Raw genomic sequence first — 56,318 nt, 5'->3', positions numbered from 1 at the left:
GGGGCATGGCCTGCATGCTGAGCCTCGGCGACTTCACCCATGACGAGCTGTGCATCGAGACCGACCGATTCAAGGGTCAGCGCGGAGTCGTCCTGCAGCGTGAGCTCGTGCCGCGCGTCGACCCCGGCCTCGAGTCGTTCGGCGAGGCCGCCATGCTCAACCGGTGGTGGGACGCCGGCCTCCCCCGCCCCCACACTCAGGTCGAGATCGTGCGCGACGACGGGTCGTCGTACTTCCTGGACCTCGGACTGCCCGAGGAGCGCTTCGCCGCGGAGTACGACGGCCGCGCCTGGCACTCGACCGACGAGCAGCGCGAACACGACCGAGGACGCCGTCAGTGGGTCCGCGACCGGCGGGGTTGGCGGATCGAGGTGCTGACCGAGACCAACACCTTCGGCCACGCTCAGAACGCCGAGTTGATCCTGCGGGAGGCGTTGGCGGGCCACCGCGGCGTTCGGTACCTCTGACAGGACTCACGCCGACTCGGCACCACATTCACGCCGACTCGGCACCACATTCACGCCGGGTCGGCGAACGGGTCAGGTGAGGGCAGAGCGGCGGCGGCGGGAGTTGAGCTCGCCGGTGACGACGACCGCGACGGAGAGCAGGAACATGACGGTGCCGACCACGTTGACCTGCATGGGCACGCCACGCTGGGCGACGCCCCAGACGTACATCGGGAAGGTGGTCTCGGTGCCCGCGTTGAGGTTGGTGATGATGAAGTCGTCGAAGGACAGCGAGAAGCTGAGCAGGGCGGCGCCGACGATGCCGGGCAGCACCAGGGGGAAGGTCACCCGCCAGAAGGTCTGCGCGGGGGTCGCGTAGAGGTCCATCGCCGCCTGCTCGAGGGTGTCGTCCATGCCGGCGAGCCGGGCCCGCACGGTGACGACGACGAAGGACAGGCAGAACATGACGTGGGCGATGAAGATCGTCCAGAACCCCAGCTGGCCCGCGAAGCCGGTGGCGACGAAGAGCGCCAGGAGCGAGGAGCCGAGCACGATCTCGGGGGCGGCCATGGGCAGGAAGATGAGCAGGTTGCTCGCGGAACGGCCGGCGAAGTGGTAGCGGACCAGGGCGAAGGCGGCCAGGGTGCCGAGCACGGTGGCGACGCCGGTCGCGAGCAGGGCGATCCGGATGCTGAGCCACAGGGCGCTGCACATCCCCTGCGGCCCGCAGAAGTCGGTCCAGTTGTCGAGCGTGAACCCGTCGAAGCGGTAGACGTTGCGGCTGGCCGGATCGTTGAAGCTCATCAGGACGACCACGAAGATCGGCACGAACATGTAGACCAGGACCAGCAGACCCAGGATGAGCACCAGGTGCTCGCGCATCCACCTCACAGCAGCTCCTCCGTCCCGGCGCGGCGCACGTAGACCAGGACCATCGCCAGGATCAGCAGCATCAGCATCGTGGAGAGGGACGCGGCCGCCGGGTAGTTGTTGGCCTCGACGAACTGGCTCTGGATGACGCTGCCGATCATCCGCTGCCCGGTGCTGCCGAGCAGCTGGGCGTTGATGTAGTCGCCGACGGCCGGGATGAAGGTCAGCAGCGTCCCCGACACGACGCCCGGGAGCGACAGCGGCCAGGTCACCTTGAAGAACCCGACGAACGGATGGGCGTAGAGATCGCTGGAGGCCTCGACCAGGCGTGGGTCGATCCGGTCCAGGCTCGCGAAGAGCGGCAGGATCATGAACGGCAGGAAGTTGTAGACCAGACCGGCGATCACCGCGACCGGTGTCGCCAGCAGCCGGCCGTCGTCGCCGAGGACCTGGAGGAACTGCAGGGTGTTCACCACGAACCCGTCGTCGGCCAGGATCAGCTTCCACGACAGCGTGCGGACCAGGAAGCTGGTGAAGAACGGGGCGATGACCAGCACGAGCAGCAGGTACTTCCAGCGTCCGGCCTTGAACGCCATCGCGTAGGCCAGCACGTAGCCGAGCACCAGGCAGATCACGGTGGCGACCGCGCCGTACACGAGCGAGCGGACCAGGGGGCCGGAGAAGTCGCTCAGCGCCGACCAGTAGTTCTGGAAGTGGAACGTCATCTCGTAGCCCGCGACGTCCGAGCCCTCGGGGTCGTACAGACTGGTCGCGATGAGCGAGTAGAAGGGCAGCACGAAGAACACGAGCAGCGTCAGCAGCGCCGGCAGCAGGAGCAGGTAGCCGGTCTTGCCGCGCCGACGCCCGTCCTCGGTGCGTACGTCGGTGACCGCGACCGGCGCGACGCCGGCCGTGCTCGTCATTAGTCGTCACCCTTCTGGGAACCGGCCGAGGCGTCCTGCGAGAAGTCGAGAAGGAAGGCGTACTCCGGACGCCAGGACAGCTCCACCCGGTCCCCGACCCGGAAGATGCGGGTGCGCCCGGTGTTCTGGGCGAAGACCGCGAGCTCCTGGCCCCACGGCATCCGGACGAGGTACTGGGTCGAGACCCCGTTGAAGCTGACGTCGGCGACCACGCCGCCGGGGATCGTGTTGCCCGGCGCGTCCAAGGCCTCCCCCACCTCGCCGATCAGCACCTTCTCGGGCCGGATGCCGATCCAGCCCTTCTCGCCGTCGGTGTGGCTGCGACCGGTCGGGACGGAGACCCCGATCCCGTGCATGTCGACCGAGATGACCTCCGAGCCCCGCGAGACGACCGTGCCCTCGATCAGGTTGGACTGCCCGAGGAAGTTGGCCACGAACGTCGAGCGCGGGTTCTCGTAGAGCTCCTCCGGGGCGCCCAGCTGCTCGATCACGCCGGCGTTCATCACCGCGACCGTGTCGGCCATGGTCATGGCCTCCTCCTGGTCGTGGGTGACGTGCACGAAGGTCAGCCCGACCTCGACCTGGATCCGCTTGATCTCGATCTGCATCGCCCGGCGCAGCTTGAGGTCGAGCGCGCCCAGCGGCTCATCGAGCAGCAACACCTCGGGCCGGTTGATCAGCGCCCGCGCCAGCGCGACCCGCTGCTGCTGGCCGCCGGAGAGCTGGGTGGGCTTCTTGCGGGCCTGGGTGCCGAGCTCGACCAGGTCGAGCATGTCGCGGACCTGTTGGTCGACGTCCTTCACCTTGCGCCGCTTCAGCCCGAACGCGACGTTCTCGAAGATGTCGAGGTGCGGGAAGAGCGCATAGTTCTGGAAGACCGTGTTGACCGGACGCTTGTACGGCTTGGCATAGGTGATGTCGTCGCCGGCCAGGGTGATCGCCCCCGCCGTCGGCGTCTCCAGCCCGGCCACCATCCGCAGCGTCGTCGTCTTGCCGCAGCCCGACGGGCCCAGCAGGGCGATGAACGACCCCCGCGGCACGTCGAGGTCGAGATTGTCGACGGCGGTGAAGCCGTTCGGGTAGGTCTTGGTCACCCCGCGGATCCGGAGCCCGTCGTACGACGCGTCGCCCGGCTGCTCGGTCTGTACGTCAGCCACCTGTGACATTGGCCCAGTCTCCTTCGTACTCGTTGCTCTGGCGGGCGTCGAGCGGCATGAAGTCGAAGGTGTTCGCCAGCATGTCGTCGTCGGGGAAGATCAGCGGGTTCGCGGCGAGGTCGGGGTCGAGCTTCTCCATCTCCTCCTGCGCGCCCTTGACCGGGCAGATGTAGTTGACGTACGCCGCCAGCTGCGCCGCGACCGCCGGCTCGTAGTAGTAGTCGATCCACTTCTCGGCGTTGGCCTGATGGATCGCGTGGTTGGGGATGATCATGTTGTCGCTCCACAGCGCCAGCCCCTCCTCCGGCGTCACGAACTTGATGTCCGGGTTGTCGGCCTGCAGCTGGATCACGTCGCCGGACCACGCCTCGCAGGCCAGGATGTTCCCGGCGGCGAGGTCCTGGGTGTACTCGTTGCCGGTGAAGGCCCGGATCTGATCGCTGGCGACGACCTTCCTCAGCCGCTCGATGGCGGTGCCCCACTGGTCGTCGTCGAAGTCACGGGGGTCGGCCCCGGTGACCTTCAACATGAAGGCCATGGTGTCGCGCATCTCCGAGAGCAGCGTGACCCGTCCCCTCAGGTCGGCGCGGGTCAACAGCTCCTCGAAGCTGCGCACCTCACCGGTCTTTGCCGCGTTGTAGGCGATGCCGGTCAGGCCGGTCTGCCACGGCGCGTGGAACTCCAGGTCGGGGTCCCATTGCCGGTCGCGGAGCGCGTCGAGGAGGTTGGCGTGCAGGTTGGGGACGTTGGCCTTGTCGTAGGGCTGGGTCCAGCCGAGCGAGATGAACCGCGCGGCCATCCAGTCGGTCAGCATCACCATGTCGCGGTCGATCGGGGTGCAGGTGCCCAGCTGGTTGCGGACCTTGGCGTAGAACTCGGCGTTGTCGTTGACGTCGTCGGAGTAGTCGACCGTGATGCCGGTGCGATCCTGGAAGATCGACAGCGTCGAGGGGTCCTCGTCGGAGTCGATGTAGCCCGGCCAGTTCGAGATGACCAGCCGCTTCTGGCTGCTGGACAGGTCGGTGGCCCGGCAGGTCGCCGGGTCCTGCTCGAACCCGTCGGTCCCGAAGATCGGCAGCTTCAGCGCGGCGGCGCTGGCCCCGAGGAAGGCGACGGTCCCCACGCCGCGGAGCACCGTACGGCGGGACGCGAAGCCAGGTCCGCGACCGGGTCCGGGCATTCCTGACGTCATGTGGCCCCCTTCGAGCAATCACTCTCGATTGCTCGGATCGTGCCACTTCGAGGGGGTGCCGACAAGCGATCCGGTCGATTGGAAACGTGATCGCAACGAAATCCCTTGTCGATGCCGGATCGTGCACGGCGAGGCCCCGCGTCCGACCGGTCCGACCTGCTAGGACTGGGCCATGTCCGTATTCCGCCCCGGCACACCCATCAGCCTGGGCGTGGACGGCGCGACCCTGGCCGATCTCCGCCAGGCCGTCGCGGACGCCCCGCCGGGCCTCTCCGCCCACCTCGACGAGGACCGGGACCCCGTGCGGCTCCGGGTGTCGAGAGGTTTCGGCTCACCGCACGGCGGGGCGCGCGGCGTCGCCGACCTGCGGGTGTCCGAGGTTCTCGGAACGGGCCTCCGGATCACCGGTGAGGTGCGACCGGGCCGCCTCAACCGGTTCCTCATGATCCCGTTCACCGGGGTCGCCGTGCTGTTCGTCGGCCTGGGACTGCTGCTGATGCTCGTCAACCTGGAGGCGGTCGGCCTGGTGGTCGTGGGCGGGATCTTCGGCGGAGTGGTGTGGACCGTCAGGTCGGTCGAGAGGCCGTACGTCGAGAGCGTCGCCGCCGACGTCTCCGGACCGGACGGCTGGTTGCTCCAGGCGCTCGCCACGGCTTCGCGGGAGCGCCCGGCGCGGTGACCGATCCCGTGGCGCCGCCGCCCGTTCACGACGGAATCCTTCGTCGGACGCGCCGCCGGCCACTGCTTGGCGCGGCCGTCCTGGCCTGACAGCATGACCCCATGAGTCCGAAGCAGGAGCGCGGCCCGGCGCCGCTCGACGACGTCTCGAAGGCCATCATCGAGCAGCTCCAGCAGGACGGCCGGCGCTCGTACGCCGCGATCGGCAAGGTCGTCGGACTGTCCGAGGCCGCGGTGCGTCAGCGCGTGCAGCGGCTCATCGACGGCGGGGTGATGCAGGTCGTCGCGGTGACCGACCCGCTCGAGCTCGGCTTCGCACGCCAGGCGATGGTCGGGATCCGGGTGACCGGCCCGCTCGAGCCCGTCGCCGACGCGATCGGAGCGCTGTCCGAGGTCGACTACGTGGTGATCACCGCCGGCAGCTTCGACCTGCTGGTCGAGGTGGTCGCGGAGAGCGACGAGCACCTCCTGCGGATCATCTCGGGCGACATCCGGGAGATCGAGGGCGTGCTGGCCACCGAGACCTTCATGTACCTGCGCCTGCACAAGCAGACCTACTCCTGGGGTGTGCGCTGAGCGGGTACGCCGGACTCTCGCTCTGGCACGAGACGGCCGGCAGCGACTGGACCCCGCGCCCGGCCCTGCCCGGCGACACCGACGTCGACGTCGCCGTCGTGGGCGGCGGCCTGACCGGCCTGTGGACGGCGTACTACCTCGCCGAGGCGGACCCGTCGCTGCGGATCGCCGTGCTCGAGTCCGAGGTCGCCGGCTTCGGCGCCTCCGGGCGCAACGGCGGCTGGTGCTCCGCCCTGTTCCCGGCCTCGCTCGACAGCCTGTCGTCGATGGCCGGCGGCGGCCAGGCCGGTCGGCAGGCCGCGCTCGCCCAGCACGCCGCGATGCGCGCGACGGTCGACGAGGTCGTCCGGGCCGCCGCGGCGGAGGGCATCGACGCACACGCCGCGAAGGGCGGCACGGTGGTGCTCGCCCGCAGCCGCGCCCAGCTGATCCGAGCCGCGGCGGAGGTCGAGCACGCCCGCTCCTGGGGTCGAGGCGAGGACGACCTGCGGCTGCTGGGAGCGACCAAGGCCAAGACCGTGCTCCGGGGCAGCCGCACCCGCGGCGCGACGTACACCCCCGACTGTGCCGTGCTGCACCCCGCACGGCTGGTGCGCGGCCTCGCGGAGGCCGTCGAGCGGCGCGGGGTGCGCCTCCACGAGCAGACCCGGGTGACCCGGATCGAGCCGGGTCGGGCGGTCACCGAGCACGGCACGGTCCGCGCCGGCACCGTCGTACGCGCCACCGAGGGCTACACCGCGCAGCTCGACGGGCACCGCCGGGCGGTCGCCCCGGTCTACTCGCTGATCATCGCGACCGAGCCACTGCCGGCCGCCACCTGGGACGAGATCGGGCTTTCCCGGCGCGAGACGTTCAGCGACCACCGGCACCTCGTCGTCTACGGGCAGCGGACCGCCGACGACCGGCTGGTCTTCGGCGGCCGCGGCGCGCCGTACCACCTCGGCTCGCGGATCAAGCCCGAGCACGACCGCGACGAGCACGTCTTCGCGGGCCTCTACGCCAGCCTCGTCGACCTGTTCCCGGTGCTCACCGGCACCCGGGTCACCCACGCGTGGGGCGGCGCGCTCGGCATCCCGCGCGACTGGACCGCCTCGGTCGGGCTGGACCGCTCGACCGGGCTCGCCTGGGCGGGCGGGTACGTCGGCGACGGTCTGTCGACGACCAACCTGGCCGGCCGGACGCTGCGCGACCTGGTGCTCGGCCACGACACCGAGCTGGTCCGGCTGCCCTGGGTCGGCCACCGCTCGCCGCTGTGGGAGCGCGAGCCGCTGCGCTGGCTCGGCATCAACGCCGGCCTGCGGGCGATGACCTTCGCCGACGCCGAGGAGTCGCTGACCCGCCGTCCCAGCCTGGTCGCCCGGGCTGTCTCCCCCCTGCTGCACTGAGCACATCATTCGCAGCGCGACCGACCCCGACCTGGCGCTGCGCCAGTGGGAGGGGTACGTCGCGGCGCTGCGCGCCGAGGGCTGGGAGACGATCGAGGTCGCCCCGGCCGACGACTGCCCGGACGCGGTGTTCGTCGAGGACACCGTCGTCGTGTACGGCGATCTCGCGGTGATCAGCCGATCCGGAGCCGACGCGCGCCGGCCCGAGACCCCCGGCACCGAGGACGCACTGCGCGGGCTGGGCTACCGGATCGCTGGATCGAGGTCGCTCAGAGCCCGTTGGCGGCGGTGGGAGCCGGCGGGCGCGGGGCGCGCAGCCAGGCCTGGAAGAACCGGCCGAGGTCCTCGCCGCTGACGCGCTCCGCGAGCGCGACGAACTGGCGGGTGGTGCCCGTCCGCCCGCGATGGCTGCGCACCCAGGTGCGCAGCAGCCGGTCGAAGTCGCGCCGGCCGATCCGGGAGCGCAGCGCCTGCAGGGCCATGGCGCCGCGCTGGTAGACCGGCACGTCGAAGAGGTGTCCGGGCCCGGGGTCGTCCACGCGGATCCGCCAGAAGTACTCGTTGGGTGCGAGGTCGCGATAGGCCTGCGCGAGCCACTCCCGCCCGCTCGGACCGCCGTGCCTCGCGGTCCACAGCACCTCGAAGTACGTCGCCGGCCCCTCGTTGAGCCAGATGTCGCGCCAGCCGCGGACGGTCACCGAGTCGCCGAACCACTGGTGCGCGATCTCGTGGACGACCGTGCGCGTGGCGTTGTGGTCCATGACGGGGTACGTCGGCCGCGTCTGGTTCTCGAGCGCGAACCCGACGGGCATCGACGTGGTCAGCCCGCCCGTGCTGGAGAACGGGTAGCGGCCCAGCCGGCGCTCGAGCCACGAGGTGATCGCAGGGGTACGCCGCATCAGCTGCATCGCGCGGTACTGCTGGGCCGGCGGGAGCCGCTCGGAGACCGCGACGTACCACGGGAGGCCCTTGCGGACGCCGGACGCGGTGCGGAACCGGCCCGCGGCGAAGAACGCGAGGTAGGTGGCCATCGGCTCCTCGCTGCGCCAGTGCGTGGTCGCGAGCGCCCCGTCGACCGTGCGGCCGACCAGCGTGCCGTTGCCGACCACGTCCAGGTCGGTGGGCACGGTGACGTGCACGTCGAAGCGGGCCCGGTCGCGCGGGTGGTCGTTGGCGGGGAACCACCACGGGGCCATGTGCGGCTGGTTCATCGCCACGACCTCGTGGTCGTCGGCGAGCCAGTTCTGCTCACCGGCGTAGGTGATGGGCGCGGGCAGTCCGTCGTACGCGACCGTGACCGCGACGGTCTCCCCCTGGCGCAGCGGCGCCGCGGGGGTGATCTGGAGCTCGTGCTGGTCGGGCTTGCGGAACGCCGCCGGCACGTCGTCGACCTGCACCGACTGCACGGGCAGCAGCAGGTCGAGGTTGAAGCCGGAGAGGTCGCGTGTGGCCCGCAGGGTCACCCGGGTGCTGCCCTGCAGTCGGCCCGAGGCCAGGTCGTAGGCCACGCGCACGTCGTAGTGGAGCACGTCGATCCCGCCGTTGCCGTCGAGCGGGAAGTACGAGTCGCCGATGCCCGGGGCACCCGGCGTCGGGTCCAGCACGGAGCCGACCGCCGGGGCCGGCACGGGCGCGAGGAGGCCGACGGTGCAGACCAGCGCGACGAGCAGGCCGAGGGGACGGAGGGGGTGCACCGCTGCAAGGTAGACCACCCGAGCAGGCGGCTCGCTTTCCGGGACCACCAGTGCTATAACTCTAGTGAGTTAATACACTTTAGGTGGAGGTCACGGTGGGCGTGGTCGTGCGGGTGGTCACCCTGACGGTTCCCGAGCTCGGGAACCGCTGCTACCTGGCCCACGACGGCAGCCGCGCCCTGGTCGTCGACCCGCCCCGCGACCTCGCGCTCGTCGAGCGGGCGGCCGAGCTCGCCGGTGTCGAGATCGCCGCGGTCGCCGACACCCACGTCCACCACGACTACGTCTCGGGCGCGCTCGCCCTGGCTCGCCGCCACGGCGCCGACTACCTGCTCTCGGCCGACGAACGGGTCGAGTTCGAGCGGGTCGGCGTACGCCACGGCGACCTGGTGCCGGTCGGCGGCCTGGAGGTCCGGGTCCTGGCGACCCCGGGCCACACCCGGCACCACCAGTCCTTCCTGGTCTGCGGTGGTGAGCGCCCCGGCGCCCTGTTCAGCGGCGGCGGCCTGCTGCACGGCAGCGTGGGACGCACCGACCTGGTCCACCCGCGCCTGGCCCTCGACCTGGCCCGTGCGCAGTGGGGCAGCGCCCGCCTCCTCGGTGACCTCGACCCTCGCACCGCACTGCATCCCACCCACGGCTTCGGCAGCTTCTGTGCGAGCGCGACCGGCAACGACGACACCCAGGACGGAGACACCGTGACCATCGGCGACGAGACGAGCCGCAACCCGGCGTACAGCACCGACCGCGACCGCTACGCCCGCGACCTGGTCGCGGGCTACGGGCCGGTCCCGGCGTACTTCCCGCACCTGGATCCGCTCAACCGCGCCGGAGCCGGCCGCGCCGAGCCCCGACCAGCCCGACCGGCCACCGCCGAGGAGGTCGCCGACGCCATCCTGCGCGGGTCGTGGGTCGTCGACGTGCGCGGGCACGACGAGTTCGCCGACGGCCACCTCGCCGGCTCGGTCAGCGTCGAGTACTCCGCGCAGTTCGCGACGTACGTCGGCTGGCTGGTCCCGTGGCAGGACGACATCGTGCTGCTGACCGACTCCCCCCGCCTGCTGCAGCCGGCCCTGCGGGACCTGGCCCGGATCGGCATCGACGGCGTCGGCACCCACGTGCTGCCGCGCGAGACGCCGCTCGCGGCGACGTACCGCCGGGCCACCTGGGCCGACTTCCGCTCCCCAACCGCCGACCAGCGCGTGGTCGTCGACGTCCGGCAGCGCGACGAGTGGGAGGACGGCCACCTGCCCGGCGCCGTCCACGTGCCGGTCCACGACGTCGAGGTGGTGGCCGCGTCCCTGCCCGCCGGCGAGCTGTGGGTGCACTGCCGCTCGGGCTACCGCGCGGGGATCGCCGCCAGCCTGCTGCACCGACTCGGCCGCGCCGTGGTCCAGGTCGACGACGCCTGGGAGCAGGTCGCGGAGCTGGGCATCCCCACGACCACCGACCACCTCGCCGCCTGACCCCCACCGCCCACCTCGCCGAGTCAGCACGAATGGTGGGCCGAGTCAGCACTACTGGTGCTGACTCGGCGAAAAAACCGGTTGCCCCGGGGAGGAGCCAGCCCCGATCCTGGGCGGGATCGCGTCGGAGTCCCCGGTGCCCGTCGAGAGGAGCGTGACATGTCCATGACTGTCGTTGGCCTGTCCGCAGACCACCCCCTCTTCCGATGGAGCACCACCACCGATGACGCACGACAGCTATGCACCGACCGGCGAGGAGCCGTACTCCTCTGAGCACCTGGTCCGCCTCCCCGAGCCGGACCCCCAGGATCCCCCGGGCCCCGACCCCCTCGACGGGATCGACGAGAGCTTCGTCTTCGCCTTCCAGACGTACGACGACGTCGCCGACGGCCAGCGCTGGACCACCTGGTACGACGTCGAGCCGCTCTCCCGCGGACCCGAGCCGCGCCCCGACTGGGTCGTCACGTCCCGGGGCGCGATCGACACCGAGCTCGGCATCCTGAAGACCGGCAAGGAGGCCGACGTCTTCCTCCTGGAGCGGGCGGACCCGCTGGAGCCCGAGCGAGCGGTCGTGATGGCGGCCAAGCGCTACCGCAGCAGCGAGCACCGCACCTTCCACCGGGCCGCGTCGTACACCGAGGGCCGGAGCATGAAGCGCTCCCGCGACGAGCGGGCGGTCAAGCGCAAGAGCACCTTCGGCAAGCTGGTCGCGGCCGGCGAGTGGGCGGTCTCGGAGTGGGACGCGCTGAAGCGGTTCACCGAGCTCGGGCTGCCGGTGCCGTACCCCGTGCAGATCGACGGCACCGAGATCCTGATGGAGTGGATCACCGTCGAGACCGAGGACGGCGTCGAGACGGCCCCGCGGCTGGCGCAGACCCGGCCGGAGCCGGCGCTGCTGCAGGCCTACCTCGACCAGCTCCGCGACGCGCTCACCACGATGGTCCAGCACGGGATCGTGCACGGCGACCTGTCGCCGTACAACATCCTCGCCGCGGGCGACCGGCTCGTGATCATCGACCTTCCCCAGATCGTCGACCTGGTCGGCAACCTGAACGGGATGGACTTCCTGATGCGCGACTGCACGAACGTCTGCTCGTGGTTCCGCGCCCGGGGGTTGGACGTCGACGAGCACGACCTGTTCGGGGAACTGCTGGCCCACGCCTTCTAACCTTCAGGCGTGAAGCGCACCCGCGGTCGGATCGTCCACGTCGAGTCCCTCGGTGACCTGGACCGGAGGCTGGCCGCGGGCGCGCGGCGGCTGTCCGGCTGGCGGGTGCGAGCGGTCGACCTGACCGGCCACACCGCCGAGCTGCGCCGCTGCCGGGTGGCGGGCGCGTCGTTCCTGGGCTGCACCTTCGCGCCGGGCGTCGCCGACGACCTGTCGGCGGCCGGGGCGTTGGTGCTGCCCGCGATCCCCGACGTACCCGTCGACGTGCACCGCGCCGCCCTCTACTCCCCCGGCGATCTCTACGACACCGAGCTGTACGACGGCTCCCTCGACGCCCGCGCCTACGCCTGGGCGCAGCGGACCGGCGCCACCGAGCACGAGCTGGCCAAGACCCTGCACGACCACGCCGTCGATCAGGCCCTGCAGGCCTGGGTCCAGGGCCGTCAGCTGGTCGGGGTGATGGGTGGGCACGCCGCGCTCCGCGGTGAGCGGGGGTACGCCGAGGCAGCGCGGCTGGGGCACCTGCTCGGCGCGCGCCACGTCGTGGCGACCGGCGGCGGGCCGGGCGCGATGGAGGCGGCCAACCTGGGGGCTCGGCTGGCGGGCCGGCCCGCGCGCGAGCTCGAGGCGGCGCTGGCCGAGCTGGCGCAGGTGCCGTCGTACCGCCCCTCCGTGACGGCGTGGGCCGCGGCCGCCCGCACCGTCACCGACCGGGTCGCGGACCCGCGCGAGACGCTCGGGATCCCGACCTGGCACTACGGCCACGAGCCGCCGAACCTGTTCGCGACCGCGGTGGCGAAGTACTTCCGCAACTCCGTGCGCGAGGCGATCCTGCTGGAGATCTGCGACCGCGGCATCGTCTTCCTGCCCGGCGCGGCCGGCACCGTGCAGGAGGTCTTCCAGGACGCCTGCGAGAACTACTACGCCGACGAGTCCTCCACGGCGCCGATGGTGCTGGTCGGCGAGGAGCACTGGACCCGCACCCTGCCCGTCTGGCCGCTGCTCCAGGCGCTCGCCCGCGGGCGAGCCATGGAGTCGCACGTGCACCTGGTCGACACCGTCGAGGAGGCGGCGGCGCTGGTCGGCGGCGGCTGAGCTACGCGGCGAATCGACCCGCCTCGACCCCGGCCAGGGCGCGGTAGTGCTCGACCAGCCGCTCGTTGACCGCGCGCCAGGACCGGTCGCCGACGCTGCGTCGCGCGGCCAGCCCCATCCGGCGGCGGTAGAGCGTGTCGTCGGCGAGCCGCCCGACGTACGACGCCAGCTCGGCCGCGTCACCGGGCTCGTAGAGCAGACCGGCCACCCGGTCGGCGACCACGTCGACCGGCCCGCCGGCCCGCGGCGCCACGACCGGCACCCCGGAGGCCAGCGCCTCCTGCGCGGACTGGCAGTAGGTCTCGTGGCGGCCCGTGTGCACGAACACGTCGAGGCTGGCGTACGCCGCCCCGAGCGCCTCCCCGTGCAGTACGCCGAGGAAGGCGGCGCCGGGGAGCAGGGTGCGCAACCGCTGCTCCTCCGGGCCGCCTCCGACGAGGACCAGGCGGTAGCGCGGGTCCTCGGCCAGGGTGGTCAGCAGGTGCAGCTCCTTCTCGGGCGCCAGCCGGCCGACGTACCCGACGAGCAGCCGGCCGTCCGGCGCGAGCTCGCGGCGCAGGGCGGCGGAGCGGCGGACCGGGTGGAAGGCCTGGAGGTCGACGCCGCGGGGCCAGAGCACCGTGCGCGGGATGCCCAGCCCGTCGAGCTGGAGCAGGCTCGCGCTCGACGGCGCGAGGGTCAGGTCGACGCGGTGGTGGATGCGGCGGGTCAGGCTCGCCATCGCCCGGCACCCGCCGGCGATGCCGTACCGCTCGGCGAAGCCGACCAGGTCGGTCTGGTAGACCGCCAGGGTCGGGATCCCGAGCTCGGCCGCGGCCCGGGTGGCCTGGTAGCCCAGGGTCGCTGGCGAGGCGATGTGCACGACGTCGGGCCGGAAGCGGAGCATCACCGACCGCAGCCGGCGACGGGACTCCAGGCCGATCCGGAAGTCGCGGTAGAAGGGCAGGCTCGCCCCGCGGGCGTGGGTGACGGGAAAACCGGCGTACGACGGCGGGCCGGTCGGCGCGACCAGCTCGGCCACGTGGCCGGTGGCGGCGAGGTGCTCCAGGACGCGGCGCACGGAGTTCGTGACGCCGTTGACCTGCGGCAGGAAGGACTCGGAGACGATCAGGACCCGGAGGTTCTCCATGCACCGGACGCTAGGTAGCCGACCGCAACGCACGCCCAGGGTGACGTGGACGACACGTGAACCTCAGAGTGACAGGCGGTACGTCAGCTCCTGGCCGTACGCCGTGAAGCCGGCCCGCCGCAGGATCGGCCCGGACGTCTCGACCCGTCCCTTGACCAACGCGAACTCGGCGTCGTGCGCGACGGCGTACTGCAGTCGGGCGGCGAGCACCGCGCGGTAGCCGCCGCGGCCGCGCGCCTCGGGCACCACCCCGGCGCCCCAGAGCCGGGCCACCCGGCCCTCCTCGCCGTCCGCCAGGGTCAGCCCGCCGGTCCCGATCGGCCGGCCGTCGAGGTAGGCCACCGCCGCCGCGCCGAGCCCCTCGCGGTGGGCTCGCGCGGTGTCGTCGGCGAGCTCGCGGAGCCGCTCGTCGTCGGGCAGCTCGCCCTCGCCGAACGCCGCGATGGACACGCTCAGGTGGTCGCGGGTCGTCTGCTCGTCGAGCTGCCAGCGCACCTCGACGTCCGCGGGCACGCCGAGGTCGGGGACGCCCGGAGCGAGATCGATCGCGTGCACGTCGACGGTCTCGACGACCTCGCCGTCGAGGTCCTCCAGCGTCTCGCGCAGGTGCGCCGGAGCGCCGGGCTGCACCCGGACGTCGAGGGCGTCGTACCCCCAGGACCGCACCCGCGCGTCGGCGTCGACAAGCAGCCGGTCGACGTCGTCCTCGTCGTCGGCGACGAGGTGCAGCACCGTGGGCGGGGTGCCGAAGTACGCCGGCCAGTCCACGAGCAGCAGCTCCTCGGTGCTGTAGACCGTGGCGTCGTCCGGGAACCACAGCCACGCCGCCGACGCGGCGGCCACGTCCTGCGGAGTCACGACTCCGTGGCCGCCAGCTGACCGCAGGCGCCGTCGATCTCCCGGCCCCGCGTGTCACGGACGGTCGTCGGGATGCCCTTGGCCTCCAGCCGGCGCACGAACTCGCGCTCGTCGGCCGGGTCGGAGGCGGTCCATTTGCTGCCCGGGGTGGGGTTCAGCGGGATCAGGTTGACGTGCACCCAGCCCCAGTCGCCGCGCATCAGCACGTCGGCGAGCAGGTCGGCGCGCCAGGCCTGGTCGTTGATGCCGCGCATCATGGCGTACTCGATCGAGACCCGCCGCTTGGTCCGCTGGGCGTACTCGAAGGCGGCGTCGACGGTCTCCTCGACCGAGAAGCGGGTGTTGATCGGCACCAGCTCGTTGCGCAGCTCGTCGTCGGGGGCGTGCAGGCTCAGGGCCAGCGTGACCGGGATGCCCTCCTCGGTCAGCTGCTTGATCCGCGGCACCAGGCCGACGGTTGAGACCGTGATCCCGCGCGCGGACATGCCGAGGCCGTCGGGGGTCGGGTCGGTCATCCGGCGTACGGCGCCGATGACGGCGTTGTAGTTGGCCAGCGGCTCGCCCATGCCCATGAACACCACGTTGGAGACCCGGCCGGGACCGCCCGGGACCTCGCCGCGGGCCATCGACCGGTGGGCTGCCACGACCTGCTCGACGATCTCCGCGGTCGACATGTTGCGCTGCAGGCCGCCCTGCCCGGTGGCGCAGAACGGGCAGGCCATGCCGCAACCGGCCTGGCTGGAGACGCAGACGGTGGCCCGGTCGGGGTAGCGCATCAGCACCGACTCGACCAGCGCGCCGTCGAAGAGCTTCCACAGCGTCTTGCGGGTGGTGCCCTTGTCGGCCTCGAGCGTGCGCAGCGGGGTCATCAGCGCCGGGAGCAGCGCCTCGACCAGCTCGGTGCGCTGGCCGGCCGGCAGGTCGGTCATCTCGGCCGGGTCGTCGACCAGCCGCGCGAAGTAGTGGGTGGAGAGCTGCTTGGCCCGGAAGCCCGGCAGGCCGTGCTCCTCGAGGAGGGCCTTGCGCCCGGCTGTGTCGAGGTCGGCGAGGTGCCGCGGGGGCTTCTTGCGGCCGCGGGGCTCGTCGAAGACCAGCGGCAGCGCGGTCGCGCCGGCGGGCTGGTCGGGGGTTTCGGGGGAAGACATCTCGACGATTCTCCCATCCCGGACCAGGGAGCCGAAAACCTCAGCCCGGATCAGTCGACGTCCACCCAGTCGAGGGTCCGCTCGACGGCCTTCTTCCAGCCGGCGTACCCCTCGGCACGCTGGTCGTCGTCCCACCGCGGGCGCCAGCGCTTGCCCTCGTTCCAGTTCCGGCGCAGCTCGTCGGTGTCCTTCCAGAAGCCCACGGCGAGGCCGGCGGCGTACGCCGCGCCCAGGCAGGTCGTCTCCGCCAGCACCGGGCGGCTGACGTCGACGCCGAGCACGTCGGCCTGGATCTGCATGCACAGCTCGTTGGCGGTGACCCCGCCGTCGACCTTCAGGACCTCGAGTCGTACGCCGGAGTCCTGCTCCATCGCCACCGCGACGTCCCGGCTCTGGTAGCAGATCGCCTCCAGCGTGGCCCGCGCGACGTGCGCGTTGGTGTTGAACCGGGAGAGCCCGACGATCGCGCCGCGGGCATCGGAGCGCCAGTACGGCGCGAACAGCCCGGAGAACGCCGGCACGAAGTAGACCCCGCCGTTGTCCTCGACCTGGCGGGCCAGCGACTCGCTCTGCGCGGCCCCGGAGATGATGCCGAGCTGGTCGCGCAGCCACTGCACGGCCGAGCCGGTGACGGCGATCGAGCCCTCCAGCGCGTAGACCGGCTTGTCGTCACCGAACTTGTAGCAGACCGTCGTGATCAGGCCGGCCTTCGAGCGCACCGGCTCGGTACCGGTGTTGAGCAGCATGAAGTTGCCGGTGCCGTAGGTGTTCTTGGCCTCCCCCGGCTCGAAGCAGACCTGCCCGACGGTGGCGGCCTGCTGGTCGCCGAGGATCCCGGTCAGGGGCACCGCCCCGCGGAACGGGCCGTGCTCGTCGGTCCGCCCGTAGCCCGCCGGGTCGCTGGAGGAGCGGATCTCGGGGAGCATCGCCCGCGGGATGTCGAAGAGCGCGAGCAGCTCGTCGTCCCAGGCGCAGGTCTCCAGGTCCATCAGCATGGTGCGGCTGGCGTTGGTGACGTCGGTGACGTGCGAGCCGCCGTCGGTGCCGCCGGTGAGGTTCCAGATCAGCCACGAGTCCGTCGTACCGAAGAGCGCGTCGCCGCGCTCGGCCGCCTCGCGTACCCCGTCGACGTTCTCGAGGATCCACTGGATCTTGCCGCCGGAGAAGTACGTCGCCGGCGGCAGTCCCGCCCGCTCGCGGATCAGGTCGCCGTGGCCGTCGCGCTCCAGCTTCGAGGCGATCTTGTCGGTGCGGGTGTCCTGCCACACGATGGCGTTGTAGTACGGCCGGCCGGTCCTGCGGTCCCACACCACCGTGGTCTCGCGCTGGTTGGTGATGCCGACCGCGGCCAGGTCCTTGCTGGTCAGCCCGGCCTTGCCGAGCGCGGTCTCGATCACCGAGCGGGTGCGCTCCCAGATCTCGACCGGGTTGTGCTCGACCCAGCCCGCCCGCGGCAGGATCTGCTCGTGCTCGAGCTGGTGCCGGCCCACCTCGTCGCCGGCGTGGTCGAAGATCATGAAGCGGGTGCTGGTGGTGCCCTGGTCGACGGCACCTACGTAGGTCGTCATGTCGCTCTCCCCTGCAGGTGGGCTCAGGCGCCGGTGCTGTAGAGGATCCAGAGCACCAGGCCCGCCGACGCGAGCACGACCACGGCGGTGGTGACGATCCCGACCAGCATGAAGCGCCCGAAGCGCCGGGTGCGGGGCACGACCGTCAGCGCGATCGGGATGCCCAGCGTGACCAGCACCAGCGGGAACAGCTCCTCCGCGGTCTCGGTCTCGACGAACACGCTCAGCAGCGCGGCGTAGATCCCCGGGACCAGGATGACGAACAGCAGGCCGGTGAAGAAGCCGGAGAGGGACGTGAACGTCGGGTGGTCGCGGTGCCACCAGCTGGGCTCCACGGCGGGTGCCTGCTCCTCGGTGCTCATCCCGCCGAGAGTAGCGGCTCGGAGAGGGTCAGCAGGTCGGGCATGCCGAGGTCGGCCCACCGATCCAGATCGGGCTCGGCACCCGTCAGCGCCGCGGCGACCACGGTCCAGGCGGTCGCGTGCCCGACCAGCACCACGTCGCGGTCCGCGTGCACGTGCCGGATCGACTGCACCGCGGTGACCACCCGCACGCGCAGGACGGCCAGCGGCTCCCACCCCGGGACGGCAGGTACGTCGGGCTCCGCGAAGGCCCGACGTACCGCTGCCGGGAGGTCGTCGACCCAGGCCGCGCCGCGCTGGTGCTCACGCAGGCCGTCGACGATGCCCACCTCGTCGTCGGTGAGCAGCTGGCAGGTCTCGACCGCCTTCGGCTGCGGCGAGGTGAACCACACCGCACCCTGCGGCAGCCGGTCGCGCAGGGCCCACACGTCGTCGAACCCGGCCGGGTCGAGCTCCCAGGACGCCGCCGGCGTCGCCGGGTCGACGACCGGGCGGCCGTGCCGGACCAGGAAGAGGGTCATGCCCGGGTCCTAGAAGACCAGGTAGTGCAGGATCAGCCAGATCGGCGCGATCGTGGCGAGCAGCGAGTCGAGGCGGTCCATCAGGCCGCCGTGACCCGGGATCACCTGGCTCATGTCCTTGATGCCGAGGTCGCGCTTGATGACGGACTCGCACAGGTCGCCGAGGGTGGCCATCACGACCGTGACCAGGCCGAGCAGGATGCCGACCCACCAGTCGCCCTCGAGGAGGTGGACGACCAGCGCCCAGCCGGCCACCAGGCAGAACACGAGCGAGCCGCCGAAGCCCTCCCAGGACTTCTTCGGGGAGATGACCGGCGCCATCGGGTGCTTGCCGAACAGCACGCCGGCGACGTACCCGCCGGTGTCCGAGGCGACGGTCATCGCGATGAAGGTGATGATCCCCTGGACGCCCGGGTCGTCGAGCCCACGAGCGCTGACGCCCCCGCCCTCGGACAGCAGGAGGGCGACGAAGGACCCGAGGAACGGGACGTAGACCAGGGTGAAGACGGACGCCGTCGCGTTCTGGACGTAGCCGTCGATCCCCCGCCGCAGCAGCCAGAGCATGGTCAACAGGGCAGCGACCGCGGTGGCGGTCACGAGCGCCGGGGCGCCCCAGAAGTAGGCGACGACCACCATCACGACGCCGCCGAGCATCAGCGGCTGCTCGGGCAGGTCGATGCCCTTGGCACCGAGCCCGCGGCGCAGCTCCCAGATCGCCACGACGACGGCGATCGCGACGATCACCATGAACGCTGTCTTCCAGAAGAGCAGCGAGAGCAGGATCGCGCCGACGAGCACGAAGGCGGACGTGAAGGCCGCGCGCAGGTCGCGGCCGGCGCGGCCGTGGTCCTTCGGCGGCGCGGGGGTGGAGTCGGTCATCGGGAGGCGTGCGAGCGGGAGGTCTCAGACCTCCAGCAGCTCGGCCTCCTTGTTCTTCAACAGCTCGTCGATCGCGTCGGTGTGCTTCTTGGTGACGCCGTCGAGCCGCTTCTCGGCACCGGTGACGTCGTCCTTGCCGACCTCGCCGTCCTTCTCGAGCTTCTCGAGGTGCTGCTTGGCCGTACGCCGCAGGTTGCGCACCGCGACGCGGCCGTCCTCGGCCTTGGCCTTGGCGACCTTGATGTACTCCTTGCGGCGCTCCTCGGTCAGCTCCGGGAAGTTGCAGCGCAGCATCTTGCCGTCGTTGGAGGGGTTCACGCCGAGGTCGGAGTCGCGGATGGCCCGCTCGATGTTGCCCATCGCGCCCACGTCGTAGGGCTGGATCAGGATGATCCGGGCCTCCGGGGCGGTGAACGACGCGAGCTGCTGGAGCGGGGTCGGCGAGCCGTAGTAGTCGACGACGATCTTGCTGAACATGCTCGGCTGGGCGCGTCCCGCCCTGATCGCCGCGAATTCCTCGCGCGTCGCCTCGACCGACTTGGCCATCTTGCCGTCGGCCTCGTTGAGGATGTCGTTGATCACGGCTGCTCCCGTTCTTCGTGGTCGGTGCTGTGCTGCGGCCCGGAGGTCAGTCGCGCGAGACCGTCGTACCGATCTTCTCACCCTTGACCGCGCGGCCGATCGTGCCGTGGGTCGAGAGGTTGAAGAAGACCATGTCGAGGTCGTTGTCGCGCGCCAGGCTCACGGAGGTCGCGTCGGCGACCTTCAGGTCGCGGGCCAGGAACTCGTCGTAGGTGAGGGTGTCGAACTTCACCGCCGACGGGTTCTGGTGCGGGTCGGAGTCGTAGACGCCGTCGACGCCCTGCTTGCCCATCAAGATGACCTCGCAGCGGGTCTCGAGGGCGCGCTGGGCCGCGACGGTGTCGGTCGAGAAGAACGGCATGCCCGCGCCGGCACCGAAGATGACGACCCGGCCCTTCTCCAGGTGCCGGATCGCGCGGCGCGGGATGTAGGGCTCGGCGACCTGGCCCATCGTGATCGCCGTCTGCACCCGCGTCTCGACGCCGTGCTTCTCGATGAAGTCCTGGAGCGCCAGGCAGTTCATCACCGTGCCGAGCATGCCCATGTAGTCGGCCCGGGCCCGCTCCATGCCGCGCTGCTGGAGCTCGGCGCCGCGGAAGAAGTTGCCCCCGCCCACCACGATCGCCACCTCGACCCCCGACGTGGCGACGTCGGCGATCTCCTTCGCGGTGGCGTTGATGACATCCAGGTCGAGGCCGACCTGGCCACCGCCGAACACCTCGCCCGAGAGCTTCAGGAGCACACGCTTGTACCCGGTCACCGAGGACCTCCCTGGTCGATGTCGAAAGGTCTGGCCGGTCGCGCACGAGCGCCCGGCCACCGGGAGCAACCTATCGGATGACCGACCCCGACCACGACGCCAGCACCCCCGACGAGTCCGAGGCACCGGCCGGGCCTCGGCTACGGGCTGGAGGAGCTGCCGCCCGACGCGGCCAGGGCGATCGCGACGATGACCCCGATCACGACCAGTGCGGCGAGCACCGCCGCGACGATCTTCGGGACGCTCCACGGGCGGTCGCCGACGACCTCGCCGGTGTTGGCGTTGACCATCACCTGCCAGGTCTTGCCGCCGTACAGGTAGGTGGCGATCCACAGCGGCATCAGCACCAGCTTGAACATCGCCTGCGAGTAGGTCACGTCCATGTCCGAGACGCGCTGCTCGTCGCCGCCGATGTCGCGCTCGCAGTCCTCCTCGATGACGCCCCGCATCTGCTCGCGGGCCTCGGTGGAGCCCTGCTGCGGGTCGACGTCGTAGCGCAGCGCGGAGTAGCCGGTGAGGAACTCCTGCTGGAACGGCCGGGCGTCGGCGAGCGTCCAGGGACCCATCTTGTCGAGCTTCTCGCTGTCCAGCCGCTCGGTGCCGACGACCAGGACGTCGTCGAACGAGCGGGAGACGTGACCCTGGGCGTGGTGCCAGCGGGTACGCCGCTCCTGCCGGGTCTCGGTGCGGGTGCCGCCCTTGCCGTCGGAGACCTGGTGGCTGACGGTCACGTAGTAGTACTCGCCGCGCTGACCCTCGTAGTCGGTCTCGGTGTGCGCGTCGTAGGTCCAGTGCGGCACGTAGGTGCCGTGCAGACCCTCGGTCGAGCCGACCTTCTTCAGTGCGCCCGGGGCGAACCGCCGCGACCGCACCCAGGTGCCGAACGCCTCCTGGGCCCCGCGCTGGTCGACGTGGAACGGCACGACCGCCTCGGGGCCGACGAGGCCCTCGGGCTGGTCGACGGCGATCAGGGCGCCGCCGCAGAACTGGCACTTCCCGGCCAGGTCGGCGGTCTCGGTGCTGGCACCGCAGCCCTTGCAGCGCATCACGTGGGCGCCGAGCTGGGCGACCTCGACGTCACCGTGCGTGCTCACCCACTCCTCGAACGAGTGCTCGCGGATGGTCGCGGTCGACGCCGCGATCTCCAGCTGCGTGCCGCACGAGCCGCACTTCAGCGTCGTGGTGCCGGGGGCGTACGCCGTCTGCGCACCGCAGGTCGGACAGGTCGAGCTGAGCGGCGCGATGGCCGCGGAGGTCTCTTCGGACATGAGGAACGAGCTCCAGGTCGGTCAGGGAGGCCGGATCAGGCCTGCGGCGGCAGCGGCGGAGGCGTGGCGGCGAACAGCCCCTGCAGCTCGGGAAGCTCGGACGCGGCCGTCCAGGCGCCCATGCCCTGCTGCCAGACCAGGGTCGTCGGGGTGAGCTCGCCGGCGGCGACCCGGCCGGGGAGATCGGCGGCGGACACCGGACCGACCTGGGCTCCCCCGATGGCCAGGAACCACGGCTGGGCGGCCCCCGGCACGGGCGGCGGACCGGCTGCCGGCTGGGCGGCGGGGGCGGCCTGCTGGGGCGCGAGCGAGTCGGCCATCTGGCGGCCGAGCGCCATCCCGACGCCCAGGCCGAGGCCCTCCCCGGCACCGCCGGGGTTGTTGGCGGCGTCGCCGATCGCCTCGGCGGCCTGGAACTTGGCGTACTGGTCGAGGTTGCCGAGCACCCCCATCTGGGTGCGCTTGTCGAGCGCCTCCTCCACCTCGGGCGGCAGGGAGATGTTCTCGATGATGAAGCGCGGGATCGAGATGCCGAAGTCGGCCAGGTTGGTCGTCAGGGTGCCGGCGAGCGTGGCGGCGATGGTCTGCTGGTTGGCCGCGAGGTCGAGCATCGGCAGGTTGGAGTTGGCGAGCGCGGTGCCGACCTGGCTGACGATGTTCTGGCGCAGGAACTCCGAGACCTCGTCGGTGCGGAACTGCGGGTCGGTGCCCACCAGCTGGCGCAGCAGCTTGGCCGCGTCGGTGACCTGGAGCGCGTAGGTGCCGAAGGCCCGCAGTCGGACCATCCCGAACTCCGCGTCCCGCACCGTGACGGGGTTCTGGGTGCCCCACTTCAGGTCGGTGTACTGGCGCATCCCGACGAAGTAGACCTCCGCCTTGAACGGGGAGTTGAAGCCGTACTTCCAGCCCTTGAGCGTGGAGAGGATCGGCAGGTTCTTCGTCTCCAGCGTGTAGGTGCCGGGCGCGAACACGTCGGCGATCTGTCCCTCGTTCTCGAAGATCGCCACCTGACCCTCACGGACCACGAGCTGCGCGTTCATCTTGATCTCGTTGCCCTGGCGGGGGAAACGCCACACGAGAGTGTCGCGACTGTCGTCGAGGAACTCGACGATGTCGATGAACTGACCGCGCACCTTGTCGAACAGACCCATGATTCCCCTTGTGCGCTGAGCTTCGCGACCCCGACGGCCGCACCGGGACACTACTCGGTCCCGGGGTCCCGGTCTGAGCTATTCCCCAGACCCACGGTGGACACGGGGGTGAGCAAGATCTCGGGAGATGCCACGAGGCCGGACCGGAGCTCTCGCTCCGGCCCGGCCTCGGTGGTGGTGCCCAGATCTTGGTGCCTCGCTCAGGCGCCGACCTCGAAGCGGGCGAACCGCGTCACGGTCGTACCGGCCTCGTCGAGGACGGCCTTGACCGACTTCTTGCTCTCGGTCACCGACGGCTGCTCCAGGAGGACGACGTCCTTGAAGAAGCCGTTGAGCCGGCCCTCCGTGATCTTGGCGATCGCCTGCTCGGGCTTGCCCTCCTCGCGCGAGGTCGCCTCGGCGATCTCACGCTCCTTGGCCACGACGTCCGCTGGGACCTCGTCACGGGTGAGGTACTGCGGGCGCATCGCGGCGACCTGCATCGCGGCGGACCGAGCAGCGTCGGCGTCGCCGGCGTACTCGACCAGGACGCCGACGGCGGGCGGCAGGTCGGCGGCACGCTTGTGCATGTAGGCCACGACCGTGCCGTCGAAGTGGACGTACTGGCCCAGCTCGATCTTCTCGCCGATCGAGACCGCAAGGGCGTCGATGACGGAGCCGACGGTCTGGCCGTCGAGCTCGACGGCCTTGAGGGCCTCGGCGTCGGCCGGCTTGGCCTCGGCCGCGGCGTCCGCGATCTTCTGCGCGGTGTTCACGAAGTCGTCACCCTTGGCGACGAAGTCGGTCTCGCACTTCAGCTCGACGAGGACGCCGGCCGCATGGGCGACCAGGCCCGCGGAGGCCTCGCGCTCGGCGGCGCGCTCGGCCATCTTCTTGCCACCCTTGATCCGCAGGATCTCGACGGCCTTCTCGAAGTCGCCGTCGGCCTCGGTCAGGGCCTTCTTGCAGTCCATCATGCCGGCGCCGGTCTGCTCACGGAGCTTCTTGACGTCGGCGGCGGTGATGTTCGCCATGTGTCTCTTCCCTCTAGATCGTGTGGAACTGCGGCACTCACCGGCCCGCCGCGGTCAGGTGAACGTCAGGCCTTGACCTCGTCGGCGGCCGGCTCCTCGGTGGCGGCCTCGGCGGCCGGCTCCTCGGTGGCCGGCTCCTCGGTGGCCGGCTCCTCGGTGGCGGTCTCGGCGGCCGGCTCCTCGGTGGCGGTCTCGGCGGCCGGCTCCTCGGTGGCGGGCTCGGCAACCGCGACGGCCTCGGCACCCTCGGTCGACGCGCCAGTGGCCTCGGAGGCCGGGGCCTCGCCGGCGGGGGCGCTGGTCGCGGTCTCGGCAGCCTTCTCGGCGGCACCCTCGAGCAGCTCGCGCTCCCAGTCGGCCAGCGGCTCGGCGACACCGGGCTCGGTGCTCCCGGTCTTGGCGCCGGAGCGGGCGATCAGACCCTCGGCCACGGCGTCGGCGACGACGCGCGTCAGCAGACCGACGGCGCGAATCGCGTCGTCGTTGCCCGGGATCGGGAAGTCGACGAGGTCGGGGTCGCAGTTGGAGTCCAGGATGCCGATGATCGGGATCTTGAGCTTGCGGGCCTCCTCGACAGCGAGGTGCTCCTTGTTCGTGTCGACGATCCACACCGCGTTGGGGGTGCGGGTCATCTCGCGGATGCCACCGAGCGACTTGTTCAGCTTGTCGCGCTCGCGACGCATCTGCAGCAGCTCCTTCTTGGTGCGAGTGCTGCCGGCGACGTCGTCGAAGTCGACCTCGTCGAGCTCCTTGAGCCGGTTGATCCGCTGGTGCACGGTCTGGAAGTTGGTGAGCATGCCGCCGAGCCAACGCTGGTTGACGTAGGGCATGCCGACGCGGGTCGCCTGCTCGGCGATCGCCTCCTGCGCCTGCTTCTTGGTGCCGACGAACATGATCGTCCCGCCCTTGGCGACCGTCTCCTTGACGAAGGCGTAGGACCGGTCGATGTAGGCCAGCGACTGCTGCAGGTCGATGATGTAGATGCCGTTGCGCTCGGTGAGGATGAAGCGCTTCATCTTGGGGTTCCAGCGACGGGTCTGGTGCCCGAAGTGGACGCCGCTCTCGAGGAGCTGGCGCATGGTCACGACTGCCATGTGGTTTCTCTTCTCCTGGTGGCCGGCACCCGTCTGCGTGCCCTTGAAGCAGGGCAAGCCGGGAGTCCGGACCGGTTGTCTTCAGTTCATCGCGACCGACGGGTGCCGGTCGCCCTGACGCCTGCGCGTGGCCCGACCCGCATCTCTGCGGGACCGAGGGCCATCGCCCGCGGGTGGTCGGCCCCTGGAGAGGGACCGTCGCGGTCAGCCGACGTGCGTAGTCGATCTGGGTGCAGGCACCCGGATCGCGTCCGCCAGACTACGGGACCTCGGGCCTGGACCGCCAATCGCGCGACGGTGGCCCCGGCCCAGGCCATCTGTCGTCCACAACCGGGTCCGCCGACGGGGTTCTCCACCGGGTACGACGGGTCGTCCGCCGCGCGACGCTGCCACCGCCACTCTCAGGGCATGGCCCGCTCTCTCACCGCCCTCGTCGCCGCCGTGCTCACGGTCTGGCTGACCGTCTCGTCGAGCTCCCCCGCCGGAGCTGCGGACACAGACCCCGTCGGCCACTGGCCGCTGGCGCCCGAGCCCGAAGTCGTCGCTCGCTTCGACCCGCCCGCCGACCCCTGGGGCGCCGGGCACCGCGGCGTGGACCTGCTCGGCCGGCCGGGGCAGGCCGTCCTGGCGGCCCTCCCGGGCCGGGTCTCCTTCGTCGGCTCGCTGGCCGGACGCGGCGTGCTGGTGGTCGACCACGGGGCCACCCGCACCACCTACGAGCCGGTCAGCGCCACCGTCGCGGTCGGAGCCGACCTCGCCGCCGGCGCACCGATCGGCATCCTCCAGGCAGGCGCGTCGCACTGCGCCCCCCGCGCGTGCCTGCACTGGGGCTGGATCGAGGGTGCCGAGACCTACCTCGACCCGCTGCGCCTCGTCGGTGGCGGACCGGTGCGGCTGCTGCCACTGTGGCGCGAGGAGCCGGTCGGCGCCGCCCCGGTGCCGCAGCGGTCGGCGTACGACGGCTGGCGCCCGCCGGTCGTCACGCTCCGCCTCTCCTGGTGACCACCAAGGCCGAGTCAGCACCAGTGGTGCTGACTCGGCGTCAGGCGCGCGGGTGGGCCTGCTGGTAGGCCCGGCGCAGCCGGTCGGTGGTGACGTGGGTGTAGCGCTGCGTGGTGGCCAGCGAGGCGTGGCCGAGCAGCTCCTGGACCGAGCGCAGGTCCGCACCGCCCTCGAGGAGGTGGGTGGCGGCGGAGTGACGGAGGCCGTGGGGTCCGATGTCCGGCGCGCCCGGCACCTCGGCAATCCGTCGGTGCACCAACGTACGCACCGCCCGCTGGTCGATCCGGCCGCCGCGGGCCCCCAGGAACAACGCCGCGCCCGAGCCCTCCCGCGACAGCAGCGGGCGACCCTGGCGCAGCCAGAACTGCAGGGCGCGGGCCGCCGGCCGCCCGTAGGGCACCGTCCGTTCCTTGCGCCCCTTGCCGAAGACCCGGACGACGGACCGGTCGTCGTCGAGGTCGTCGATGTCGAGGCCGACGAGCTCGCCCACCCGGATGCCAGTCGCGTAGAGCAGCTCGAGCATGGCGACGTCGCGCAGCCCGACCGGGCTCCCGTCGTCGGCGAGCGTGGTCGCGGCGCCGATCAGGTCCTCGGCCTGGTCGGCGCGCAGCACCGAGGGCAGGGTCGAATGCGCCTTCGGTGAGCCGAGGCTGGCGCCGGGGTCGGTCGGGACCCGGCCGGTGCGGGCCAGCCAGGCGGTGAACACCCGGGCTGCGGTCGCGCGGCGGGCCAGGGTGGTGCGCGAGCGACCCATCGTCTGCTGCTTGGCCAACCAACTCCGCAGGGTGCGCAGGTCGAGCTCGGTGACGTCGGCGAGTCCCATCCGGTGGGCGTGGTCCAGCAGGCCCGTCAGGTCGCCCAGATAGGCCCGCACGGTGTGCGGGGTGAGGTCCCGCTCGGAGACCAGGTGCCGCTCGTACTCGCCCAGCACCCGCGCCATCGACTCCGGCAGCCCGGTCTCGGGCTCCTCCCCCGAAGTCGGCGCGGTCTCGGCGGTCACCTCGCGAGTCTAGGAATCCGCTGCCGGCTCCGATCACGACACGCCGGTGACGGCTCGCGCGACCACCGGCGACGGATCGCTGGCACTTCCGCGCTACTCCTGGGCGAGGGCGGCGAGCCGCCATCCGTCCTCGCCCCGCTCGACGTACCCGCCGACCCGGAGCCGGTCGAGCGCGGGTCCGACCTTGAGCAGCGCCATGCCGGCCGTGCGGGCGATGGAGTCCGCTCCGGCTCCGCGGGTGACGGGCACCGCGTCGAGGACCTGCTGGTCACGCATCGACAGCCGGTCCCGGGCGCGCTCGCGGCCGCGCGGCTCCTCCAGGACGTGCTCCCCGACGGGCGCCACGACCTCTAGGACCTCCTGCCCCGACGTCACCAGCGTGGCGGCGCCCGACCTCAGCAGCTGGTGCACCCCCTGGGACGGCGCGCTCGTGATCGGCCCCGGCACCCCCATCAGATGTCGGTTGAGCCGGATGGCCCAGTTGGCCGTGTTGAGCGCGCCGCTGCGGACCGCGGCCTCGACGACCACGGTGCCGGCCGAGAGGGCGGCGATGATCCGGTTGCGGCTGAGGAAGCGGACCCGGGTCGGTGCACCGCCCGGGGGCGACTCGGAGACGACCGCCCCCTCCCGGCCGAGGTGCTCGATCAGCTCGCGGTGCGCCTGGGGGTAGACCCGGTCGGCGCCACACGCCAGGACGGCGATCGTCGTGCCGCCGCCGCCGAGCGCTCCGCGATGGGCCGCCTGGTCGATGCCGTAGGCGGCCCCGGAGATGACCGGCGAGCCCGACCGCGCGACCACGGCGGCGATCTGCGCGGCGGCGCTGCCGCCGTACGTCGTCGCCGAGCGGGAGCCGACGACCGCCACCGACGAGCCGAGGCCGTCGAGGCGCTGCGGCCCGCGGACCCACAATCCCAGGGGCGCTCCCCCGCGCTGCTGCAGCGGTGCAGTGTGGGCGAGGTCGTCGAGCTGGGTGGGCCACTCCGCGTCGCCAGGCACGACGAATCGCAGCCCGACCCGGGCCGCCTGCTCCAGCTGCCGGGCGGGGTCGCAGCCCTCGAGCCGGCTCCGCGCGTCCTGCCGGACCTCGGAGCCTTCCTGCCGCGTGAGCACGTCGTCGTAGAGCACCTGCGCGCCCACGTCGGCGATCACCGCCGCCACCTGGGCGTCACCCGGCTCGGTCAGCAGCGACAACCCGACCCGGGCCAGCCGCTCCGCCTCCGGGGCGCTCACGACGCCCGCCGGCGCAGCGCGGCCAGCGGCAGCGGGTCGCCTCGCCGCAGAGCCAGGGCCGTCTCGACCTCGTTGACGCCCGGGCGGCGCTCGGAGTCGCGCGGGCGCTGCAGGTCGAGCACCGTCCAGGCCAGCCGGTGTACCCGGACCGCGCCGCGCGAGGTGATCTTGGCGTCGTAGATGTCGCCGTCGAGCCGGTCGCGACCCGCATCGTCGAGCGGCCAACGGTCGCGCAGCGCCGCGCCCGGGACGTGCGCGTTGAGCCGCCACCCGACCCCGGCGTAGCGCTCGGCCTGTCGGCGCCGGGCCGAGCCGACTCGCGCCCGAACGGACGCCGAGTCCTCGGGCTGCGCGAACCGGTCGTTGCGCTCGAACGGCTGGAGCGGCTCGACGTGGCGCAGGATGTCGACCCGGTCGGCGACCGGGCCGGTGATCTTCTGGCGGTAGTCGCGGCGCTTGACCTCGTGGCAGGTGCACCGGTTGTTGGCCGCCGCAGGGCTGTACTCGCCGCAGGGGCACGGGTTGCAGGCGAGCACCACCATCCCGCGAGCCGGCAGCCGGACCTGCTCGTCGGTGCGGGCGATCACCACATCACCGCTCTCCAGCGGCTGCCGCAGCGCGTCGATGACGTCGCTGCGGAAGAGCGGGAACTCGTCGAGGAAGAGCACCCCCGCGTGGGCGAGGCTGAGCGCACCCGGTCGGACCTGCCCCGTCCCGCCACCGACCAGACTGGCCTTGCTCGCGTCGTGGTGGGGCGAGGAGAACGGCGGCCGCCTGATCATGCCGGATCCCGGGTCGAGCACCCCGGCCAGCGAGTGCAGCGCCGTCAGCTCCAACGACTCCTCCGGGGTGAGATCGGGCAGCAGGGTGGGGATCCGCTCGGCGATGCTGGTCTTGCCCGCGCCCTTCGGACCCGAGAGCATCAGGTGGTGGCCGCCTGCGGCCGCGACCTCGATCGCGAAGCGGGCGTCGGTCAGACCGATCAGGTCGGCCAGGTCGACCTCCTCCAAGCGCTCCTCCCCCCGCCACGACAGCAGCCGGCTGCCCGAGGCCGCCGCCACCGGCGCCGCCTCGGGCACCTCCTCCCCGCGGAGCTCGGCGACCACCTGGGCGAGCGAGCGCATGCCCAGGACGGTCATGCCGGGCACCATCGCCGCCTCCGCCGCCTGCGGCTCCGGGACGAAGACCCGTCGGATCCCGCGGTCGGCCGCCGCCAGCACCATGGGGAGCACGCCCGGCACCGACCGGAGGCCGCCGTCGAGGGTGAGCTCACCGATCAGCACCGTGCCGTCCAACGCGGCACCGGGCAGCCGGCCATCGGCGGCGAGCACCGAGCACGCGATGGCCATGTCGAAGTGGGTGCCGCGCTTGGGGAGGTCGGCCGGCGAGAGCAGGATCGTGATCCGCTTGGTGGCCGGCCAGGTCAGCGACGAGTTGATGATCGCCATCCGGCACCGGTCCCGCGCCTCGTGGATCGAGGTGTCCGGCCGCCCGACCAGGGTGGTCCCGACCTGACCGGGCGAGACGTCGGTCTGGACGTCGATGACGTGCCCGAGGGCGCCCTGGAGCGAGACGGTGCGCGCCGTTGCGAACGGCATCAGCCGATCCCCCGGACGTGGTCGATCTGCGAGGGCCCGCGCCGGGGTCGGATCACGGCGACCAGGTCGATCCGGATCTCGACCGCACCGACCCCGTGCGCCTCCCGCCATCGGACCGCCAGCCGGCGCAGCCGGGCGAGCTTCAGCTCGGTCACGGCCTCGTGCGGGGTGCCGCACCGATCACTGCTGCGCGTCTTGACCTCGCACACGACCAGGACGTCGCGCTCGCGCAGCACCAGGTCGATCTCGCCGGCGTCGCAGCGCCAGTTGCGGTCCAGCAGGATCATCCCCTGGGCCGTCAGATGGCGCGCGGCGAGCGACTCGCCGTACGCCCCGAGGGCCTGCTTGGTCGTGCGTGCTGGTGTGGTGCTTCCCGTCATCGGCTGACCTCCTGGGGACAGCCTCACCGCGGGCGGGGACGCGGGAGCGGGACACCGGGAGGGCCTGGGGAGAACCTCGTCCCGGGCCTGCCTGTGAACGGCTCGTGGCCCGGCTGGGCGGCTGCCTAGGGCTTCGGCGGGTCGATGTCGGAGGGGTTGAGCTCCTCGACGTTGACGTCCTTGAAGGTCAGCACCTTGACGTTCTTGGCGAAGCGCGCGGGGCGGTACATGTCCCAGACCCACGCGTCGCTCATCGAGACCTCGAAGAAGACCTCACCGGCCTCCGTGCGCGCCTTCACGTCCACCTGGTTGCACAGGTAGAAGCGCCGGTCGGTCTCCACGACGTACTTGAAGATGCCGACGACGTCGCGGTACTCGCGATAGAGCGTCAGCTCCATCTCGGTCTCGTACTTCTCGAGGTCCTCGGCGCTCACGGTCAGGACTCTAGCCCGGCCGCCCGGCGCACGTTGACGAAGCGCATCCGGTGCACCGGGGACGGCCCGTGCTCCAGCAGCGCGGCGGCGTGCACGTCGGTGATGTAGCCCTTGTGGGTCTTGAAGTCGTACGCCGGCCACTCCCGATCCAGATCGGTCATGATCCGGTCGCGGGTGACCTTGGCGAGCACCGACGCGGCGCTGATGCAGGCGGCGACCCGGTCGCCCTTCCACACGGCCAGCCCGGGCACCCCGAGCCCGTCGACGGGGAACCCGTCGGTCAGGACGTACGCCGGCGGCAGGTCCAGCAGCGCCACGGCCCGGCGCAGCGCCTCGACGTTGGCGACGTGCATCCCGAGCCGGTCGCACTCCTCCTGGCTGACCACCACCACCGACCAGGCGACTGCCCGGCGCACGACCTGCTGGTAGCAGCGCTCGCGCGCCTTCTCGGTCAGCAGCTTGGAGTCGGCGAGCCCGGGGACGATCCCGGCCCGCCCCTCGGGCAGGATCGCCGCGCCCGCGACCAGCGGGCCCGCGCAGGCACCGCGGCCGGCCTCGTCGACGCCGGCGATCGGCGCGATGCCGTACCGGCGCAGGGCGCGCTCGTAGCCGTACAGCCCGGCGTCGCGCCGGACCGTCGCACCTCGGGGCAGGACACTCATCCGATCACCCTCACTCAGGAGGCGTCGGGCACGTCGTCGGGCACGTCGTCGAAGGCATCGACGCCGTCGGTGACGTCGAAGCGGTCGGCGGGCCAGACCCGGGCGAGCAGGCGGCCGACGACGCTGTCGACGTCGACGAAGGGTGCGTCGCAGTCGGGGTTGCCCGGCCGGCACAGCCGCACCGAGGAGTCCCCGGAGTGCGACCGGTTGTCGCCCATCACGAAGAGCTTGCCCTCCGGGATCGGGCCGACCTTCCAGTCCTCCCCGCAGTTGTCCTGACGGGGGCCGTAGCAGGGCGCGCCGTCGAGGACGGCGTACTCGGACTCGTCGACGGGCGTGCCGTTGACGACCAGCCGGCCCTGCTCGTCGCAGCACTCGATGACGTCGCCGGCGACCCCGATGACGCGCTTCACCAGGTGCCCGCCGGTCGGGTAGAGCCCGATCGCGGCCAGCCCCTTCGCCACCGGTCCGGTCGGCCCGGCCGTCTCGCCGTGCAGCCAGTCACCGGGGTCCTCGAAGACGATCACGTCGCCGCGCTGCGGCTCGCCGCCGAACCAGTACGACGGCTTCTGCACCAGGATCCGGTCGTTCTTGACCAGCCCCGGCTCCATCGACTCCGACGGGATGTAGAAGGACTGGAGGAACAGCGACTTCACGACGACGGCCAGGAGGACGGCCACGACGAGGAGCAGCACCATCTCCTGCCAGGCGGCGAGCTTCCGCCTGGCCGGGGGGTCCTCCCGCTCGGTCTCCCGCTCGGTCCGGCCTGCGGAGATGCCTGGGGAGACGGACGAGGACCGCGGGTCCCCGTCTCCGTCATCGACGGAAGGGGTCCCGCGGTCCTCGGTGGTCACGCGGAGATCCTAGGCGGCTCCTGGGAGCCGGGACCTCAGAGGTCGCGACGCTCCTTGATCTTGGCGGCCTTGCCGCGCAGGTTGCGCAGGTAGTACAGCTTCGCGCGACGGACGTCACCGCGGGTCACGATCTCGATCTCCTCGAAGATCGGGGAGTGCAGCGGGAAGGTCCGCTCGACCCCGACCCCGAAGGAGACCTTGCGGACGGTGAAGGTGCGGCCGACGCCGGAGCCCTGCACGCGGATCACGACGCCCTGGAAGATCTGGACGCGGGCGCGGTTGCCCTCGACGACCTTCACGTGGACCTTGATCGTGTCGCCCGCGCGGAAGGCGGGGACGTCGTCGCGCTTGGCGGCGAGGCCGAGCTCGGTGATGACGTTGTTGCTCATGGTGTCTCCTCGCGAGTGCCACAGGTCAGCCGCGGTGTCGGATGTGGTGCGGGTTCAGGTGTCGTCCAGACGAGGTGGCCGGCGGCGCTGGACTCCCCCTGTGGCAGGGGCCCGACGCAGATCCTCCGTGTGTGCCTCGGAGCGATCCTTCGGCCCGGCTGGACCAAGGCACGAGTGTGCCACAGGGGTCTCAGCGCTCGGAAATCCGCTTCGTCAGCACAACCGCGCCCGGGGGCGGCTCGATGTCGGGACGCAGCCGGAAGCCGGCCTTCTTGTACATCCGCAGGTTCTCGACGCTGCCCGCCCCGGTGAACAGGACGTACGACGCCGCCGCGGGCGGGGCGACCCGCTGCACGTGCTCGAGCAGCGCCCGGCCCAGCCCGCGCCCCTGCAGGTCGGGCGCGACCATCACCCGGCCGATGTCCCAGGCGTCGCCGTCCAGCCGGCCGCGCACCGCACCGACGAGCCGGCCGGCGACGCGGACGACGTACCAGTCCCATTCCTCGAAGGACGCCAACAGGTCCTCGACCGACTCGTGCAGCGCGGGGATGGCCAGCGAGTCGTTGGCGAGCGCCTCCTGCACCCAGCAGGCGCGCTGGAGCACCAGCAGCTCGGGCGCGTCGGCGCGGACCGCCGGGACGATCCCCCACTCGCCCGCGACGGCGCTCGCGTGCAGCAGGTCGGGCCGGCGGGCGGCGGTGCGGCGTACCGCCTGCTCGCGGCGCCAGGCCGCGATGGCGCCGTGGTTGCCGCCGAGCAGCACCTCGGGGACGTCGAGCCCGCGCCAGGAGGCGGGCTTGGTGTAGACGGGGTACTCCAGGAGTCCGTCTACGTGCGACTCCTCGACCAGCGAAGCGGCGTTGCCCATGAAGCCCGGCAGCAGCCGGACCACCGCCTCGGTCACCGCCAGGGCGGCCACCTCGCCACCGTTGAGGACGTAGTCGCCGATCGAGACCTCGCGCACCTCGCAACGGGTCGCGGCGTGGTCGAGCACCCGCTGGTCGATGCCCTCGTAGCGCCCGCACGCGAAGACCAGGCGCTCCCGGGTCGCCAGCTCGCGGGCCAGCCCCTGCGTGAACCGCTCCCCCGACGGGGTCAGCACGACCAGGGTCGCCGCGTCGTCACCGAGGCCGACGCCGAGCTCGTCGAGGGCCTCGCCCCACGGCTCGGGCTTCAGCACCATGCCGGCGCCCCCGCCGTACGGCGTGTCGTCGACGGTGTGGTGCCGGTCGTGGGTCCAGGTCCGCAGGTCGTGGACGTGCACCTCGATCAGCCCGGAGGACACCGCCTTGCCGGGCAGCGAGAGCTGCAGGGGCGCGAGGTAGTCCGGGAAGATCGTGAGGTAGTCGAGCCGCACGTCAGGCGTCGTCCTCGAGCGGGGTGACCAGGCCGGGCCGGTCGGCGACGACGACGCGGCCGCCGGGGACGTCGACCTCCGGCACCAGGGCCTTCACGAACGGCACCAGCGCGTCGCGGCCCTCGGGGGTGCGGATCGCCAACAGGTCCTGGGCCCCGTGGACGAGCTCGGTGACCTCGCCGAGCGCGCGCCCGTCGAGGTCGTACGCCGTGAGGCCGACCAGCTGGTGGTCGTAGTACTCGTCCGGGTCCTCCGGCGACTCGTCGGCCGGGACCTCGGTGTGCAGCAGCAGCCCACGGGCCGCCTCGGCCGCGTTCCGGTCGGGGATCTCCTCGAAGACGACCAGCAGCCGCGAGGAGTGCCAGCGGGCCCGGTCCACGGTCACCGTGCGCAGCGTGCTGGTCGAGCCGCTGGGCGCCTCGACCCGCAGCACCGCCCCCGGCGCGAACCGGCGCTCCGGCTCGTCGGTGCGGACGTCGATGGTGACGTCTCCGCGGATGCCATGGGCCTTGCCGATCCGGCCGACCACGACCTCGATGCTCTCCACTGGTTCCTTCCTGCAACTGCTCGGTCAGAAATGCCGAACGGGTGCCGCCCCGGAGGGCGACACCCATTCAAGCGGTTCGTGCGTGACGCTGTCTCGACACGCAGGTCGCGACTTCGCAAGCTCAGTCGCGCTGCTCGCTCGACCACCATCATCCGATCCGCTGACGCGGCTCGGATCAGCGGCGCCGGTCGACGTCCACGAAGTCGATCCGCGCGCCGGACTTGCCTGCGAGGGCGGAGACGACCGTGCGGAACGCCGAGGCGGTGCGACCGCCACGACCGATGACCTTGCCGAGGTCGTCGGGGTGCACCCGGACCTCGAGCACAGAGCCGCGGCGCAGCTGCTTGTCGCGGACCGACACGTCGTCCGGGTTGTCGACGACACCCCGGACGAGGTGCTCGAGAGCGTCGGCGAGCATGTCGCTCAGGCCTCGGCCTTGGTCTCAGCCGTCTCGGCCTCGACAGTGGCGCCCTCCGGCGTCTGACCGGCAGCGACCTCGACGGCGGGCTCCTCGGCCTTCGGCTCCTCAGCCTTGGGCTCGGCCTTCTCGGCCTTGGGCTCGGTCTTCTTGGCGGCGGTCTTCTTGGTCACGGCCTCGGACGAGCCGGAACCGTGGGCCTCCGCGAGCGCCTCGTTGAAGATGTCGATCTTGGCGCGCTTCGGCTCCTTGACCTTCAGGGTGCCCTCGGTGCCCGGGAGCCCCTTGTAGGTCTGCCAGTCGCCGGTGATCTTGAGGATGGCTTCGACGGCCTCGGTCGGCTGCGCGCCGACACCCAGCCAGTACTGCGCCCGCTCGGAGACGACGTCGATGTACGACGGGTCCTCCTTGGGGTGGTACTTGCCGATCTCCTCGATGACCTTGCCGTCGCGCTTCTTGCGCGAGTCGACGACGACGATGCGGTACTGGGGCACGCGGACCTTGCCCAGGCGCTTCAAACGGATCTTGACGGCCACGTCTGTGGTGTCTCCTCAGGAATATGGTGTGGGTGGCTGCCCCGGCACCAGGTGGGGAACACCGGGGCGGGACGACCGACGGGCACTGGCCTTCGGTGAGAGGGACCGGAGGCGCAGGACTCAGCAGTCGATTCTGCCAGACGTCGGCCGCGCTGCGGAAATCGGGCACGATGTCGGGCATGAGCGCCGCCCCGACTCCGTCGACGCCACCGTCGACGCCGGCGAGGGCCCGCCCCTCGGGATGGTGGTTCGCGCTCGGCGGCGGGCTGCTCGTGGCGGCTGTGGCCAGCGGGATCGCCCTGTTCGTGTGGACCCTGAGCGGGTTCCTCGACACCGACGTGACCGTGCTGGCGGACGGCGAGGCGCAGCAGGTGCAAGTGCCGACTGACGGCGACCGGATGGCGTGGACCTGGGAGAGCCGATTCGACCTCGACGACCCGCCGTGCACGATCGTCGACACCGCGACCGGGGCCGAGGTCGCGCTCCGCTCCCCCGGCGGGGAGTTCCGGCGCCGGGACGGCGGCGGCGACTGGACCGGGGTGGCCCGGTTCGACCCCGGGTCGGGCTCGCTCGTCGTCACCTGCGCGTCGGCGGCCGGCGGTCTCCAGCTCGGGCCGGCCCCCAGCCTCGGGAGCTTCGGGCTCAGCCTCGTGGCGACCATCGTCGTACCCCTGGTCCTGGGCGGTCTCGGTCTGGTCGTGCTGCTGGTCACCGGCATCCTGTGGTCGACCCGCGCCACGACCCGCCGCTGACCTCCCGCTCGCCCGGAGGGGCCACAACCATCGGGACGGACGCCGCGTCCCACCGGCATGACTCTCTCCCAGCGCCACCCCTGGCTCCGGCCGGTCGCCGTCTGCGTGCACCGCACCCGCCGGCGCCTCCAGTGGTGGCGCTCGGGCACCGACTGGGCGTCCGACCGCCTCCCCGACCGGCGCCTCCCGGTGAGCGCAGCGGAGCACGGCTCGCTGCTGCTGCGCGAACTCGAGGGAGCGGGCCTGGAGCTCCAGCACGGCAAGGTCGCCAACCTGCGGATCGCCGCGCCCCGCGTTGACGGGCTGCTGCTGCGACCGGGCCAGACCTTCTCGTTCAACCGGACAGTGGGCAGCTGCTCGCGCCGCCGGGGGTACGTCGACGGCCTGCGGCTCCGTGACGGCCGGCCGGTGCCCGGGGTCGGCGGCGGCGTGTGCCAGCTGGCGAACCTGCTGCACTGGCTGTTCCTGCACTCGCCGCTGACCGTGCTGGAGCGCTCCGAGCACAGCGTCGACCCGTTCCCGGACAACGGGCGAGTGCTGCCGTGGGGCGTCGGCTGCACGATCGCCTACAACTACGTCGACCTGGTCGTGCGCAACGACACCGACACGACCTTCCAGCTCCGCACCCGGGTCGGCGCCCGGCACCTGCACGGCGAGCTGCGCGCGGACCGGGAGCTCGCCCGCTCCTACCGGGTCGAGGCCCGGCATGAGGAGTTCGTGCGCCTCGACGGCGTCGTCCACCGGCGCAACGAGATCTGGCGGACCGTCGTCGACCGGGGCACCGGTGAGCAGCTGTACGACGAGCTGATCCGCCGCAACTGCGCCCGGGTGGTCTACGAGCCCGACCCCGCCCTCGTGCACCCGTCCCAGCGCGGCTAGTGCCGCGGATCAGAAGTTCTTGTGCGCTTCGCGCACCCAGAGCACGCACCTCGCGGCGTTGCCGACGCTCGCAGGACGAACGGGTACGGCGTCGCGCCGGCGCCTGGCGAGCCACCCACCCCGAGCACGCCAACCGGTCAACAACTTCCGACCCGCGGCACTAGGCCACCACGCGTCCGCGCAGCACCACCCGGCTCGGGGTGTAGAGCACCGACGGGTCGACGCGCGGGTCCCGGTCGAGCACCACGAAGTCGGCCTCGACGCCCTCGGCGAGGATCGGGTCGAAGCCGAGCCACTCGCGGGCGCGCCACGAGGCCGCTGCGACGACGTACTCGGCGGGCAGGCCGAGCTCGACCATCGCGAGGATCTCGCCGGCCAGGTGGCCGTGCCGGGCCGGACCGCCGCCGTCGCTGCCGACGTACAGCGCGACCCCGGCCTCCCAGGCGCTCATCAGCACCTCCCGGCGCTGGGCGTAGAGCTCCTCCATCGTCGAGGCGTACGCCGGGAAGCGCTCGCGGCCGGCCTCGACGAACCCCGGGAACTTCGAGGTCTGCATGACCGTCGGCACCAGCGCGACGCCGGCGGCCGCCATCTGCTCGATCTGGTCGAGCGAAAGTCCGGTGCCGTGCTCGATGCAGTCGATGCCCGCGTCGAGCAGGCCCGGGAGCACGTCGCGGCCGAAGCAGTGCGCGGTGACCCGAGCCCCCTCCGCGTGCGCGGCCGCGATCGCCGCGGCGAACGACTCCGCCGGGAATGACGGCGCCAGGTCGCCCTCCTCGCGGGAGATCCAGTCGCCGACCAGCTTGATCCAGCCGTCGCCGGCGCGCGCCTGCTCGGCGGCGTACGACGGCAGGTCGGCGGGCTCGATCTCGTGGCCGAAGTCGCGGATGTACCGCTTGGTGCGGGCCAGGTGGCGCCCCGCCCGGACCAGTCGCGGGAGGTCCTCGCGCTGCTGCACCCAGCGGGTGTCGGCCGGCGAGCCGCAGTCGCGCAGCAGCAGGGCCCCGGTGTCGCGGTCGGCGAGCGCCTGCCGCTCGATCTCGGCGTCGTCGACCGCTCCCCCGTCGTCGAGACCGAGGTGGTTGTGGGCGTCGACGAGGCCGGGGACGACCCAGCCCTCCGCGGCCAGCTCGGCACCGGGCTGCCGTTCGTAGGTGACGCGACCGTCGACTACGTACAGGTCGCGCACCTCGCCGTCGGGCAGGACCGGGCCGTGGACGCGGAGGGCTGGGGCGCTCATGCGGGCGACGCTACCGCCGGTGCCGGATCTTCCTCGTGGTCAGGCCGTGTCCGTAGGCGAACAGCGGGTCATAGTCGCGGTCGCCGACGTTGATCGGCTCCTGGGCCAGGCTGCGCGGCCAGGTCACCGGCAGCCTCCCGGTGAACGGCTGCTGCCCGAAGAGCACGTCGGCGACGCCCCGCCCCTCGCTGCCCGGCAGCCAGGACGCGACGATCGCGTCGACCTGCGAACGCAGCCGCCTCGGCAGGATCAGCGGGCGGCCGGAGACCACGACGACGGTGCAGGACCGGGCCTGCGCGCACACCCGCTCGACGGCCTGGGTGTCGGCCTCGCTCAGCTGCATGGTCTGAGCGGGTCGCGGGACCCCGTTGTCGCCCGGGTCGTAGGCCCACCGCGGGCCGCCGACGTCGCCGAAGCCCTCGGCGTACGGCGTCTCGCCGACGACGACGATCCCGGCCGCCTGCCGCGGGATCGGCTTGCTCGCGGTCGCGCTGTGGACGACGGCCCGCTTCGACGCCTTCTCGATGCCGTCGAGGATGGTGTCGCCGGGGATCACGTTGGTCGACCCGCCCTGCCAGGTCAGCGTCCAGCCGCCGGCCTGGTTGCCGATGTTGTCGGCGTTGCTGCCGGCGACGTACACCGGCTGACGCTTGGGCTGCAGCGGCAGCGTGCGCCGCCTGTTGGTCAGCAGCACCTGCGACTCGGCGACCGCCTGACGGGCGACCGCCCGGTGCGCCCGGCTGCCGACGGTGTCGAGATGACGACGGTCGGTGAGCGGCTTCTCGAACAGGCCGAGCTCGAACTTGGCGGTCAGGATCCGGGAGACGGCGTCGTCGATGCGCGACGTCGCGACCTCGCCGTCGGCGACCAGGTCGAGCAGCGTCTCGATGAACTGCTGATAACCGACCGTGTTGGTGGTGGTCGGCTCCATGAACAGGTCGACGCCCGCGTTCACCGACGTCTCGACCTGGGTGCGGTAGTCACCGGGCAGCTGGTGGATCGCGCGCCAGTCCGAGATCACCAGGCCGTCGAAGCCGAGCTCGCCCTTGAGCACGTCGGTGATCAGCTCGGTGCTGGCGTGCATCTTCACGGGATTGCCGAGGCCGTCCTCGGTCCAGTCCACGCTGGAGAACGACGGCATCACCGAGCCGACGTGGTGCTTGCGGACCGCGGCGGGGTACGGCGCCAGCGCGAGCCGGCGGAACTCCCTCCGGCTGACCCGGGCGATGCCCTGGTCGACGGTGTAGTCACCCTCCCCGGTGTCCCAGTCGGTCAGGCCGTCGCCGGCGTAGTGCTTGGCGGTGGCGAGCACCCGGTCGGGGCGGTCGAGCTGGCCCGGACGGCCCTGCAGCCCGTCGATGGCGGCTCCGCCCAGCCGGGTCGCCAGTCGCGGAGTCTCACCGAACGACTCGTAGGTGCGGCCCCAGCGGTCGTCGCGGGCGACGCAGACGCAGGGCGAGAAGTTCCAGTTGGGGCCGGTCGCGCGGGTCTCCTTCGCCGTCAGGTGGGCGATCCTGCGGACCAGGTCGGGGTCGCGGGTCGCGCCCAGGCCGATGTTGTGCGGGAAGACGGTGGCGCCGTTCAGGTTGCCGTGCCCGTGGACGGCGTCGACGCCGTACAGCAACGGGATCCCGAGCCGGGTCCCGAGCGCGGCCCGCTGGAAGTCGTCGACCATGTCGGCCCAGGCCTCCGGGGTGTTCTCCGTCGGCGTCGAACCGCCGCCGGAGAGCACGCTGCCGAGGCCGTACGTGGCGATGAGCGAGGCGTCCGCGGCCACGTCGATCCGCTCGGCCTGCGTCATCTGGCCGACCTTCTCCTGGATCGTCATCCGGCCCAGCAGGTCGGCGACGCGCTGGTGCGTGGGGAGGGAGGGGTTCTGGTACGGCAGCGGGTCCGCCGCGCCCGCGGACGGGGCCTCGACGGCGCCCAGGCCGGTGGCGGCCAGCACGGCGGCCAGGCCGCCGACCAGGGCCGCGGTACGCCGTCGTCCGCGGCGGATCGGGTCGAGCTGGGGTGACTCCTTCGTCGACATCTGTGACTCCTTGCCCGAGAGCCCGGCCGGGCGTCGTCGACCGGACGGGGCGCGCGGGGGGCGCGCCCGGCCAACGTAGGAAGCGCGATTCCGCAGGGTCAATGCGGAAAGACGCCGATCATCGGACTTATTCGTCCGCTCTCCGGACGAATCGGTCTACCGTCGGAGGATGTCCCGGTCGGGCTCGCTGGAGCGGCTGCGCGCCGCCAACAGCCGCGCCGTCACCGCCCTGCTCGGCACCGAGGGTCCGATGAGCCGCGCCGACCTGGCCCGCGCCAGCGGGCTCTCGCGGACCACCGTCTCCAGCCTGGTCGCCCACCTGATCGACAGCGGGCACGTCACCGAGACCACCGACCGCGGCCGGCCGCACAAGGGCGGGAGCGGACGGCCACCCGTGCTGGTCGCCCTCTGCGCACCCGCCGGCAGCGTCGCCGGGGTCGACCTCGGCCACCGGCACGTGCGGGTGGCGGTGGCCGACCGGGCCGGCACGGTGCTCGCCGAGGAGCTCGCCGGCCTCGACGTCGACGGACACGGGGCCGGGGCGCTCGACCGGGCCGCCGCGCTGGTACGCCGCCAGCTCGACCGGGCCGGACTCCCCCACGCCGACCTGCAGGCGGTCGGCATGTGCGTGCCGGCCCCGATCGACCGGCGCTCGGCCCGGATCAGCACCGGGATCATGCCCGGCTGGCACCAGATGCTGCCGGCCGAGGAGCTCGGCCGCCGCCTCGGCGTACCCGTGCACGCCGACAACGACGCCAACCTGGGGGCGCTCGCCGAGCTCGGGCACGGCGTCGCCCGCGGGACGAGCGACCTGGTCTACCTCAAGGTCGCCAGCGGGGTCGGCGCCGGCATCGTGCTCGGCGGCCGGCTGCACCGTGGCACGAGCGGGCTCGCCGGCGAGCTCGGGCACGTCCAGGTGGGCGAGGACGGGCAGGTCTGCCGCTGCGGCAACCGCGGCTGCCTGGAGACCGTAGTCGCCGCCCCGCGGCTGCTCCGCCTGCTGGCGCCGGCGTACGACGAGGAGCTCAGCGCCGAGCGGGTCCTCGAGCTCGACCTGACCGGGGACGCCGGCGTACGCCGGGTGCTGGGCGACGCCGGCCGCACGGTCGGCCGGGCGCTCGCCGACCTGTGCAACAGCCTCAACCCGGCCGTGGTGGTGCTCGGTGGGTCCCTCGGCACGGCACCCTCGCTGGTCGCCGGGGTCCGCGACGCCATCGACCGCTACGCCCAGCCGGACACCGCGGCCGCCGTGCGGGTCGTCCCGGGTGCCCTCGGCGACCGGGCCGAGGTGGTCGGCGCCGTCGCGCTCGCGATCGCCCGCGCCGCCGCCTGACCGCCGAGCTTGGTCCAGTTTGCCGACGACCTTCGCGCCGGCTCGGCGCTACAGCTGGTCGAGCAGCCAGGAGGGGCCGAGGGCGAGGGCGCCGAGCCCCTGCACCCGGGCCTGCAGCATCCGGTCGGCGGTGACGACGGTGACCCGGTCCCCGCGATCGGCGGCGGCCTGCGCCTCCGCGACGATGGTGGCGTCGCCGTCCCTCGGAGCGTGCACGGTGCGGACGTGACCGTCCCGCCCCGCCTTCACCCCGCCCTTGGCCGCTCCCTCGAGCACCAGCACCACGACGTCGTACGACGTGTCCGCGACCAGCAGCCCCTCGTGCAGCCGCCGTGCAGCACCGGCCCGGTCCTTCCACCACCCGTCAGGACGGCTGCCCACGACGTTCGCGCCGTCGACCACCAGGACAGTCGTCACGCTGGCCACTCCTGTCACACCGGTCCGACGAAACTCGCGCTGGTGTCGAGATACTTCATGCGCCAGCAGGGAGTTTCTCCGCCTAGGCGGAGAAACTCACGCGACCCCTCACTTCAGGAACTTCGAGAAATCCTTCGGCAGGTCCAGCTCGGCCGCAGCCTTCTCGTAGTCGATCGCCTCGCCGGGGTTGCCGAACGGGTTGCCCGCGCCGGCCTTCTCCTTCTCCGCGGCGGCCTCCTGGGCGGCCTTGGCGGGGTTTCCGGAGCGCTTCGCGCCCTTGCCCTTCTTGGGCTGGGACTTGGCCTTGCCGCGCTTGCCCGCGCCGGGCAGGCCAGGCATCCCAGGCATCCCCGGCATGCCGGGCATCCCGCCGCCCCGAGCCATCTGCATCATCATCTTCCGCGCCTCGAAGAAGCGGTCGACGAGCTGGTTGACGTCGGAGACCTGGCGGCCGGAGCCGCGGGCGATGCGCGCCCGGCGCGAGCCGTCGATCAGCTTGGGGTTGTCGCGCTCGGCCGGCGTCATCGAGCGGATGATCGCCTCGATCCGGTCGATCTCGCGCTCGTCGAAGTTCTCGAGCTGCTCGCGGAACTGCCCCATCCCGGGCAGCATCCCCATGATCTTCGACATCGAGCCGAGCTTGCGGACCTGCTGCATCTGCTGCAGGAAGTCGTCGAGGGTGAACTCACCGCCCTGGCCGCTGAGCTTCTGCGCGGCCTTGAGCGCCTGCTCGGAGTCGAAGGTCTTCTCGGCCTGCTCGATCAGGGTGAGCATGTCGCCCATGTCGAGGATGCGTGAGGCCATCCGGTCGGGGTGGAAGAGGTCGAAGTCGGTCGGCTTCTCGCCCGCGGAGGCGAACATGACCGGCTTGCCGGTGAGCGAGGCGATGGACAGCGCGGCGCCACCCCGGGCGTCGCCGTCGAGCTTGGTGAGGACGACGCCGTCGTACCCGACGCCGTCGAGGAACGCCTGCGCGGTCGAGACGGCGTCCTGGCCGATCATCGCGTCGACGACGAACAGCACCTCGTCGGGCTGGACGGCGTCGCGGATGTCGGCGGCCTGCTGCATCAGCTCGGCGTCGACACCGAGGCGGCCCGCGGTGTCGATGATGACGACGTCGTGGAGCTTGCGCTTGGCCTCCTCGATCGAGGCCCGCGCGACCGCGACCGGGTCGCCGACGCCGTTGCCGGGCTCCGGCGCGTAGACGGGTACGCCGACCCGCTCGCCGTTGACCTGCAGCTGGGTGACGGCGTTGGGGCGCTGGAGGTCGCAGGCGACCAGCATCGGGGTCTTGCCCTGCTCCTTGAGCCAGAGCGCGAGCTTGGCCGCGAGGGTCGTCTTGCCGGCACCCTGGAGGCCGGCCAGCATGATGACGGTCGGTCCGCTCTTGGCGAAGCGCAGCCGCCGGGTCTCGCCGCCGAGGATCCCGACGAGCTCCTCGTGGACGATCTTGACGACCTGCTGGGCGGGGTTCAGCGCACCGCTGACCTCCTCGCCGCGGGCGCGGTCCTTGACGGCCGCCACGAACTCCTTGACGACGGGCAGCGCGACGTCGGCCTCGAGCAGCGCGATCCGGATCTCACGCGCGGTGGCGTCGATGTCGGCGTCGGAGAGCCGGCCCTTCCCCCGGAGGTTCTTGAAGGTGTCGGCGAGCCGGTCGGAGAGAGTGGCGAACAAGAGGGTCCTCGCGGAGAGTGCGGTCGTGACGGGGCCAGCCTAACGTCGGGTGCTCATTCGGGTCGCACGGGCGACGCTCAGGCGTCCTGGCGCGTGAGCGCGGCCCGTACGGCGTGGGCCGCCTCGGCCGCTCGCTGGTCGCCCAGCGAGCCGGCCGCGGCCTCCTGCAGGTAGAACACGTCCACCGCCTGGGGCCCGAGCGTGTCGACGTGCGCCGATCGGACCGCCACCTCCATCCGGGCCAGCGCCGCGCAGACGAGGTAGACCACTCCCGGCCGGTCCTCGGTGCGGACCTCCAAGACGGTCGCCTGGTCGGAGGCCTCGGGCCGGACCACCACCGACGGGGCCAGGGAGCGGTCCGCGGAGGGCCGGAGCCTGGTGGCCGGGTCGACCCGGCCCTCCCGCACCCCCTCGTAGGTCTGGCGGAGCACCGCGGCGTCGACCGGACCCTCGCCGATCTCCCAGACCGAGACGCCGTACTGGTCCTGCGACCAGGCGCGGGCCGCGCGCACCGGCACCCGGTGCAGGGCGAAGAGTGCGGCGAGATCGGCGAGCAGCCCGACGCGGTCGTGCGCGATGGCGGTCACCCGGGCGCCGTCGTCGAGCGTCTCGACGCTCAGCGACAGCGCTCCCCCGCGAGCGTCGGCCGGGATCGACACCTCCTCGGTGACGACCGCGGGGAACGCCGAGCCGGAGTCGAGCGCGGCCTGGGCGCGCCGAGCCAGGTCCAGGATCAGTCCGGAGCGCCACGACGACCAGGCCTTCGGCGAGGTCGCCCGCGCGTCGGCCTCGGTGAGCGCGGTCAGCAGCCGCATCGTCTCGGGATCGCCGATCTTCGAGGCGACCAGCTCGACCGTCGCGGGGTCGTCGGGATCGCGAGTGGTCGCCGTGTCGGCGAGCAGCAGGTGCCAGCGCACGAGGGTGGCGATCCGGTCGACGGCGGCCTGGTCGAACCCGAGCCGGGCCGCGATCGCGCGGGCGATCGGCTCGCCGGCCACGCTGTGCTCGGTGAGACTGCCCTTGCCGATGTCGTGCAGCAGCGCCGCCACCATCAGTACGTCGGGGCGGGCGACCTGGCGGATCAGCGACGACGCCGCGATGCAGGTCTCGACCACGTGCCGGTCGACGGTGAAGCGGTGGATGACCGACGCGTGCGGAAGCAGCCGGATCCGCTCCCACTCCGGCAGCACCCGGGCGAGGGCTCCCGTCTCCTCCAGGGTCTCCCAGACCGCGAGGAGGCCGCGGCCGGACGCCAGCAGCCGGACCAACAGCTGGCGGGCCTCCGCCGGCCACGGGTCGGGCAGCGGGGCGCACTCCCGGGCGAGCCGCGCCGCGGTCGCCGGCGCGAGAACCGCGTCGTGCTCGGCCGCGGCCGCCACGGCCCGGAGCAGCAGCGCGGGATCCTCCGCCGGTCGGGCCTTCCGGTCCAGCACGATCTCGCGCCCGGCCAACGCCACGCCTGACGCCAGCGGTGTCAGCGAGGGCCGGCGAGCCCCGACCGCGGCGGGCTGCTTGAGCCGGTCCTCGACCCGTCGCCAGGTCAGGCGGGACAGGTGGGTGATGCGCCGGCCGAGCTCGCGGACCTGCACCTGCGCGGCCCGGGCGTCGGCCACGCCCAGGCCCGTGGCGAGCTCGTCCCAGGCCTCGGGGGCGACCCGGTCGGTGGCCCGTCGGACTCCCGCGTGCACCAGGTCGCGCACGTCGAGCAGCGCGACCCGACTCTGCTCCAGCTCCACGTGCGGGACGTCGACCAGCCAGGTTGCGACGAGTGCCTTCAAGACGGTGGCGTCGCGCAGGCCGCCCTCGGCCTCCTTCAGGTCCGGCACCGAGAGATGGGCCAGCTCGCCCATCAGCCGGTGCCGGCCGCGCACGAGCTCGTGCAGCGCGGGGAGCCGCTCCAGCGCCTGTCGCCGCCACTGGGCGAGCATCGTGGTCCGCAGCCGCAGGGTGAGGTTCGGGTCGCCGGTCAGGTGCCGGATGTCGAGCAGGCCGAGCACGACCCGCAGGTCACCGTCGGCGGCGGCCACCATCTCGGGGAAGGTCCGTACCGAGTGGTCGATCGTCTTGCCGGAGTCCCAGAGCGGGTACCAGATCCGCTCGCCCAGGTCACCGAAGCCGACCCCCTCGTCGCAGACCAGGACCACGTCGAGGTCGGAGTGCGGGGCGAGCTCGCCCCGGCCGTAGCCGCCGACCGCGACCAGCGCCACGCCGGTGTCGGGACCGCCGCAGTCGGCGTACGCCTGCACGCACAGGGCGTCCGCCTCGGCGGTACGCCGGGCGCGCTCAGCAGCGGTCACGATGTCCGGGCGGTCGTGCCGGGCACCGCGACCGGGAGGGGATGGGGCACGGGCGACTCAGAGCGCCGCGTCGTCGCGGTCGCCGGTGCGCACGCGCAGCACCGAGTCGATCGGCGCCACCCAGATCTTGCCGTCGCCGATCTTGCCGGTCTCGGCGCTGGCGCGCACGGCCTCCACGACGGCCTCGACGTCACCGTCGCTGACGACGATCTCGAGGCGGAGCTTGGGGACCAGCGCGACGTCGTACTCCGCACCGCGGTAGACCTCGGTGTGGCCCTTCTGCCTGCCGTAGCCGCTGACCTCGCTGACGGTCATGCCCGTCACGCCGACCGACTCCAGGGCGACGCGGACGTCCTCCCACTTGTGCGGCTTGATGACCGCGGTCACGAGCTTCATGTGTACCCCTTAACCCCACAGGTGCGAGACGACGAGACGAATCATGCCCGAGCCCGGGCCCGGAAGACGGCGGCCCGGCTCCCCTCGCAGGGAGCCGGGCCGCCGGTGGATCACAGTGCTGCTTCGTCCCGATCCCCGGTGCGGACGCGGACGACGGTCTCGACGGGGCTGACCCACACCTTGCCGTCACCGATCCGGCCGGTCTGGGCCGTCTTGACGACGATCCCGACCACGTCGTCGGCGTCGTCGTTGTCGACCACGATCTCGATGCGGATCTTCGGGACCAGCGCGATGTCGTACTCCGCACCGCGGTAGACCTCGGTGTGGCCCTTCTGCCGGCCGTAGCCGCTGACCTCGCTGACGGTCATGCCCGTCACGCCGAAGGTCTCGAGGGCCTCGCGGACGTCCTCCCACTTGTGCGGCTTGATGACCGCGGTCACGAGCTTCATACGGAGGCCCCTTCCTTGGAGGTGTTGAGGATGCCGGTCTTGCCGCCGCCCCCACCGGTGCCGGTGTGCAGGTCGTACGCCGACTCGCCGTGCTCGGCGATGTCGATGCCCTCGACCTCGTCCTCCTCGCTGATCCGCAGGCCGATCGTGTACTTGATGGCCAGCGCGATGATCGCCGTGACGACACCGGAGAAGATGACCGCGACGATCACGCCGAGCGCCTGGTCGCCGAGCGCGCCCACGCCGCCGCCGTAGAAGAGGCCGTCGATCCCGCCCGCTCCGTCGGACGTCGAGAAGACGCCGATCAGCACGGTGCCGACGATGCCGCCGACCAGGTGCACGCCGACCACGTCGAGGGAGTCGTCGTAGCCGAGCTTGAACTTCAGGCCCACGGCCCAGGCGCAGACCGCACCGGCGATGAGGCCGATGGCGACGGCACCCTCGAGGTCGACCGCACCGGCGGCCGGGGTGATCGCGACGAGGCCCGCGACGATGCCGGACGCGGCGCCGAGCGAGGTGGCCTTGCCGTGCATGATGCGCTCGATGAGCAGCCAGCCGAGGATGGCGGCCATCGTGGCGAGGGTGGTGTTGCCGAAGGTGCGGCCGGTCTCGGAGATGAACTGGGCGATGTTCTCCTCGTCGGTCTCACCGGTGAAGACGATCGAGCCGACGTTGAAGCCGTACCAGCCGAACCACAGCAGACCGGCGCCGAGCATGGTGAGCGTCAGGTTGTGCGGGCGCATCTTGTCCTTGGGCCAGCCGAAGCGCTTGCCGAGGAGCAGCACGAGCACGAGCGCGGCCACACCGGCGTTGATGTGGACGGCCGTGCCGCCGGCGTAGTCCTGGGCGCCGATCCGGCCGCAGATGAGCGAGTCCTCGGTGCAGCTGAAGACCATGTGCGCCATCGGGAAGTAGCACAGCAGCGCCCAGATCGGCACGAAGACCACCCAGGCGGAGAACTTCATCCGGTCGGCGACCGCGCCGCTGATCAGCGCGACCGTGATGATCGCGAAGGTCATCTGGAACATCACGTAGATGTAGTCACCGGTCTCGACGCCGTCGAGCCAGAACAGCTCGAACGGGTTGGCGAAGAAGGTGCCGTCGCCGCTCCAGCCGATCGACCAGCCGACGGCGACGTACAGGATGCCGACGATCGCCGCGGCGACGTACGACATCATCATCATGTTGAGCACGGACTTCGAGCGCGACATGCCGCCGTAGAAGAGGGCCAGTGCCGGCACCGTCATCATCAGGACCAACGCTGTCGCGACGAGCATGAAGGCGTAATAGCCGTCCACAGAACCTCCAGGGAAACTCGGGAAGGCGGCGGGCGTGACGACGATGTCGGGCCCGGTTCGCCCCGTTCGCCAGTTACCTTGTTGGTCGGAGGTTTCGCCGCCACCCGGTTCATGTTTCGGCCTCGTAACAGACCTGGGGTCGGCGTTACTTCGACATTTCGTGCACGAGAGCCGCGTTTGCCGACCGGGTCGTCGGGGTTCTCAGCCGAGCTGCCGGGCCAGCTCCCCGGCCCGGTGTCGGGCCTCCACGTCGTCGGCGGTGGCCCGCAGACCGACGAGCAGCGGCGTGTGCAGCGCGGCGTCGAGATCGGGCCACACCCCCGATCGCAGGCGCAGGTCGAGCACCTGGGCTCCCCCGGTCGTGGCGCACTGGACGACGTGCGGTCGCCGGCGGAACGCGCGCACGCACGCGTCGACGAGCACCGCGACCGAGGTCGGTGTCCCGGACGCCAGGATCTTGACCACGATGCTGCCCGGCTCGAGCGTCGCGCCCCGGGCGAGCATGGCCAGGACCAGGTCGGCCGCATCGTCGACGTACACGTAGTCGCGCAGCGAGTCGAAGGAGACGTAGAGCCGGAGCGGTCGACCGGTGACGTGGGTCAGGCACAGCTGGGAGATCAGGCCCTGCTGCTTCTCCAGGTCCTGGCCGGGTCCGTAGAGGTTCGCGATCCGGCCCAGCAGCACCCGGGTGCCGGCCGCGGCCAGCTCGTCGGAGGCCTCCTCCATCGCCAGCTTCGCCCGGCCGTACGGCGCCAGCGGGCGCGGCTCGTGCGCCTCGGTGAACGGCGGGCCAGCCGAGCCGGCGTACAGGCCGCCGGCCGAGGAGGACAGGAAGAACGTGCGCGGAGCCGGTCGCACCCGCGAGACGAAGCCCCGGAACAGCGCGACCTCGGCCGCCAGGTCCTCTTCCGCGGTGGCGACGACCCCGGCTCCGGCACACCAGGCGAGGTCCCAGTCGGGGTCCTCGGCGGCGGCGGAGGCGGCCGCCGCGAGCAGCGCGTCCAGCGCCGCGGCGGGCTCCTCCCACGGGACGCGCACCCCGAGGACGACGATGCCGCGGGCCTCGGCCGCCGCCGCGACCCGCGTCCCGAGCAGCCCGCGCCCGACGACGAGCAGCGTCACGGGCCCGGCCGGGGCCGGGAGAGCGGACCGTCGGCGCGGTCACGCACGACCAGGTAGAGGGGCTTGCCCATGGCCATGTTGACCGCGACCCCCAGGTACTCGGCGACGACGCCCATCGTGAACAGCAGGACCCCGGAGCTGAGCAGCACGGTGACCATGGACGAGGCCCAGCCGGTCACCTCGATCTGGTTCGAGAGCCGGGCCCAGACCACGAAGGCCGCGAGCAGGAACCCGAGCGAGGCGAAGACGAAGCCCAGCAGGCTGACCACGCGCAGGACCCGGGTGCCGCCGGAGAGCACCATCCGCCAGTAGTGGGACATCAGCGTCCGCCATCCGTAGCCGGAGGCCCGGGCCTCGGCCCGCAGCCGGACCGGCGCGGTGACCACCCGCCGGCTGACCCAGCCCAGGGCGACGTCGAGGTAGACCCCGGAGCCGGAGTACGCCGCCACCGACCGCGCGACGTCGCCGAGCATCAGCCGGTAGCTGTGGAAGGACGCCGCCTCGGCCCGGCCGCTGAGCAGGCCGATCGAGCGCTTCGCCAGCCGGGACGACGCGTTGCGGAGGAACCCGTGCGGCGCCGGGTTGACCGGGGCGGCGTACACGACGTCGGCCTGCTCGGCCATCGCCCGGTCGAGCATCGTGCCGAGGTCCGCAGGGTCGTGCTGGCCGTCCTCGTCGAGGGTCGCCACCCAGTCACCGCCCGAGGAGGACATGCCCGCCAGGGTGGCGGCGTGCTGACCGAAGTTCCGGCTCAGCCAGACGGGACGCACCCACTCGTGGGCCGCAGCTGCCTCGCGGATGACCCGGTCGGAGCCGTCCGGCCCACAGTCGTGCACGAGCAACACCTCGGCCACCCGGGCCCGGTGACCGTCCGGCGTCAGGAACGGCTGGTGCCACGGCTCGAGGTCGGCGAGCAGGTGCGCGAGCGTGTGCTCCCCCTGGTAGACGGGGATCACCACCGAGATGGCGTGGACGCTGCTCTCGTCATTCACCCCTGCCACGCTAGCGACACTAGGTCACGTCCGGGGTAGCCGGTTGGGTATCCCGCTGGTCCACGGGCCGCCGGGCGACGACCAGCACCGAGGACCCGAACGGCAGATCCCGCCGGGGCAGGAGTCGCCGGTCCAGGGCGGTGGCGCCGAGCAGGATCCGCTCGACGACGCGACCGACCGCCGGCAGCGGCGGCACCTCCCCCGCTCCGGCCGACACGGGAGGGCGCCCGCGCTCGACCAGCCGGGTCCGCAGCCGCTCGGCGGCGAAGAACGGGAAGGTGCCCGCGAAGGCGTACGTCGTCCGCACCACCTCGAACCCGGCCGCCTCGACCGCGACCCGGGCCCGCCGCCGGGTGTAGCGGCGGTGGTGGTGGTTGAGGTCGTCGAAGGAGGTCCAGGCCCATGTGTACGCCGGCACCGAGATCAGCAGCAGGCCGCCCGGCACCAGCACCCGGTACAGCTCGGCCAGCGCCTCCAACTCCGGCTCGCAGTGCTCGACCACGTCGAAGGCGGCCGCGACGTCGAAGGTCCCGGCGCCGAACGGGAGCCGCAGCGCCGACCCGCACACGTCCCCGGGCTCGAGACCGCGCGGGTCGAGGTCCATGGCGACCCGATGGCCGCGCCCCCGCAGCCACGAGACGCTGGGACCGTCCGCGGACCCGACGTCGAGCACCCGGCCCGGACGGCCGAGGTGCGGCTCCATGACCGACCGCAGCAGCTCGCCGCGGGCTCGGTACCACCAGTAGTCGGCCTGCTGGATGGACGGGGAGCCTGGGTTCGGCCCCACGTCCGGTGTCATGGCCCCGGAGCATAGCGAGTGGCCGAAGGACCGAGCGTCCCCACTACGATGACCCGGTGGCCACCCCGGAGCGCGGCAGACGGCTGGCCGTGCTGGCCCACTTCGATCCGACCGGCCAGCTAGCCCCCCATGTCGACCGGAACATCGACGCGCTGACGGCGACGTTCGACGACGTCGTGGTGGTCACGACGGCCGCGCTCGCCCCCGACGCCCGCGAGCGTCTCCGCAGTCGGCCCGTCCGGCTCATCGAGCGCGAGAACGTCGGCTACGACTTCCTCTCCTACCAGGTCGGGCTCGCCTCCGCCGGGGACCTCACGGCGTACGACGAGGTCCTGATCTGCAACGACTCCTTCATCGGTCCGCTCCGCAGCTACGACCGGCTCCTCGACGACATGGCCGACGACCCGGCGGACTTCTGGGGGCTGACCGCCTCCGAGCAGCTGCGTCCCCACGTTCAGAGCTACTTCACCTGCTTCCGGGCGCCGGTGCTGGCCGATCCGGAGTTCCAGCGGTTCTGGGCGGAGATGAAGCCGCTGTCGCGCCGGTGGAAGGTGGTCCGCCGCTACGAGGTGGGCCTCAGCGAGAGGCTCCACCAGGCCGGACTGCGCTCGGCGGCGTACTTCCGCCCGAGCGCCGACGACCGGCGTACCGCACGGCGGCGGCAGGCCTGGGCCGCGGCCCTGCGGGTGGGTGCGCCGCGATCCCGGGCCGACCTCGCCGAGCTGCGCGATCGCGGCTCGCGCCCCTGGAATCCCACGATCGTGCTCGCCGACCGGGTTCTCGCCGACGCGCGGCTGCCGATGGTGAAGCTCGAGGTGCTGCGCCACGACCCGTTCCGGCTCGGGGCGGACCGGCTGCTGGACCGTTGCGAGCAGCTGTTCCCCGAGGCGTTCGACGGCGTACGCCGACACCTCGAGCTGACGGCAGCTCACTATCCCGGACGCTCCGAGGACGTACTGCCCCGCCGGGTGGTCCTGTCCCCGCTGCTCGGGCCGGTCGTCCGCTACCGCTGAGGTCCCTTCACGGGACCGTCCTGGTGTCACGGCCGATACCGCGCCGGTGTCGTGCCGCCTGGGCCAGGTCGACCAGCTGGGCCGCGCGCGCGGCGAACGAGTGGTCGCGGTGCACGGCGGCCGCCGCGGCCCGCCGGGTGCCGTCGTCGCCGAACACCGGGTCGGGATCGGCCAGGCCCACCAGCCGGGCCAGGTCGGCCTGGTCGCGGTAGACCTGCACCGACGGGCCGAACAGTCCGTCGAGCCCCCGGACGTCGTCGGTCACCAGCCGTGCCCCGCTCGAGACAGCATCGAAGATGCGGTTCGAGACGAAGCCCTCCCGACGCATGTCCTCCCAGTGGTCGTTGAGCACCACGCCGGCACCTCGGTACGCCGCCCCGAGCGCAGCGTTGTCGAGGAACTCGGCACGGACCAGCCCGGGCGGGAGGATCTCCTCCCACTGCCGACCGTAGACCGTGATCGGCAGGCCGGCCTCGACCGCGTCGCGGACCACGGGGCGGTACTGGCGGCGCGAGCTCCCGACGAAGAGCACCGGGTCGCCGGTGTCGGGCCGGGCCAGATCGGGGTGGAAGAGCGCGGGATCGGTGGCCTGGAGCAGCGGCTGCACGGGCAGCGCCCAATCGCGGCTGCGGCGTTCGGCCCACGCGGTGCTGGCCGCCAGCACGCAGTCGTGCTGTCGGGCCTCGTGCCGGGTCACCTCGTCGGGGTGGGAGATCACCCACAGCAGGCTGACCTGCTCGGGCGCCGGCGAGAACGGGGCGAGGCCACGCAGGACCAGCGCCACGTCGTCGTGCGTGCTGGTGGCCCGGTCGAACTCGGGTCGCCGGTCGACGACCACCTGGTGCCCGAGGTCGCGCAGGGCGCGGGCGATGGCCGCCGCGAAGTGGGTGTCGCCCCAGAGCTCCCCCACCGCGCCGGCGGGCGCAGCGTTCTTGATCGCCCAGCGCAGCGGGCGGGGCCGGGAGGTCGCGGGCGCCGTGCGCACCAGCACCGGCTCGGGGACCGTCAGCCGGCGCCGGCGACTCGGCGTGGGGTGGGAGCGATGCCGGACCACGTCGAAGCCGACCGCACCCCACAGCCGCGCGTCGTCACCGGGCTCGTCCACGTCCGACCAGCGGTCGAGGTACGCCGCGCGGTTGGCCTCGTAGCGGTCGAAGCGGCCCGGGGTGCGCGACTCGTGGTGGACGACGGGTGCGGCGCTCAGCACCCGGAAGTGACCGGGCCGGAGCCGGCCGAGACGGCGACAGAGGTCGACGTCCTCCATCCCGTTCGTGAACACCGGGTCGAAGCCCTCGAGCGCGAGGGCGTCCGCGGTGCGCAGGGCGAGGGCCGCGCCGGTGATCGCCGCGAACCGCAGCCCGTCGACCGGCGCGGCGTCCTCGACCGGGAAGCCCTGGAGCAACGGGTGCGGGAGACCGCCGGTGACGGGGAAGGCCACGCCGGCGCACTGGACCGAGCCCGTGGGGTACAGCAGCAGCGGCTGGGCGCCGAGGACCTCCGGGTCCGCCAGTGCCCCCACGAGCGGCGGCAGCCAGTCGGACGGCACGGAGGTGTCGTTGTTGAGGAACACGACCATCTCGCCACGCGCGTGCGGGAGGGCCAGGTTGTTGCCGAGCGCGAACCCGAGGTTCTCCGGGTGGTGGAGGACCTCGACCCGGCCCGGGTGCCGGACGGCGAGCGAGTCCAACACGGCGGCGGTCACCGGGTCGCCGCCGTTGTCCCAGACCAGGCACTGCACGCGGAGCCCGCCGACCCCGTCGGACGCGACCACCGACTCGACGGCGTCGCTGGTCAGCTGCCAGTCGCGAAACGTCGGGACGATGACGGTGACGGTGTCGGGGTCGAGGGTCTGTGCTCGCAATCGGGGCCAGTCGACCAGCCGCCGGTTGAGGGCCACGTCCCCCCAGGACGGGAGCCGCTCGACCTCGGGTCCCAGCACCGCCCGCCCACGGGGACGACCGGCCCGACGTGCGTCCCGGTCGCGGTGCACGCCGACGCGGTCGTCCCCGACCAGCGTGGTCGAGTGCGAGAGTCGCAGCAGCAGGTCGGTCGCCCAGCCGGACCGGAGGTCCGCGTCGAGCGGACCCACCCGGTCCAGGGCGGCTCGGGAGACCACCAGCCGAGCCGGCTCCGCGGTGAAGCGGCCGAGCCACCCGCCGACCGGCGGCAGCGCTCGCTGGCGGACCACGGGCTTGGCGCCGCCGAACGCCTCGAGGGTGTCGAGGACGGCGTCCGCACCGGCATCGATGACGCGGCAGGCGCGGTCCAGCCGATCCGGGGCCCAGGTGTCTCCGATCCCGAGGAAGGCGACGTACCCGACCTCCTCGGTCCCGAGCAGATCGAGGGCCTCACGGACCGCTGCGGCCTCGCCGGTCGGCCCGATGCGCACCGATCGCAGGGCCGCGCCGTCCCGGTCGACGTCCTGCTCGCCGGGGGTGTCGGGCCGTACGACGCACACCGTCGTGCGGCACGCCCGCTGCTTCGCGACGGTCTCGAGGGCGACCTGCTCGGCGGCCGGGTCGTGGCCGGCGAGGAGGATCACCCCCACCAGAGGGTCCGCGGCGTCCTCGACCTCCGCAGCGTTGCCGACCGCTTGCCGGGAGCGGTGCTCCGCGGCGCGGTCCTGCCACTCCGAGAGGCGCGCCGAGAGCCAGCCGACGAGCCCCGCGGGCCGCTCTGTCGGAAGCCAGTCGTTGGCCGGGACGCCGTCGGGCGCCCCGACCTCGCAGTAGTGCGCTGCCGGACCGCCCGGGTGGTCCATCGCCTCCGGACGGGCGGCGACGTAGTGGTCCAGGTCCAGGAGCGGGTGGGTGGGCACGTCGTACGCCGCGGCACGCAGATAGCGGACCAGCGCCGTCGGGCCGTCGACCTCGTGGCCCGCCTGGGCCAACCCGGCGGAGAGGTAGTCGGGGTCGACCAGCGGGTGGGGCGTCAGCCCCGCGGCCGCCCCGTGCGCGAGGTAGTGGGCAACCGCTGCTCGCCGTCCCTCGCCGGACACCCGGGCCACCCGGCGGTACCACTGCTCGTCGAAGAGCGCGGACGCCTCCAGCAGGTCCTCGTCGCCCCCGCTCTCCTGCGGTCGCCGGCTGCGGCCGAGGAGGTCGCGGATCCCGGCCACCCGGCCACGAGGACGGGGCACGTCACCCTCCGAGCAGCGCGTCGACGAAGGCCTCCGGACTGAACGGGGCCAGGTCGTCGGGGCCCTCGCCGAGGCCGACGAGCTTCACGGGCACCCCCAGCTCGCGCTGGACGGCGACCACGATGCCGCCCTTGGCCGAGCCGTCCAGCTTGGTCAGCACGATGCCGGTGACGTTGACGACCTCGCTGAACACCCGGGCCTGGATCATGCCGTTCTGGCCGGTCGTGGCGTCCAGCACCAGCAGCACCTCGGTCACCGGTGCCTGCTTCTCGATGACCCGCTTCACCTTGCCGAGCTCGTCCATCAGGCCGGCCTTGTTCTGCAGCCGTCCGGCGGTGTCGACGATGACGGTGTCGACGCCGCGGTCGACGCCCTCCTTGACCGCCTCGAAGGCGACGCTGGCCGGGTCGGTGCCCTCCGGACCGCGGACCACCTCGACCCCCACCCGCTCGCCCCACGTGGCCAGCTGGTCGACCGCTGCGGCGCGGAACGTGTCCGCGGCGCCGAGCACGACCTTCCGGTCCTCGGCGACGAGGATCCGGGCGATCTTGCCGACCGTGGTCGTCTTGCCGGCACCGTTGACGCCGACCACGAGTACGACGCCGGGCCGGCCGTCCGCACCGCTGACCTGCAGCCGCCGGTCCATGGTCGGGTCGACGAGGGTGACCAGCTCCTCGCGCAGCACCGCGCGGGCATCGGCCGGGCCGCCCTCCACCCGCAGCCGGGTGCGCAGCCGCTCGACCAGCTCCTGGGTCGGCGCGACCCCGATGTCGGCGGTCAGCAGGGTGTCCTCGATGGACTCCCAGGTGTCCTCGTCGAGACGGTCGCGGCTCAGCAGGGCCAGCAGGCCGCGGCCCAGGCCGCCCTGCGAGCCGGCCAGCCGCTGCCGCAGCCGAACCAGGCGGGAGGCGGTGCCCTCCGGCTTCTCGAGCGCCGGAGCGGCCGGTGCCTCCGGCTCGATCTCGGGCTCGGGCTCGACCTCGATCGTCGCCGGCGGCGAGCTCAGCTCGACCGGCGGCGCGTCCGGGGTGGCCGGTGGCTTCCCGAGGACGTCGGTGTGGGTGTTGGGGAGCGGTCCGGGCTTGCGACGGCGCGT

At 72.4% G+C, this 56,318-nt stretch carries 55 protein-coding genes (2 of these 55 running past the window's edge); 12 read left to right on the top strand and 43 right to left on the bottom strand.

All coding sequences use genetic code 11. The features are described from left to right. Positions 1–467, top strand: the end of a protein-coding gene (locus tag MUB56_RS12920; RefSeq protein ID WP_244932292.1) for a type IV toxin-antitoxin system AbiEi family antitoxin domain-containing protein. Its footprint begins 475 nt before the window's first position; only the last 467 of its 942 coding nucleotides appear in the window; its start codon lies off the left edge, out of view; the stop codon is at positions 465–467. A gap of 72 nt (positions 468–539) precedes the next feature. Here the strand turns inward: MUB56_RS12920 and MUB56_RS12915 are convergent, their stop codons facing one another. From MUB56_RS12915 to MUB56_RS12900, 4 genes are read right to left on the bottom strand one after another with little or no spacing between them, the layout of a single operon-like run. Next, a complete protein-coding gene (locus MUB56_RS12915) occupies positions 540–1,328 on the bottom strand; it encodes an ABC transporter permease (RefSeq protein ID WP_244932398.1) in 789 nt (262 codons plus the stop codon). A gap of 5 nt (positions 1,329–1,333) precedes the next feature. Continuing rightward, the gene (locus tag MUB56_RS12910) at positions 1,334–2,239 is read right to left on the bottom strand and encodes an ABC transporter permease (RefSeq protein ID WP_244932291.1); all 906 of its coding nucleotides are present in this window, start codon (positions 2,237–2,239) and stop codon (positions 1,334–1,336) included. Further along, the gene (locus MUB56_RS12905) at positions 2,239–3,405 is read right to left on the bottom strand and encodes an ABC transporter ATP-binding protein (RefSeq protein WP_244932290.1); all 1,167 of its coding nucleotides are present in this window, start codon (positions 3,403–3,405) and stop codon (positions 2,239–2,241) included. Before MUB56_RS12905 ends, MUB56_RS12910 begins: the two co-directional genes overlap by 1 nt. Further along, positions 3,389–4,588 carry a spermidine/putrescine ABC transporter substrate-binding protein gene (locus tag MUB56_RS12900; protein ID WP_244932289.1) on the bottom strand — a complete coding sequence of 400 codons (1,200 nt, stop codon included), beginning with the start codon at positions 4,586–4,588 and terminating at the stop codon, positions 3,389–3,391. The genes MUB56_RS12905 and MUB56_RS12900 overlap by 17 nt, the downstream gene beginning before the upstream one ends. 172 nt (positions 4,589–4,760) lie before the next feature. Here MUB56_RS12900 and MUB56_RS12895 point away from each other — a divergent pair, with 172 nt between their 5' ends. The 3 genes from MUB56_RS12895 (at position 4,761) to MUB56_RS12885 (ending at position 7,227) form a co-directional block, all read left to right on the top strand. After that, on the top strand, positions 4,761–5,267 hold the full coding sequence (locus MUB56_RS12895; RefSeq protein WP_244932288.1) for a hypothetical protein: 507 nt from the start codon (positions 4,761–4,763) through the stop codon (positions 5,265–5,267). A gap of 101 nt (positions 5,268–5,368) precedes the next feature. Further along, positions 5,369–5,842, top strand: coding sequence for an Lrp/AsnC family transcriptional regulator (locus MUB56_RS12890; protein WP_244932287.1), 474 nt, complete (start codon positions 5,369–5,371; stop codon positions 5,840–5,842). Beyond that, entirely contained in the window at positions 5,827–7,227 is a 1,401-nt protein-coding gene (locus MUB56_RS12885; RefSeq protein ID WP_348536726.1) for an FAD-binding oxidoreductase, read from the top strand. Before MUB56_RS12890 ends, MUB56_RS12885 begins: the two co-directional genes overlap by 16 nt. 269 nt (positions 7,228–7,496) lie before the next feature. Here MUB56_RS12885 and MUB56_RS12875 read toward each other — a convergent pair whose 3' ends face one another. After that, positions 7,497–8,921, bottom strand: coding sequence for a M1 family metallopeptidase (locus MUB56_RS12875; protein ID WP_244932285.1), 1,425 nt, complete (start codon positions 8,919–8,921; stop codon positions 7,497–7,499). An 83-nt stretch (positions 8,922–9,004) separates the two neighbouring features. On the opposite strand from MUB56_RS12875, the gene MUB56_RS12870 reads away from it, so the two are divergent. From MUB56_RS12870 to MUB56_RS12860, 3 genes are all read left to right on the top strand, one after another. Beyond that, on the top strand, positions 9,005–10,387 hold the full coding sequence (locus tag MUB56_RS12870; RefSeq protein ID WP_244932284.1) for a rhodanese-like domain-containing protein: 1,383 nt from the start codon (positions 9,005–9,007) through the stop codon (positions 10,385–10,387). A 223-nt stretch (positions 10,388–10,610) separates the two neighbouring features. After that, a complete protein-coding gene (locus MUB56_RS12865; RefSeq protein ID WP_244932283.1) occupies positions 10,611–11,555 on the top strand; it encodes an RIO1 family regulatory kinase/ATPase in 945 nt (314 codons plus the stop codon). 9 nt (positions 11,556–11,564) lie between these two features. Beyond that, positions 11,565–12,650, top strand: coding sequence for an LOG family protein (locus MUB56_RS12860; RefSeq protein WP_244932282.1), 1,086 nt, complete (start codon positions 11,565–11,567; stop codon positions 12,648–12,650). A gap of 1 nt (position 12,651) precedes the next feature. Here MUB56_RS12860 and MUB56_RS12855 read toward each other — a convergent pair whose 3' ends face one another. The 13 genes from MUB56_RS12855 to rpsB form a co-directional block, all read right to left on the bottom strand. Continuing rightward, positions 12,652–13,779: a glycosyltransferase family 1 protein gene (locus tag MUB56_RS12855; protein WP_244932281.1), complete on the bottom strand. Its 1,128-nt coding sequence runs from the start codon at positions 13,777–13,779 to the stop codon at positions 12,652–12,654. Between the two features lie 63 nt (positions 13,780–13,842). Then, positions 13,843–14,637 (bottom strand): GNAT family N-acetyltransferase, encoded by a 795-nt coding sequence (locus MUB56_RS12850; RefSeq protein ID WP_244932280.1) that lies wholly within the window; start codon positions 14,635–14,637, stop codon positions 13,843–13,845. Then, positions 14,634–15,782: a 23S rRNA (adenine(2503)-C(2))-methyltransferase RlmN gene (gene rlmN, locus MUB56_RS12845; RefSeq protein ID WP_244932279.1), complete on the bottom strand. Its 1,149-nt coding sequence runs from the start codon at positions 15,780–15,782 to the stop codon at positions 14,634–14,636. Before rlmN ends, MUB56_RS12850 begins: the two co-directional genes overlap by 4 nt. Positions 15,783–15,832: 50 nt before the next feature. Beyond that, the gene (gene glpK, locus MUB56_RS12840; RefSeq protein ID WP_244932278.1) at positions 15,833–17,350 is read right to left on the bottom strand and encodes a glycerol kinase GlpK; all 1,518 of its coding nucleotides are present in this window, start codon (positions 17,348–17,350) and stop codon (positions 15,833–15,835) included. Between the two features lie 23 nt (positions 17,351–17,373). Continuing rightward, positions 17,374–17,712 carry a hypothetical protein gene (locus MUB56_RS12835; RefSeq protein WP_244932277.1) on the bottom strand — a complete coding sequence of 113 codons (339 nt, stop codon included), beginning with the start codon at positions 17,710–17,712 and terminating at the stop codon, positions 17,374–17,376. Beyond that, entirely contained in the window at positions 17,709–18,233 is a 525-nt protein-coding gene (locus tag MUB56_RS12830) for a histidine phosphatase family protein (RefSeq protein ID WP_244932276.1), read from the bottom strand. The genes MUB56_RS12835 and MUB56_RS12830 overlap by 4 nt, the downstream gene beginning before the upstream one ends. Positions 18,234–18,242: 9 nt before the next feature. Further along, on the bottom strand, positions 18,243–19,112 hold the full coding sequence (locus MUB56_RS12825) for a phosphatidate cytidylyltransferase (protein ID WP_244932275.1): 870 nt from the start codon (positions 19,110–19,112) through the stop codon (positions 18,243–18,245). Positions 19,113–19,136: 24 nt separating this feature from the next. After that, the gene (gene frr, locus MUB56_RS12820; RefSeq protein ID WP_244932397.1) at positions 19,137–19,691 is read right to left on the bottom strand and encodes a ribosome recycling factor; all 555 of its coding nucleotides are present in this window, start codon (positions 19,689–19,691) and stop codon (positions 19,137–19,139) included. Between the two features lie 49 nt (positions 19,692–19,740). Beyond that, on the bottom strand, positions 19,741–20,454 hold the full coding sequence (pyrH, locus tag MUB56_RS12815) for a UMP kinase (RefSeq protein ID WP_244932274.1): 714 nt from the start codon (positions 20,452–20,454) through the stop codon (positions 19,741–19,743). 140 nt (positions 20,455–20,594) lie between these two features. Beyond that, complete coding sequence (locus MUB56_RS12810) at positions 20,595–21,722, bottom strand: hypothetical protein (protein WP_244932273.1); 1,128 nt, start codon at positions 21,720–21,722, stop codon at positions 20,595–20,597. 35 nt (positions 21,723–21,757) lie between these two features. After that, positions 21,758–22,873: an SPFH domain-containing protein gene (locus tag MUB56_RS12805; RefSeq protein WP_244932272.1), complete on the bottom strand. Its 1,116-nt coding sequence runs from the start codon at positions 22,871–22,873 to the stop codon at positions 21,758–21,760. 200 nt (positions 22,874–23,073) lie between these two features. Beyond that, positions 23,074–23,886, bottom strand: a complete 813-nt coding sequence (tsf, locus tag MUB56_RS12800; RefSeq protein WP_244932271.1) for a translation elongation factor Ts — start codon at positions 23,884–23,886, stop codon at positions 23,074–23,076. Between the two features lie 65 nt (positions 23,887–23,951). Beyond that, positions 23,952–24,980: a 30S ribosomal protein S2 gene (gene rpsB, locus MUB56_RS12795; RefSeq protein ID WP_244932270.1), complete on the bottom strand. Its 1,029-nt coding sequence runs from the start codon at positions 24,978–24,980 to the stop codon at positions 23,952–23,954. A gap of 408 nt (positions 24,981–25,388) precedes the next feature. On the opposite strand from rpsB, the gene MUB56_RS12790 reads away from it, so the two are divergent. Next, positions 25,389–25,982 carry a M23 family metallopeptidase gene (locus tag MUB56_RS12790; RefSeq protein WP_244932269.1) on the top strand — a complete coding sequence of 198 codons (594 nt, stop codon included), beginning with the start codon at positions 25,389–25,391 and terminating at the stop codon, positions 25,980–25,982. A 40-nt stretch (positions 25,983–26,022) separates the two neighbouring features. Here MUB56_RS12790 and MUB56_RS12785 read toward each other — a convergent pair whose 3' ends face one another. The 12 genes from MUB56_RS12785 to rpsP form a co-directional block, all read right to left on the bottom strand. Further along, the gene (locus MUB56_RS12785; protein ID WP_244932396.1) at positions 26,023–26,922 is read right to left on the bottom strand and encodes a tyrosine recombinase XerC; all 900 of its coding nucleotides are present in this window, start codon (positions 26,920–26,922) and stop codon (positions 26,023–26,025) included. A 153-nt stretch (positions 26,923–27,075) separates the two neighbouring features. Then, on the bottom strand, positions 27,076–28,212 hold the full coding sequence (gene dprA / locus MUB56_RS12780) for a DNA-processing protein DprA (protein WP_244932268.1): 1,137 nt from the start codon (positions 28,210–28,212) through the stop codon (positions 27,076–27,078). Then, positions 28,209–29,810 (bottom strand): YifB family Mg chelatase-like AAA ATPase, encoded by a 1,602-nt coding sequence (locus MUB56_RS12775; RefSeq protein ID WP_244932267.1) that lies wholly within the window; start codon positions 29,808–29,810, stop codon positions 28,209–28,211. The genes dprA and MUB56_RS12775 overlap by 4 nt, the downstream gene beginning before the upstream one ends. Then, entirely contained in the window at positions 29,810–30,190 is a 381-nt protein-coding gene (locus MUB56_RS12770) for a YraN family protein (protein ID WP_244932266.1), read from the bottom strand. Before MUB56_RS12770 ends, MUB56_RS12775 begins: the two co-directional genes overlap by 1 nt. 125 nt (positions 30,191–30,315) lie before the next feature. Beyond that, positions 30,316–30,624 (bottom strand): DUF2469 domain-containing protein, encoded by a 309-nt coding sequence (locus tag MUB56_RS12765; RefSeq protein WP_090852798.1) that lies wholly within the window; start codon positions 30,622–30,624, stop codon positions 30,316–30,318. A gap of 2 nt (positions 30,625–30,626) precedes the next feature. Then, a complete protein-coding gene (locus MUB56_RS12760; RefSeq protein ID WP_244932265.1) occupies positions 30,627–31,286 on the bottom strand; it encodes a ribonuclease HII in 660 nt (219 codons plus the stop codon). Positions 31,287–31,300: 14 nt separating this feature from the next. Continuing rightward, positions 31,301–32,140 (bottom strand): signal peptidase I, encoded by an 840-nt coding sequence (gene lepB, locus MUB56_RS12755; protein WP_244932264.1) that lies wholly within the window; start codon positions 32,138–32,140, stop codon positions 31,301–31,303. Positions 32,141–32,175: 35 nt separating this feature from the next. After that, positions 32,176–32,529, bottom strand: a complete 354-nt coding sequence (gene rplS / locus MUB56_RS12750; RefSeq protein WP_244932263.1) for a 50S ribosomal protein L19 — start codon at positions 32,527–32,529, stop codon at positions 32,176–32,178. 190 nt (positions 32,530–32,719) lie between these two features. Continuing rightward, the gene (gene trmD / locus MUB56_RS12745) at positions 32,720–33,886 is read right to left on the bottom strand and encodes a tRNA (guanosine(37)-N1)-methyltransferase TrmD (protein ID WP_244932262.1); all 1,167 of its coding nucleotides are present in this window, start codon (positions 33,884–33,886) and stop codon (positions 32,720–32,722) included. Between the two features lies 1 nt (position 33,887). Continuing rightward, positions 33,888–34,433: a ribosome maturation factor RimM gene (gene rimM / locus MUB56_RS12740; protein ID WP_244932261.1), complete on the bottom strand. Its 546-nt coding sequence runs from the start codon at positions 34,431–34,433 to the stop codon at positions 33,888–33,890. 175 nt (positions 34,434–34,608) lie between these two features. Continuing rightward, entirely contained in the window at positions 34,609–34,851 is a 243-nt protein-coding gene (locus MUB56_RS12735) for an RNA-binding protein (RefSeq protein WP_244932260.1), read from the bottom strand. 5 nt (positions 34,852–34,856) lie between these two features. Next, positions 34,857–35,387 (bottom strand): 30S ribosomal protein S16, encoded by a 531-nt coding sequence (rpsP, locus tag MUB56_RS12730; RefSeq protein ID WP_244932259.1) that lies wholly within the window; start codon positions 35,385–35,387, stop codon positions 34,857–34,859. Positions 35,388–35,566: 179 nt separating this feature from the next. On the opposite strand from rpsP, the gene MUB56_RS12725 reads away from it, so the two are divergent. Continuing rightward, positions 35,567–36,139, top strand: coding sequence for a hypothetical protein (locus tag MUB56_RS12725; protein WP_244932258.1), 573 nt, complete (start codon positions 35,567–35,569; stop codon positions 36,137–36,139). Positions 36,140–36,196: 57 nt separating this feature from the next. Next, entirely contained in the window at positions 36,197–37,018 is an 822-nt protein-coding gene (locus MUB56_RS12720; RefSeq protein WP_244932257.1) for a VanW family protein, read from the top strand. 160 nt (positions 37,019–37,178) lie between these two features. Here the strand turns inward: MUB56_RS12720 and MUB56_RS12715 are convergent, their stop codons facing one another. Both MUB56_RS12715 and MUB56_RS12710 read right to left on the bottom strand, forming a co-directional pair. Beyond that, entirely contained in the window at positions 37,179–38,258 is a 1,080-nt protein-coding gene (locus MUB56_RS12715) for an amidohydrolase family protein (RefSeq protein ID WP_244932256.1), read from the bottom strand. A gap of 10 nt (positions 38,259–38,268) precedes the next feature. Then, on the bottom strand, positions 38,269–40,290 hold the full coding sequence (locus tag MUB56_RS12710) for a glycoside hydrolase family 3 protein (protein WP_244932255.1): 2,022 nt from the start codon (positions 40,288–40,290) through the stop codon (positions 38,269–38,271). 169 nt (positions 40,291–40,459) lie between these two features. On the opposite strand from MUB56_RS12710, the gene MUB56_RS12705 reads away from it, so the two are divergent. Continuing rightward, positions 40,460–41,623, top strand: a complete 1,164-nt coding sequence (locus MUB56_RS12705) for an ROK family transcriptional regulator (RefSeq protein WP_244932254.1) — start codon at positions 40,460–40,462, stop codon at positions 41,621–41,623. 48 nt (positions 41,624–41,671) lie between these two features. Here MUB56_RS12705 and MUB56_RS12700 read toward each other — a convergent pair whose 3' ends face one another. The 9 genes from MUB56_RS12700 to MUB56_RS12660 form a co-directional block, all read right to left on the bottom strand. Then, entirely contained in the window at positions 41,672–42,040 is a 369-nt protein-coding gene (locus MUB56_RS12700; protein WP_244932253.1) for an NYN domain-containing protein, read from the bottom strand. A 108-nt stretch (positions 42,041–42,148) separates the two neighbouring features. Next, the gene (gene ffh, locus MUB56_RS12695; RefSeq protein ID WP_244932252.1) at positions 42,149–43,717 is read right to left on the bottom strand and encodes a signal recognition particle protein; all 1,569 of its coding nucleotides are present in this window, start codon (positions 43,715–43,717) and stop codon (positions 42,149–42,151) included. 77 nt (positions 43,718–43,794) lie between these two features. Further along, positions 43,795–46,014: a [protein-PII] uridylyltransferase gene (locus MUB56_RS12690; RefSeq protein WP_244932251.1), complete on the bottom strand. Its 2,220-nt coding sequence runs from the start codon at positions 46,012–46,014 to the stop codon at positions 43,795–43,797. A gap of 57 nt (positions 46,015–46,071) precedes the next feature. After that, positions 46,072–46,410: a P-II family nitrogen regulator gene (locus MUB56_RS12685; protein ID WP_244932250.1), complete on the bottom strand. Its 339-nt coding sequence runs from the start codon at positions 46,408–46,410 to the stop codon at positions 46,072–46,074. A gap of 110 nt (positions 46,411–46,520) precedes the next feature. Continuing rightward, positions 46,521–46,859, bottom strand: coding sequence for a P-II family nitrogen regulator (locus MUB56_RS12680; RefSeq protein WP_244932249.1), 339 nt, complete (start codon positions 46,857–46,859; stop codon positions 46,521–46,523). Then, on the bottom strand, positions 46,856–48,136 hold the full coding sequence (locus tag MUB56_RS12675) for an ammonium transporter (RefSeq protein WP_244932248.1): 1,281 nt from the start codon (positions 48,134–48,136) through the stop codon (positions 46,856–46,858). The genes MUB56_RS12680 and MUB56_RS12675 overlap by 4 nt, the downstream gene beginning before the upstream one ends. 222 nt (positions 48,137–48,358) lie before the next feature. Continuing rightward, positions 48,359–49,279, bottom strand: coding sequence for an NAD-dependent epimerase/dehydratase family protein (locus MUB56_RS12670; protein WP_244932247.1), 921 nt, complete (start codon positions 49,277–49,279; stop codon positions 48,359–48,361). Further along, positions 49,276–50,271 (bottom strand): glycosyltransferase, encoded by a 996-nt coding sequence (locus tag MUB56_RS12665; protein ID WP_244932246.1) that lies wholly within the window; start codon positions 50,269–50,271, stop codon positions 49,276–49,278. Before MUB56_RS12665 ends, MUB56_RS12670 begins: the two co-directional genes overlap by 4 nt. A 19-nt stretch (positions 50,272–50,290) precedes the next feature. Further along, positions 50,291–51,070: a class I SAM-dependent methyltransferase gene (locus MUB56_RS12660; protein ID WP_244932245.1), complete on the bottom strand. Its 780-nt coding sequence runs from the start codon at positions 51,068–51,070 to the stop codon at positions 50,291–50,293. A gap of 56 nt (positions 51,071–51,126) precedes the next feature. Here MUB56_RS12660 and MUB56_RS12655 point away from each other — a divergent pair, with 56 nt between their 5' ends. Continuing rightward, entirely contained in the window at positions 51,127–52,083 is a 957-nt protein-coding gene (locus MUB56_RS12655) for a rhamnan synthesis F family protein (protein ID WP_244932244.1), read from the top strand. A 7-nt stretch (positions 52,084–52,090) separates the two neighbouring features. On the opposite strand, the gene MUB56_RS12650 is transcribed toward MUB56_RS12655, so the two are convergent. Together MUB56_RS12650 and ftsY are read right to left on the bottom strand one after the other, a co-directional pair. Next, positions 52,091–55,222, bottom strand: a complete 3,132-nt coding sequence (locus tag MUB56_RS12650; RefSeq protein WP_244932243.1) for a glycosyltransferase — start codon at positions 55,220–55,222, stop codon at positions 52,091–52,093. Between the two features lies 1 nt (position 55,223). Beyond that, positions 55,224–56,318, bottom strand: partial view of a signal recognition particle-docking protein FtsY gene (gene ftsY / locus MUB56_RS12645; protein ID WP_244932242.1) — the 3' portion only. The gene runs 81 nt beyond the window's last position; only the last 1,095 of its 1,176 coding nucleotides appear in the window; its start codon lies off the right edge, out of view — the gene reads right to left on this strand; it ends in the stop codon at positions 55,224–55,226.

It is taken from the genome of Nocardioides sp. W7, from assembly GCF_022919075.1.
GTDB lineage: Bacteria > Actinomycetota > Actinomycetes > Propionibacteriales > Nocardioidaceae > Nocardioides.
The sequence above is the reverse complement of the archived record's forward strand: the minus strand, read 5'-3'. Positions and strand labels throughout refer to the sequence as shown.

What these genes read in the sequence shown, in the direction of transcription:
- MUB56_RS12835 (WP_244932277.1), bottom strand. Translation starts at nt 17,712, where the DNA reads ATGAGCACCGAGGAGCAGGCACCCGCCGTGGAGCCCAGCTGGTGGCAC.
- MUB56_RS12760 (WP_244932265.1), bottom strand. Translation starts at nt 31,286, where the DNA reads ATGAGTGTCCTGCCCCGAGGTGCGACGGTCCGGCGCGACGCCGGGCTG.
- MUB56_RS12805 (WP_244932272.1), bottom strand. Translation starts at nt 22,873, where the DNA reads ATGGGTCTGTTCGACAAGGTGCGCGGTCAGTTCATCGACATCGTCGAG.
- MUB56_RS12895 (WP_244932288.1), top strand. Translation starts at nt 4,761, where the DNA reads ATGTCCGTATTCCGCCCCGGCACACCCATCAGCCTGGGCGTGGACGGC.
- MUB56_RS12775 (WP_244932267.1), bottom strand. Translation starts at nt 29,810, where the DNA reads ATGCCGTTCGCAACGGCGCGCACCGTCTCGCTCCAGGGCGCCCTCGGG.
- MUB56_RS12790 (WP_244932269.1), top strand. Translation starts at nt 25,389, where the DNA reads ATGGCCCGCTCTCTCACCGCCCTCGTCGCCGCCGTGCTCACGGTCTGG.
- MUB56_RS12855 (WP_244932281.1), bottom strand. Translation starts at nt 13,779, where the DNA reads ATGGAGAACCTCCGGGTCCTGATCGTCTCCGAGTCCTTCCTGCCGCAG.
- MUB56_RS12715 (WP_244932256.1), bottom strand. Translation starts at nt 38,258, where the DNA reads ATGAGCGCCCCAGCCCTCCGCGTCCACGGCCCGGTCCTGCCCGACGGC.
- MUB56_RS12825 (WP_244932275.1), bottom strand. Translation starts at nt 19,112, where the DNA reads ATGACCGACTCCACCCCCGCGCCGCCGAAGGACCACGGCCGCGCCGGC.
- MUB56_RS12810 (WP_244932273.1), bottom strand. Translation starts at nt 21,722, where the DNA reads ATGTCCGAAGAGACCTCCGCGGCCATCGCGCCGCTCAGCTCGACCTGT.
- MUB56_RS12710 (WP_244932255.1), bottom strand. Translation starts at nt 40,290, where the DNA reads ATGTCGACGAAGGAGTCACCCCAGCTCGACCCGATCCGCCGCGGACGA.
- MUB56_RS12735 (WP_244932260.1), bottom strand. Translation starts at nt 34,851, where the DNA reads ATGCTCGCCGACGCTCTCGAGCACCTCGTCCGGGGTGTCGTCGACAAC.
- MUB56_RS12915 (WP_244932398.1), bottom strand. Translation starts at nt 1,328, where the DNA reads ATGCGCGAGCACCTGGTGCTCATCCTGGGTCTGCTGGTCCTGGTCTAC.
- MUB56_RS12720 (WP_244932257.1), top strand. Translation starts at nt 36,197, where the DNA reads ATGACTCTCTCCCAGCGCCACCCCTGGCTCCGGCCGGTCGCCGTCTGC.
- MUB56_RS12660 (WP_244932245.1), bottom strand. Translation starts at nt 51,070, where the DNA reads ATGACACCGGACGTGGGGCCGAACCCAGGCTCCCCGTCCATCCAGCAG.
- MUB56_RS12725 (WP_244932258.1), top strand. Translation starts at nt 35,567, where the DNA reads ATGAGCGCCGCCCCGACTCCGTCGACGCCACCGTCGACGCCGGCGAGG.
- MUB56_RS12705 (WP_244932254.1), top strand. Translation starts at nt 40,460, where the DNA reads ATGTCCCGGTCGGGCTCGCTGGAGCGGCTGCGCGCCGCCAACAGCCGC.
- MUB56_RS12830 (WP_244932276.1), bottom strand. Translation starts at nt 18,233, where the DNA reads ATGACCCTCTTCCTGGTCCGGCACGGCCGCCCGGTCGTCGACCCGGCG.
- MUB56_RS12770 (WP_244932266.1), bottom strand. Translation starts at nt 30,190, where the DNA reads ATGACGGGAAGCACCACACCAGCACGCACGACCAAGCAGGCCCTCGGG.
- MUB56_RS12905 (WP_244932290.1), bottom strand. Translation starts at nt 3,405, where the DNA reads ATGTCACAGGTGGCTGACGTACAGACCGAGCAGCCGGGCGACGCGTCG.
- tsf (WP_244932271.1), bottom strand. Translation starts at nt 23,886, where the DNA reads ATGGCGAACATCACCGCCGCCGACGTCAAGAAGCTCCGTGAGCAGACC.
- MUB56_RS12890 (WP_244932287.1), top strand. Translation starts at nt 5,369, where the DNA reads ATGAGTCCGAAGCAGGAGCGCGGCCCGGCGCCGCTCGACGACGTCTCG.
- MUB56_RS12910 (WP_244932291.1), bottom strand. Translation starts at nt 2,239, where the DNA reads ATGACGAGCACGGCCGGCGTCGCGCCGGTCGCGGTCACCGACGTACGC.
- MUB56_RS12865 (WP_244932283.1), top strand. Translation starts at nt 10,611, where the DNA reads ATGACGCACGACAGCTATGCACCGACCGGCGAGGAGCCGTACTCCTCT.
- MUB56_RS12900 (WP_244932289.1), bottom strand. Translation starts at nt 4,588, where the DNA reads ATGACGTCAGGAATGCCCGGACCCGGTCGCGGACCTGGCTTCGCGTCC.
- rplS (WP_244932263.1), bottom strand. Translation starts at nt 32,529, where the DNA reads ATGAGCAACAACGTCATCACCGAGCTCGGCCTCGCCGCCAAGCGCGAC.
- MUB56_RS12680 (WP_244932249.1), bottom strand. Translation starts at nt 46,859, where the DNA reads ATGAAGCTCGTGACCGCGGTCATCAAGCCGCACAAGTGGGAGGACGTC.
- rpsB (WP_244932270.1), bottom strand. Translation starts at nt 24,980, where the DNA reads ATGGCAGTCGTGACCATGCGCCAGCTCCTCGAGAGCGGCGTCCACTTC.
- MUB56_RS12785 (WP_244932396.1), bottom strand. Translation starts at nt 26,922, where the DNA reads ATGGCGCGGGTGCTGGGCGAGTACGAGCGGCACCTGGTCTCCGAGCGG.
- MUB56_RS12685 (WP_244932250.1), bottom strand. Translation starts at nt 46,410, where the DNA reads ATGAAGCTCGTGACCGCGGTCATCAAGCCGCACAAGTGGGAGGACGTC.
- MUB56_RS12675 (WP_244932248.1), bottom strand. Translation starts at nt 48,136, where the DNA reads ATGCTCGTCGCGACAGCGTTGGTCCTGATGATGACGGTGCCGGCACTG.
- glpK (WP_244932278.1), bottom strand. Translation starts at nt 17,350, where the DNA reads ATGACGACCTACGTAGGTGCCGTCGACCAGGGCACCACCAGCACCCGC.
- rlmN (WP_244932279.1), bottom strand. Translation starts at nt 15,782, where the DNA reads ATGTCTTCCCCCGAAACCCCCGACCAGCCCGCCGGCGCGACCGCGCTG.